This is a genomic window from Actinomadura chibensis NBRC 106107 (assembly GCF_001552135.1).
In the GTDB taxonomy this organism is placed as follows: domain Bacteria; phylum Actinomycetota; class Actinomycetes; order Streptosporangiales; family Streptosporangiaceae; genus Spirillospora; species Spirillospora chibensis.
This window is the reverse complement of record NZ_BCQP01000068.1, coordinates 1-56,412: the sequence shown is the minus strand read 5'-3', so window position 1 is coordinate 56,412 and position 56,412 is coordinate 1. Positions and strand designations below refer to the sequence as shown.

Sequence of the window (56,412 nt, the reverse complement as noted above, 5' to 3'; positions counted from 1 at the left end):
CGCCGACTCTGTCGGGAAGCTTTCGGCGGCTGGAACGGGTCACTGATCTTCGGTTGGGGGCGTCAGGGTCTCCAGGACTTGGTCGCCGTACTTGGCGAGTTTGTTCTCGCCCACGCCGTTGACGCGGCCCAGTTCGGCGAGGGTCGCGGGGAGGGCGGTGGCGATCTCGCGGAGGGTGGCGTCGTGGAAGATGACGTAGGCGGGGACGCCCTGCTCCTTCGCGGTCGCGGCGCGCCAGGCGCGCAGGCGTTCGAAGATCGGCTGGGCCTCGGCCGGGAGGTCGGCGGCGGGGGCCCGGCGGTCCTTGGCGGCCTTGGCGGGCTTCGTGGCGGGACGGTCGGCCTCGCGCCGCATCATCACCTTGCGGTCGCCGCGCAGGACGTCGGCGCTCGCGTCGGTCTGGAGGAGGGTGCCGTGGTTGCTCTCGACGGCGATCAGACCTTGCGCGAGGAGCTGGCGGACGACGCCGCGCCATTCGGTCTCGCGTAGCTCGGTGCCGACGCCGAACGGCTTCAGCGAGTCGTGGTCGAACTGGATGACCTTGGCGCTCTTCTTGCCGAGCAGGATGTCGATGATGTGCCCGGCGCCGAACTTCTGGCGGCGCTCGCGGTCGAGCCGGACGATCACCGACAGCACCTTCTGGGCGGGGACGGTCGCGTCCCACGACTCGGGCGGGGTCAGGCAGGTGTCGCAGTTGCCGCACGGCTCGGCGGACTGGCCGAAGTAGTTCAGCAGTTGGACGCGGCGGCACTCGACCGTCTCGCAGAGGGCGAGCATGGAGTCGAGGTGGGCGGTCTGGCGGCGGCGGAACGCGGGGTCGCCCTCGCCGCCGTCGATCATCTTGCGCAGGTTGACGACGTCCTGGAGGCCGTAGGCGAGCCAGGCGGTGGACGGCAGCCCGTCGCGTCCGGCGCGGCCCGTCTCCTGGTAGTAGCCCTCGACGGACTTCGGCAGGTCGAGGTGGGCGACGAAGCGCACGTCGGGCTTGTCGATGCCCATCCCGAACGCGATGGTCGCGACGACGACGAGACCGTCCTCGCGGAGGAAGCGGGCCTGGTTGGACGCGCGGGTCTCCGCGTCGAGGCCCGCGTGGTAGGGGAGGGCCTCGATGCCGTTCTCGGTGAGGAACGCGGCGTGCTTCTCGACCGAGTTGCGGGAAAGGCAGTAGACGATCCCGGCGTCGCCCTTGTGCTCGGTCTGCAGGAGGCGCAGGAGTTGGCGCTTGGCGTCGGTCTTCGGCTCGATGCGGTACTGGATGTTGGGACGGTCGAAGCTCGCCACGAAATGGCGCGCGTCGTCCAGTTGGAGGCGGGTCGCGATCTCGCGGCGGGTCGCCTCGGTGGCGGTGGCGGTGAGCGCGATGCGGGGCACGTCCGGCCAGCGTTCGTGCAGGCCGGACAGCATCAGGTAGTCGGGACGGAAGTCGTGCCCCCACTGCGACACGCAGTGCGCCTCGTCGATCGCGAACAGGGCGATGTCGGCGCGGTCGAGCAGCTCGACGGTGGCGGGCAGCCGGAGCCGCTCGGGCGCGAGGTAGAGCAGGTCGAGCTCGCCCGCGACGAGCTGCGCCTCCGTGACGCGGCGCTCCTCGAAGTCCTGCGTGGAGTTGAGGAAGCCCGCGAGGACGCCGAGCGCGCGCAGGGCGTCCACCTGGTCCTGCATGAGGGCGATGAGCGGGGAGATGACGATCCCGGTGCCCTTCCGGACGAGCGCCGGGATCTGGTAGCACAGCGACTTCCCGCCGCCGGTCGGCATCAGGACGAGCGCGTCCCCGCCGCCGACCACGTGGTCGACGATCTCGCGCTGGCCGTCGCGGAACGCGTCGTAGCCGAACACGCGCCGCAGGACATCGAGGCTCTCGGGGGAGGTCACCGGTTCATACTATGAGCGGCCGCGGACACCGTCCGGGCAATCGTCACCTGTGGACAACCTCGACCAGCTCGGGCGTGATCTCGTCCAGCCCGGCGGCGACGTGGGCGGCCAGGTCGAGCGCGTCGGACGCGGGCGGGTGCGCCGCACGCGGGACCGCGATCACCGTCATCCCCGCCGCGTGCGCGGAGCGGAGGCCGTTCGAGGAGTCCTCGACGGCGACGCAGGCCCGGCTCGGCACTTCCAGTTGGGCGGCCACGGTCAGGTATCCGTCCGGTGCGGGTTTTCCGCTGTCGACCTCTTCGGTGGACACCGTCGCGCGGAACAACGCGTCCACTCCGAGTTGGGCGAGCACCAGTTCGATGAGCGCGCGGGGGGACGAACTGGAAAGGCCCAGGGGACGGTACTCCGCCATGCGGCGGACGACGTCCACCGCTCCGGGCAGGACAGGGAGGTTCTCCTCGTACTTGACCGACATCCGGTCGATCACCTGGTAGGCGACCTCTTCGGCGGTGACGCCGTCCACCAGGTCGGTGGCGATGTAGGCGGCCCATTCGACGGTGCTCATGCCCATGAGCCGTTCCTGGGTGTCGGGCAGCCAGCGTCCGCCGCGCTCGGCGACGTAGCCGCGCCGCACGTCCTCCCAGACCGGCTCCGAGTCGATGAGGACGCCGTCCAGGTCGAACACGACGGCCTGTACGGGCATGGCGTCCCTCCACGGGTCTCGGCGGCGGTGGCGTCCGGGGATGCTCCAGCAAAGATCATTACCCGGGGCGACCGGGATGGAACCTTATGCATTGGATCGGACTAACGGCCTCTGACCTGGATTTATCCGACAAAACTACGTGATCCAGTTTTCGTCTGGCATGGTGGGGGCCCTCCGCACCCCCTCCGGAGTCACAGCAGAGGAGAGCTGCCCATGGTGTTCCTCGGTTTCCTGCTGGTAGCGGCGGCGGTCGTCGTCGGCGCCGGCGTCGTGCTCGACAACACCGGATCCGCCGACCTCGTCGCCTTCGACCGGACCGTGCCGGGGGTGAGCGAGGAATGGCAGGTCTTCGCCGTCGGAGCGGGCATCGGCGCCGTCTTCGTGATCGGCATGATGATGACCTTCATGGGCGCCGCCCGCCGCCTGCGCGACCGCCGGGACCTGCGCGACCTGCGCGAGGAGCACGAGGAGTCGCTGACGACGCTGGAGATGGAGAAGCGCCGCCTCCAGCGGGAACTGGCCCGCGTCCGGCAGCAGCCGCGCCCGGCCCCGGCTCCGGGCGCGCCCGCGCCGCCGCCCCAGAGCCGGCGCGAGCCCGCCGCCGCACCCGCCGCACCCGCCGCGCCGCGCTCCCAGGTCACCGCCCGCTCCCCCTTCTTCGACCGCGCCGACTGACCGTCCCCGCGCCGCCGTGCGGGGCGGCCCCCATGTGCCGCCTAACCGGCTCGTTCTGGATGATGACGGGCTTGTTCGGACGAATCGCCGTGTAGAGGGATGACGAGCGGCGGTCGCGCCCCGCATGATCGTGGTGTGCGGATACTCATCAAGGTGGGCATCACCGCGGTCGCCCTCTGGGTCGCCACGGTGCTGATCCACGGCATCACGGTGGAAGGCGACACGGCCGGCCGGCGCGCCCTCACCCTGATCGCCGTCGCCGTCATCTTCGGTCTCGTCAACGCGATCATCAAACCGGTCATCAAGACGCTCGGCTGCGCGTTCTACGTGCTCACGCTCGGGCTGATCGGGCTCGTGGTGAACGCGCTGCTGCTCTGGCTCACCAGCGAGCTGGCCGAGGAGCTGTCGCTGCCGTTCCACGTCGGCGGGTTCTGGGCCGCCTTCTGGGGCGCGATCGTCGTCGGCCTCGTCGGCTGGGTGCTGCACGTGATCGTCCCCGACGAGAAGCGGAAGAAGGACGACGACGACCGCGACTGACCCCTTCCGTTAGTCACCCCTCCTCGACCAGGCCGGGCGCGGCGGCCTCGGCCCGCGCGAACGGGCTGGTCGCGGGCCTGTCGGATGGCGCGTCCGCGTACTCCCGGTACTCCACCGGGGCCAGACCGGGCGCGCTCACCAGGACCCAGCGGCGGGCCCGGACCGCGCCGATCAGGAACTCCGCGTCCGTGACGGCGCCCGCGTCCGCGACGATCAGCGTGTCGAACACCTCGCCGGGGTCGGCGGGGCCGACCGCCAGGCCGACGCCGACCGGGGTCCCGGCGACCAGGTCGGCGGTGCGGAGCAGGACGTCGCCCTCCGCCGTCCGCTCGCCGTTCAGATAGCCGGTGAGCTGCTCGATCCGCGCCATCGCCCGGCGCTGGTGGTCGGGGACCGCCGCCGGGTCGTCGGCCGGGTCCGCGCCGCAGGTCGCGACGACGTTCTCCCGCGACCGGGCCTCCGTCCGCGCCGCCGTCTCCAGGTCGGCCTCGCGGGCGGCCATCTCCTCGGCGGCCTCGGCGGTGCGCCGCTCCAGCTCCGCCACCCGCTCCGCGGCCTGCTTGGCGGCGGCCTCCGCGTCCGCCCGCGCCTGGCGGGCCGTCGCCAGCGCCTCGTTCCGGGACGTCCGCGCCGCGTTCACCCTCTCCTGGATCGCGTGCGCGGCCTGCTGCGCGGCACGGGCCGCGAGGCCGTCCTCGGTGGCCTTCTCGACGGCCTCCGACGCCGCCCTGGCGTGTTCGCGATGCTCGGCCGTCGCGGTCTCCCGCTCCGTCGCGAGCCAGGTCAGCTCCGTCCCGAGCCGCTCCTGCGCCTCCTGCGCCGCGCGCAGTTTCGCCCCGCCCTCGGACACGAACGACGCCAGCCCGCGCCGGACGCGCTCCGCGTGCTCCGCCGCCTCCTTCGCCTCGCGCGCCCGCCGCGCGGCCTCGTCGGCCTCCCGCGCCCGGGCCTTGACCTCGGCGCGCAGGCCGCTCAGCTCCTCCGGCGGCGACGACACGTGCAGCCGCTGCCCGAGCGTCATCTTGCGCCGCACCCCGGACAGCGCCGACTCCGCCGACACCAGCCGGTAGTACGCGGCGTGGCCCTCGGCGGCCGCGTCCGCGTCGGCGGCCGTGAGGCGGTGCGCCTCCTCCGCCGCGCCGGGCAGCGCCTCCCGCGCCCGCGCCAGCTCGTCGGTCAGGGACGCCTCCGCCTGCCGCGCCGCCTGCAGCTCCGCCTGCGCGGTCTTCGCGCGCTCGTCGAGCTGGACGCACCGCGCGTAGGAGGCGTCGGCGGTCCGGGTCAGCGCGTTCGCCGCGGCGGCGGACTCGTCCGCGATCGCCTGGAGCCGCTCCGCCTCCGCGCGCGGACCCGCCAGCTCCGCCTCGGCCTCCTCCTGGACGGTGACGAGCCGCTCCGCCTCGGCCTCGGCCTCCTCCGCCGCCCGCCCGGCGGCGGCCGCCGCGTTCCGCGACTCCTCGATCGCGCCGGTCAGCGCGGCGCGCTCGGCCTCCAGCGCCTCGGCGCGCCGCAGGTTCTCGTCCTGGACGGCCCGCAACGCCGCCGCGTCCCTGGGCCACTGTTCGAGCCACATGAGACCGCGCCGGAGCAGGCGCGTCTCGGTGTCCCACGACTGCCGCCACGCCTGTCCCACCGGACGGAGCGCGGCCGTCCGCACGCGGGTCTCCGGCGCCGACAGGCCCTCCTCGGGGGCGGCGGGCTCGGTGACGGGCAGCGCCGGGAGCGGCTCGACCCGCGTCACGGCCGACGAACTCTCGCTCTCGCTCCCGTCTTCGCTGGGCTCCGGCTCGGGCTCGGGTGCGGACGGCACGGGCTTGAACTCGACCGTCCCGGTGGAGCCCGGCCCTCGGGCGGGCTGAGGCTGGACGGCGGGCTGGTCCGGCGCGCTCGGCTCGTCCAGCGGCGGGAGGGCCTGCGTCGCCACGGACGGGGACTCCGCCGTCGCCGGATGCGTCTCGATCTTCAGCGAGAAGACCTCGGGGTCGTCCTCCAGGGACAGGAGCAGGTCCGCGGCCCGCTCCGGCGTGGGCGCGATCAGGAGGGCGCGCTCGTCGGCCGCGGCGAGCTCCTTGACGATCTCGCGGACCACCTCGTCCGGCCGCTCGGCGCGGACGAGGCGCGGCCCCGCCGTCCCGCCGTCCAGCGTCCCGGGCGCGACGAGAAAGCGGGCCAGGGCCTCCCAGTCGCCCGCGACCCGCCCGTCCCGCAACGCCTGGAGCGCGGCGACGTGCGGCGCCCAGCCGACCGGCGGGACGTCCTCGGGCACCTCCCTGAGGCGTGCGTCGAGCCGCTCGTAGAACTCGGTCAGCGGCCGGTACACGTCCTCGACCAGCTCGGGCCCGCCCCACCCGTCCTGGACGACGGGCTCCCCGAGCGGCGGCGTCTCCGGCGGATCATCGTGCAGGGGCATGGTGCTGAACCCGGCCCGAGGATCGACCCCGTCCTCCGGCTCGACCACGGCTTCGGCATCGGGCTCGACCACGGCTTCGATCTCGGGCTCGATCGTGGGCGCGGGTTCGGGCTCGGCCTCCGAAGGGGCCTGGGCGGCGGGCTCGGGTTGCGCCTCGGGGACGGGCTCGGGGGCGACCGCCGGTTCGGGGTCCGGGGCGGGGACGTCGGGGACGGTCTCGCTTGCGGGGGCGTCCGTGTCGGACGTCGGAGGCTGTGCCACGGCGGGGTCCTCCTTGTCGGGGAGGGGGACGGTGACCGTGGGGACCTCCGACTCGGGGACGTACACCGGCGCGGGTTCCCCGTCGCCCGCGGTCTCCTCGTCGGGCCCGTTGGTCTCTGATGGCTGCTTCACGCGTCATCCCGTCCCAGATCGTCCGCCCGGGGCCCTAATTTCCCCTTCTTCGCCGGACTAACGTCTCACATGTCCCGGGATCGGCGGTGCCCGGCCAGGACCGCGTGATGATCTTCACCGTCGCGGGCCTCGGGGTCCGGGTGGACGACGGCGCCGGACAGCCGGGGCAGCGCGTGCAGCAGGCTGTGCTCCGCGTCCACGGCGACCCGGTGGGCGTGGACGACGGTCGAGCCCGGGTCCACGACGACGTCGCACTCGGCGCGCAGGCGGTGCCCGATCCAGCGGAGCCGGACGTCCCCCACGGCGAGGACGCCGGGCGTGGCGCGCAGCGCGGCCTCGGCGCGGTCGACCAGCGCCGGGTCGACCGCGTCCATGAGGCGGCGCCACACCTCGCGGGCCGTCTGCCGCAGGACGGCCAGGATCGCGACGGTGATCAGCAGCCCGACGGCCGGGTCGGCCCAGGACGCGCCCAGCGCGACGCCGCCCGCGCCGAGCAGGACGGCGAGGGAGGCGAACCCGTCCGTGCGGGCGTGCAGGCCGTCCGCGACGAGGGCGGCGGAGCCGATCCGGCGGCCGACGCGGATGCGGTAGCGGGCGACCAGCTCGTTGCCCGCGAACCCGACGAGCGCGGCGCCCGCGACGGCCGCGACGTGGTCCACAGGCTGTGGACGGGCGAGCCGCTCGACGGCCGCGAACCCCGCCGCGACCGCCGACACGGCGATGGCGAGGACGATCACCACGCCCGCGAGGTCCTCGGCGCGCCCGTACCCGTAGGTGTAGCGGCGGGTCGGCGGACGCCGTCCGAGGACGAACGCGATGCCGAGCGGGACGGCCGTCAGCGCGTCCGCCGCGTTGTGCAGCGTGTCGCCGAGCAGCGCCACCGAGCCGGTGAACGCGACCACCGCCGCCTGGAGGACGGTGGTCGCGCCGAGGCCCGCGAGCGAGATCCACAGGGCGCGCATGCCCTGCGCGCTCGCCTCCATCTCGGGATCGACCTTGTCGCCCGCCTCATGCGAATGCGGCCGCACGGCGTGCGCGATCCGCTCCCGCCACGAAGCCCGCCCCCCGTGCCCATGCCCATGCCCGTGCCCATGCCCGTGATCGTGTCCGTGACCGTCGGTGCCCATGAGTCAACGATGACCCCGAAAACGCGTTGCAGCACCTCGACACCTGCGGTGTCGTCGCAGGTACGGAGGCTGTGTCAGTGCGGGTTGGTGGCCAGTAGCTCGGCGAGGACGTCGTCCAGCGTCACGATCCCGGCGAACTCGCCGTCCGCGTCGTGGACGACGGCGAGCTGCGCGCGGGCGCGGCGCATGCGGCTGACCGCGTCCAGGACGGTCGTCTCCGCCGTCAGGACGGGCGCCGGGTGGGCCAGTTCCCCGGCCCGCCGCCGTCCGTCCGGCTCGGTGATCGCGGCTCGGACGTGCACGATCCCCGAGATGGCGCCGTCCAGGTCGCGGACGAGCATGCGGTTGTGGCCGCTCGCGGTGGCGGTCCGCCGGATCCGCGCGGCGGTCGCGTCCGCGCCGATCGTGGTGACGGACGTGGCGGGCACGACGAGCCGTCCGACCGTCGCCTCCCGCGCGGAGATCGCCCGCCGCAGCAGCTCGTGGTCGTGCCGCCCGATCAGGCCGAGCCGCCGGGACTCGCCGACCAGGTGGCTGAGCCGGGCCGGGTCGGTGTGGTCGTCCAGCTCGTCCTTCGGCGTGACGCGGATGAGCCGCAGCAGCGCGTTGGTGACCGCGTTCAGCGCCGCCAGGATCGGCCGGGACACCTTCGCGAACGCCCGGAACGGCAGCGCGAGGATCAGCGCCGACCGCTCCGGGTGCGTGATCGCCCACGACTTCGGCGCCATCTCCCCGACGACCATGTGCAGGAAGGTGATCACGGCGAGCGCGCAGCCGAGCGCGATGGCCTTCGACCCCGCCTCCGGGACGCCGAGCGCGTGCAGCGGCGGTTCGAGGAGGTGCTCGAACGCGGGCTCGGTGACGATCGCGAGGCCGAGCGAGCACATCGTGATGCCGAACTGCGCGCCCGCGAGCATCAGCGACAGCTCCCGGACCCCGGCGAGCGCGGCGACGGCCGGGCGGCTGCCCTTCGCGGCGGCCCGCTCCAGTTGCGGACGCCCGGCCGCGACCAGCGCGAACTCGGCCGCGACGAAGAACCCGTTCCCGGCCAGCAGCAGGACGGTGACGACGAGCGGCGTCAGGAGGTCCACGACGCCTCCTCGGACTCCTCGGTCTCCGCGACTCCGCCCCGTTCGGCCGCCCCGCCCCGTTCGGCCGCCCCGCCCCGTTCGGCCGCCCCGTCCCGTTCGGCCGCCCCGTCCCGCTCGGCCGCGCCGGTCTGCTCGGGCGGCGGCGTCAGGGGGACGGTCCGGACGATGCGGATCTTCTCGGCGACCCGGCGGGCCACGCTGACGACCTCCAGTTCGACCGGCGGCCCCCCGTCCGGTTCGACGGTGAGGCGGTCCCCGGCGGACGGCAGCCGCCGCAGCTCGGCCATGACGAGGCCGCCGAGCGTGTCGTAGGGGCCGTCGTCCGGGAGGTCGAGGCCGGTGAGCCGGGCGACCTCGTCGATGCGCATGCCCGCGTCGACGAGCCACGAGCCGTCCGGGCCGGACGTCGGGGCGTCCTCGCGCTCGTCGGTCTCGTCGGCGATCTCCCCGACCAGCTCCTCGGCGACGTCCTCGAAGGTGAGGATCCCGGCGAGGCCGCCGTACTCGTCCACGACGCAGGCGAACTCCTCGCCGGAGTCGCGCATCCGCTCGATGACCCCGTACAGCGGCTGGCTGCCGGGGACGAACAGCGCCTGCCGCGCGACCGCCCGGACCGGGGTGGCCGGGTCGAGCGCGTCGTCGGCCACCTCGCGGACGCCCGCGACGCCGACGACGTCGTCGACCTCCTGCCCGTACACCGGGTAGGCGCTGTGCCCGGTCTCGCGGATCAGCGCGACGAGGTCGGCGACGGGCGCGGTGCCCGGCAGGGTCCGCACCTGGGGGCGCGGCACCATGACCTCGTCCGCGCGGAGGTCGCCGAACGAGACGGCCCGCTCCAGCAGCCCGGACAGGTCGGCGGGCAGGTGCCCGGAGCCGCGCGACTTGCCGATGATGTCGCCGAGCTCCTCAAGCGTCGCGCCGCCGTGCAGCTCCTCGACCGGCTCGACGCCGACCGCGCGCAGCAGCCGCTCGGCGGAGCGGTCGAACAGCCGGATCACCGGCCCGGCGACCGTCAGGTAGACGAGGGTGGACGCGGCCAGCGCGCGGGCGAGCGGCTCGGCCCGCGCCAGCGCGAGGTTCTTCGGGAACAGCTCGCCGAGCAGCATCTGGATGAGCGTGGCCAGCACGAACCCGGTGGCCAGCGCGATCGCCCCGGTCGCGCCCTCGGGGACGCCGAGGACGTCCAGCAGCGGACGGATCAGCTCGGCGAGGGCGGGCTTGGCGATGAACCCGACGACCAGCGTCGTCATCGTGATGCCGAGCTGCGCGCCCGACAGCATGAACGACAGGCGCCCGATGACCTTCACGGCCCGCCGGGCGGACGTGTCGCCCCGCGCGGCGGCCTGTTCGAGCGTCGCCCGGTCGGCGGCGACGTACGCGAACTCCTGGGCGACGAAGTATCCGGTGGCGGCGGTGAGGACGATCACCGCGAGTACTCCGAGCGTCGCGCTCAGCATGGGGCACCGGGTCTATCACTGGGGTCCGACACCGCGGACTCACCACTCCTCTCAAAACGGCCTCGAATGTCGTAACGTCACCCCGGAAATCGAGGTTCCCGGAGCACAGGGTACGGGTCGGCCTCCGGAGCGGCCCCGAGCCCGGCCATTCGATCGCGATGAGATCGAGATCCGGGATCATCGGGACAGAATGGTGCTTGTCTGGTTCGGTGTCACGGATCACACTTGTATGAGAGCGTACGTCCGATAGTGGACCGGTCCGTGCTCCCAGACCGCCGTACCGGGCATGCTCAGGGGGTCCGTAGGAGAGCGAACGCGGGGCTGACGTTGGACCATAGCGGGGCCGGGCCCACCGCGCCCATGAGCCGGGAGGGCGTCGACCATGCCCTGCGGACGCTCCGCGCGGAACGCGACCGGATCTCCGCCTCCCTCCTCGACCTCGACGGCCACGAGGGCAGCCGCCTGCTGGAGGGCGCCCGGCTCACCGGCGAGACGTGGCGGCGCTGGGAGGACGCGAAGACGCGGATGACGTCCCTGTGGGCGCTGTTCGACGCGTACCAGCGCGTCCTGGAGGCGGCACAGGACCTGCGCGACCGGAACCCGCGGCCGGACGCGGCGACGCTGGTGGAGCTGTCCGGGATGCTGTCCGGGCTGTCGGTGGAGCTGCCCGACGGCGAGATCCCCCTCCAGGACCGCACCCTCCTCGGCCCGCACGAGCGGCGGGTCACGCTGGAGGAGGCGGTCGCGCTGATGTCGGAGGCGTACACGTTCGTCGCGGGCGAGATCGCCGCCGCCGACGCCGCCTGGACGGCCCTGCTCGTCCCGCTGGAGGAGGCCGAGGAGAGCTGGCGCCGCACCGCCCGCCTCGCGCACTCCCTGGACGGCACCCGCCACCCCGAGCTCGACCGGGTCGGCCGCGAGCTGACCGCGCTCGGCCGCCTCATCCGCACCGACCCGCTGTCGCTCGTCCGGAACGGGGCCCCGGACACGACCCGGCTCGACCGCGTCCGCACGATCCTCACCTCACTCGGCGACGAGCTGGCCGGGGTCGCCCGCATGCGCGACGACTACGACGAGCTCATCGCGCGGGTCACCGCGTCCGTCGAGGAGATCGAGGCGACCGAGCGGCGCGCCCACGAGGCGCACCGCACCGCGCTCAGCAAGATCGAGTCGCCGAACCTGCCCGCGCCGTCGTGCGGGCTCGGCGGCGGGCTCCGCGACCGGCTCGCCGCGCTGGAGCGGCTGCGCGAGGCGGGCCGCTGGGTCGAGATGGCCGGGCGGTTCGCCGAGCTGGAGCGGGCGGCCGCCGACGCGCTGGAGCGGGCGCGCGGCGACCTGCGGCTGAGCGCCGGCCTGCTGGACCGGCGCGGCGAGCTGCGCGGCCGGCTGGAGGCGTACCGGGCCAAGGCCGCCCGGCTCGGCGTCGTCGAGGACGAGCACCTCACCGAGCTGTACGGGGAGGCCCGGGACGTGCTGTGGACGGCGCCCTGCGACCTGCGGCGGGCGACGGCGGTGCTCGCCGAGTTCCAGCGGGCGCTGCGCGCGTGCGAGAGCGAGACGGGGTCCCGGCGATGAACCGATGCGCCCAGCCCGGCTGCACCGGCGAGGTGGAGCCGGACGGCTTCTGCGACACCTGCGGCATGGCCCCGGCCCCGTCCGCCCCGTCAACCCCATCGGCCTCGTCTGCCGCGTCAGCCCAGTCCGCCGGGCCGTCGCGGCCTTCGCAGCCCATCCTGCCGGTGACGCCCGCTCCGGTCACGACGCGGACTCCGGTGGCGCCGCCGACGACCAGGCAGCCGTCCGCCCCGCAGCCGCCCGGCCCGGACGGCTCCAGCGGCCCGAGCGGCCCGAGCGGTCCGAGCGGCGTCTCGGCCGGGTCGGCGGCGACCGGCGGGTCGCGGAGCCTCGGCTCCGGGCGGACGGCCTCGCGCGGCGGCACCCGGGGCTCGGGCGGCTCCAGCGGGTCCGGGCGGCGCGGGATGCTCGGCGCCGGGCTGGTCGACGTCCCGCCGGTCCCGGCCCGCGACCCGGCGTCGGCGGTCATGGCGAAGCCGGAGGTGCCGGAGAACCGGCGCTTCTGCAGCCGCTGCGACGAGAAGGTCGGCCGCAGCCGGGACGGCCGCCCCGGCCGCACCGAGGGGTTCTGCGCGAACTGCGGGCACCCGTTCTCGTTCACGCCGAAGCTCCACCCCGGCGAGCTGATCGGCGGCCAGTACGAGGTGCTCGGCTGCCTCGCGCACGGCGGGCTCGGCTGGGTGTACCTCGCCCGCGACCACAACGTCAGCGACCGCTGGGTCGTGCTCAAGGGCCTGCTCGACCTCGGGGACGCCGACGCGATGGCCGCGTCCACCGCCGAGCGGGCGTTCCTGGCGGAGGTCGAGCACCCCAACATCGTCAAGATCTACAACTTCGTCCAGCACGGCGGCTCCGGCTACATCGTGATGGAGTACGTCGGCGGACGGTCCCTGAAGGACATCCTGCTGAGCGTCCGCCGCGAGCACGGCGACTCGGCGTCGCTGCCGCTCGGCCAGGTGATCGCCTACGGCCTCGAAGTGCTGAGCGCGCTCGGTTACCTGCACGGCGTCGGCCTGCTGTACTGCGACTTCAAGCCGGACAACGCGATCCAGTCGGAGGAGCAGCTCAAGCTGATCGACCTCGGCGGGGTCCGGCGCGCGTTCGACGTGGACAGCCCGATCTTCGGCACGCCCGGCTACCAGGCCCCCGAGATCAGCTCGCAGGGCCCGTCGGTCACGTCCGACCTGTACACGGTCGGCCGGACGCTCGCCGTGCTCAGCTTCCCGTTCCGCGGCTACACCGGACGCCACCTGCGCAGCCTGCCGCCCCGCGAGGAGGTGCCGCTGTTCCAGCGGCACGAGTCCTACCACCGGCTGCTGCGCCGCGCCACGCACCCCGACCCGGCCCGCAGGTTCCAGAGCGCGGCGGAGATGGCCGAGCAGCTCACGGGCGTGCTGCGCGAGGTGCTGTCCGCCGAGGACGGGCATCCGCGGCCCGCGCCGTCCCCGCTGTTCGGGCCGGAGCAGCACACCGCGGGCGCGGAGATCGTCGAGGGCCTCGGCCCGGACGGCGCGCGGCCCGGCGCCGCGGCCCCGCCGATCCTCGTGCCGCTGGCCCCGGCGGCAGCGGCGGCGGCGCTGCCCGTCCCGCTCGTCTACGGGTCCGACCCGGCCGCCGCGTTCCTCGCCGGGCTCACCGCCCGCGACCCGGGCGACCTCGCGGCGGCGCTGAGCGCGGCGCCGGTCGCGTCCCGGGAGGTGCGGGTCGCGCTGGTCCGGGTCCGGATCGAGCTGGGCGACCTGGACGGCGCGCACCGGCTCCTCGAAGAGCTCGCCGCCGAGGACCCGGACGACTGGCGCGTCGACTGGTACCGCGGCGTCCGTGCCCTCGCGGGCGGGCGCGGCCGGGAGGCGGTGGCCGTCTTCAACGACCTGTACGACCTCGCGCCCGGCGAGCAGGCGCCGAAGCTGGCGCTCGCGTTCTGCCACGAGACGCTCGGCGACCTGCCCCGCGCGGAACGCTTCTACGAGACGGTCTGGCGCACCGACCCGACCCATGTCAGCGCCGCGTTCGGGCTGGCCAGGGCCCGGCTCGCGGCCCGCGACCGGCTGGCCGCCGAGCACGTGCTCGACTCCGTCCCGCGCATTTCGAGCCACTACCTGGCGGCGCAGCTCGCGTCCGTCGCCGCCGCCGTGCGCGGCCGGGGGCCGACGGAGCTGGACGCCGCGTCCCTGGTCGAGGCGGGACGGCGGCTCTCCTCCCTGCGGCTCGGCATCGAGCGGGCGGCGGCGTTCGAGGCGGAGGTGCTGGAGGCCGCGCTCGCCTTCGTGCTGACCGGCCGGACCGTGCCCGCCGGGTTCCGCGGCCAGGTCCTCGGCACCGAGATGCGCGAGGACCCGCTCCGCGTGCGGCTGGAGGCGACCTACCGGACGCTCGCGCGGTTCGCCGACGACGCCGGCCACCGGCACGCGATGGTCAAGCGGGCCAACGCCGTCCGCCCAAGGACGCTGTTCTGACGATGGACGCGGACCAGCACACCCACGCCGGGCCCTGCCATGGCTGCGGCCAGCCCGTCCGCCGCGGCGAGCGCTTCTGCGAGCAGTGCGGCCGCCCCGCCCCGGCGCCGCCCGTCCACCCGTCCGGGCCGGGGGGAATGCCACCGGCGCCCCCCGCGGCGCGGCCCGTCCAGCCGCCGGGGGACGCGGCGCCGGTGACGCGTGCGGAGCGGCCCGCCCCGGCCGGGGCGAGGGCCACTCGCGCCGATCTGCCGGTCATCTCCGAGTGCGAGGACTGCGGGGGCGGCGTCATCGGCGCGGACGGGTACTGCGAGGAGTGCGGGCTCAGGCGGGCGTCGTCGGCCGACAGCGCGCGCGGGCACGTGGAGACCGACCTCGGTCCCCTCGCCGCCGCCGTCAGCGACCGCGGGTTGAGGCGGCGCCGCAACGAGGACGCCGTCTCCCTGGCGGCGCTGCCCGCCGGGGCGTGCGCCGTGGTGTGCGACGGGGTCGCGACGGCGCCCGGCTCGGACGAGGCGTCCAGGCGCGCGGCGGACGCGGCGGCGGCCGTCCTGTCCGGACGCGTCGGAGTCGGCATGGACCCGCGCGCCGCCACCCGCGCCGCCGCCGAGCGGGCCGCCGAGGTCGTCACGAGCCTCGCCACCGGCCGGAACCCGGACGACGCCCCCGCCTGCACGTTCGTCTCCGCCGTCGTCGACCGGACGGGCGTCACGGTCGGCTGGGTCGGCGACAGCCGCGCCTACTGGCTGGCCCCCGGCGGCTCGTCCCTCCTGACGCGGGACGACTCCTGGGCCGCGCGGATGGTCGAGCGCGGCGAGCTGAGCGAGGCGGCGGCGTGGGCGGACCGGCGGGCGCACGTCCTCACGGCGTGGCTCGGCGCCGACGCGGGCGCGGTCGAGGCGCGGGTGACGGCGTTCCGCCCGGCCGTCCCCGGGCTGGTGATGCTGTGCAGCGACGGCCTGTGGAACCATCTGCCGGAACCGTCCGCGCTCGCGGCCGTCGCCTTCGCCGCGGGCGCGGCCGACCCCGCGGGCCCGGCGGGGGCGGCGCGGCGGCTGCTGCGGGCGGCGCTCGACGCGGGCGGGCACGACAACGTCACGGTCGCGGTGATCCCCTATCCGACGAGCAGGGAGCCGGGCAGATGAGCCAAGTCCCCGAGTTCACGGTCCGCGTGGACCAGAACCCCTACCTTCCGGCGGGCGGGCGGGAGATGCACGCCATCGTGACCGTGGAGGCCCGCTCGTCCGGCGGCGGCGCGGGCTCGGCGGGACCGGGCCGCGCCCCGGCCGCCGAGATCATCATCATCGACACGTCCGGCTCGATGTCCTACCGGGGCAAGATGGCGGCGGCGAAGCGGGCGGCCCGCGCGGCCGTGAACGTGCTGCGCGACGGCGTGCGCTTCGCCGTGGTCGCGGGCGCGAACCAGCCGCGCATGGTCTACCCGCAGGCGGAGCGGCTCGTCGAGGCGAGCGAGACGTCCCGGCGCGGCGCCGTGAACGCGGTCGGCCGCCTGGAGGCCGCGGGCGGCACGGCGATCGGCTCCTGGCTGCGCCTCGCCGAGCGGCTGTTCTCAGGGAACGACGACGACGCCGTCAAGCACGCGATCCTGCTGACCGACGGCAAGAACCAGCACGAGACCGCCGCCGAGCTGGACGCCGCGCTCCGCGTCTGCGCGGGCCGCTTCCTCTGCGACGCGCGCGGCGTCGGCACCGACTGGGACGTCGCCGAGCTGCGCAAGATCTCCTCGGCACTGCTCGGAGGGTTCCTCGACGTCCCGGACCCGGCCGACCTGGAGGCCGACTTCCTCGCCATGACCAGGGCCGCGATGGGCAAGGAGGTCGCGGGCGTCGCGCTGCGCGTGTGGACGCCCCGGCAGGCGCGGCTCCGGTTCGTCAAGCAGATGGTCCCGGCCGTGGAGGACCTGACCGGCCGCCGGGTCGAGTCCGGGACGCAGACCGGCGACTACCCCCTCGGCGCGTGGGGCGACGAGGCCCGCGAGTACCACCTGTGCGTCGAGGTGGAGCCCGGCGACATCGGACGGCAGATGCGCGCCGCGTGGGTGAAGCTGCTCGCGGGCGACGCGGTGCTGGCGTCCGGGAACGTCCTCGCCGAGTGGACGGACGACGAGGCCATGTCCACTCGCATCAACGGCCGCGTCGCGCACCATACCGGGCAGTCCGAGCTGGCCGACGCGATCCAGCAGGGCCTTGAGGCGCGCCGCGAGGGCGACGAGGACACCGCGACCGCCCGCCTCGGCCGCGCCGTCGTGCTGGCCCGCGAGGTCGGCAACGAGCAGATCTCCGACCTGCTCGACAAGGTCGTGGACGTGATCGACCCGGCGCGCGGCACGGTGCGGCTGAAACGCGAGGTGGCGAAGGCGGACGAGATGTCGCTCGACACCCGGTCCGTCCGCACCGTCCGGACTCGCCAGGACGACGCCGGGGGAGGAGGCTGAGGACCATGCCGGTCTGCCCGAGCGGGCACGCGTCCGACGCCGCCGACTACTGCGACGTGTGCGGCGACCTCATGGACGGGGCGCCACGCGCCCGTTTCGCCGACCCCGAGCCCGCGCCCGCGCCCGCCCCGGCGACGGCGCCCGCGCCGACCTGCCCGCACTGCGGCGCCCCCCGCTCGGGGCGCTTCTGCGAGGCCGACGGCTACGACTTCGAGAAGGGCGCCCTGCACACCGTCCAGCTGGCGGCGGCGCAGGCCGTCCGGCCGCGCCCGGCGGCGGCGGCGGAGGCGCGCCGCCCGCAAGGCCCGCCCCGCCCGGCGCCGCCCGGCCCGTCCGCGCTGATCACCGCCGACCGCGCCTACTTCGACACGGTCGTCGCGCAGATGGGCCCGGACGCGGCGGGGCTGGCGTTCCCGCCGTACTGCCCGGAGCGGCGCGTCCCGCTGATCGGCGACCAGGTCCGGATCGGGCGGCGCAGCACGTCCCGCGCGCTCCTCCCGGAGATCGACCTGAGCGCGCCCCCGGAGGACCCCGGCGTCTCGCACCTGCACGCCGTCCTGCTCGCCCAGCCGGACGGGACCTGGCGCCTGGTCGACCCCGGTTCGAGGAACGGCACGACGCTCAACGACGCGGCGGACCCGATCGGCGTGAACGTGCCGGTCCCGGTGGCCGACGGCGACCGCATCCACGTGGGGGCCTGGACGACCATCACGCTGTTCTTGCAGGAAGGCCCGCCATGACGCTGACTCCCTCGCAGGGCTCGCCGGTCAGACCGGGCCCGCCCGCGTCCCGTCCCCCGGCGCCGCCGCCCGCACCCGAGCCCCCGTCCCGGCCGCCCGCCGAGCGCGCCCCGCGCCGCGCCGGCCGCCTGACGACGTTCGTCCGCGGCCGCTGGCTGCGGACGATCCCCGGCCGGATCGGCACCCACGTCACGCTGTGCCTCGCCGCGATCGTCGCGCTGCTCGCCGTGCTGACGGTGGCGATCGGGAACGCGCGCGACTCCGTCCAGACGATCGGGCACGACGCGGGCCCGCAGGTCGTCGCGACCGGCACGCTGTACTTCGCGCTCAGCGACATGGACGCGCAGGTCGCCAACATCCTGCTGATCGGGCGCGACCACAACCTGGGCATCGGCTACGCCGAGTCGCTGCGGGTGTACGAGCGGCGCCGCGCGGAGGCCGACGCGGCGGCGGTGCAGGCCGCGCAGCTCGCCGGGCGCGACCCGGCGCTGCGCCGCACCGTCCAGGAGGTGCTGGACGGCCTCGGCCGCTACGAGCGGCTCGTCGGCGCGGCGATGAAGCAGAACGACCAGTCCGGGCACCCGCCGGGCGAGGCGCCGCCGGACGTCGTGGACGCCTACCGCGACGCGACCGACCTGATGAAGCTCCAGCTCCTGCCGAAGGCGTACAACATCACGCTGGACAGCGGCGCCCACGTCCGGCAGGCGTACGAGACGAAGCGCTCGGCGGTGCTGTCCGGCCGCACCTGGGTGGCCGTGACGGGGCTGATCGTCCTGCTGCTGCTCGTCGCGACGCAGCTCTACCTCGCGCGGACGTTCCGCCGCGTCCTCAACCCGGCGCTCGTCCTCGCGACGCTCGGCGCGCTCGCCCTCACCGCCGTCGGCGCGGGGCTGCTGACCGCGCAGGCCGGGCACATCAGGAAGGCCAAGGAGGACGGATTCGACTCCATCCTCCAGCTCTCCCGGGCCCGCGCGATCAGCCACAGCGCGTTCGCCGACGAGAGCCGCTACCTCCTCGACCCCGGGCGCGCCGACACCTACGAGCAGACCTACCTCGACAAGTCGCTGTCGGTGATCTACCCCGACCTCGGCGACCGGCCCGTGAACCTGGAGAACTACTACTCCGGGCTCGACCAGCGGCTCGGCTCGTACAAGGCGGGGCAGGAAAGCGTCCCGTTCCTCGGGTTCTTCGGCGACGAGGCCCGCGCGGTCGGGCACGGGCGGGAGGCCGACGCGCTGCAGAAGACGCTGGACGCCTACCGGAACGTCCAGCGCAACGACGCGCAGATGCGGCGGCTCGCCTCGGCCGGGAACCGGACCGGGGCGGTCGACTGGCGGATGGGCCGCACGTCCGGCGCGATCCGCGACTTCGCCGCCTACGACGCGGCGCTCAGCTCGCTGACCGCCGTCCACCAGGACGCCTTCGACACGGCGATCGAGGACGCCGACGGCGGGCTGCGCGGCTGGACCGCCGTCCCCGCCGCGAGCGGGGCGGCGCTCGCCCTGCTGATCTTCCTCGGCGTCCGGCGCCGGCTGGCCGAGTTCCGCTGAGGGGAGACGAAGACATGCGTGCCGACCGACGAGCGTTCCGCGGGGCCGCCGCGGCGCTGGCGACCGCCGCGGCCCTCTCCGCGCCGGCGGCCTGCGGCCTCGGCGGCACCGAGGAGGAGAGCGTCGCCGACAAGGGCTCCCTGGTCATCGGCGTCAAGGCCGACCAGCCCGCGCTCGGCGTGAAGCGCCAGGACGGGACGTACGAGGGCTTCGACGTCGACGTCGCCACCTACATCGCGGCGCGGCTCGGCGTCCCGGCGAGCCGGCTCACGTTCAGGACGACGAACTCCTCCGTCCGCGAGAAGGCCCTCGCGGACGGGACCGTCGACATGGTCGTCGCGACGTACTCGATCACCGCCAAGCGCAAGATGAACGTCACCTTCGCGGGCCCGTACTACGTCGCGCACCAGGACACGTTCGTCCGCGCCGACGCCGCCTCGATCAAGGACGTCCGCGACCTGAAGGACAAGCGGATCTGCGAGGTGACCGGCTCCAACTCCTGGCGCCGCGTCATCGAGGAGCGCAAGGTCGCCGCGCGGCCCGTCACCGTGAACACCTACGGGGCCTGCATGGACGCCCTCGCCGCCGGCCGCCTGGACGCCGTCTCGACCGACGACCTGATCCTCGCCGGGTTCGCGGCGGGCCGCTCCGGACGGATGATCAACGCGCCGTTCACCGACGAGAAGTACGGCGTCGGCCTCAAGAAGGGCGATCTGAAGGGCTGCGAGGTCGTCAACCGCGCGATCACCGCCATGTACCAGGACGGCACCGCGCAGCGCCTGCTGAACAAGTGGTTCGGCAGGTCGGGCCTCAAGCTGAACACGAGCGTCCCCCAGTTCGAGGGCTGCTCCTGACCCCTAGCGGGTGGTGGACGGCAGCGCGCCGAGCGCCTCGCGCAGCGTGTCGTAGATCGGGATGAACTTGTCGATCCCGGTGATGCGGAAGACGCGCTGCACCCGCGGCGGCAGCGCCACCAGATGGACGGCGGTGCCGCGCTCCCCGGCCCGCCGGTTCGCGGCGACGATCGCGTTCAGCCCGGTCGAGTCGCAGAACGTGACCTCGCGCATGTCGACGACCAACGGCTCGCCCGACTCGACGACCTCGAACAGCGCCTCCTCGAAGCGCGCCCGGGACACCACGTCGATGTCGCCCTTCACCCGGACGAGGGTGCAGCGGTCGTCGCGCATCAGGTTGACGTCGAAATCCATGGTCACCTCACGCCCCACTCCGGTGGTACCCGGCCAACTCAGGTGACTCCTCAGGATTGCGCACCGGTGCGCGCAATCCAAGCTCTTCTCGGGAAAAGGGCCAGGTCGCCCCGCGGCGGCCGAGGCCGTGACACGCACCGGTAACTCCGGCCGGACACCACGTTGCCGACCCTACCCGACGGAACCGGCGGAGCGGCCGGACCCGTCCCGCGACATCCGAGAAACGGGGCAAAAACGTACTGAAGGGAAACTTACTGTTTAGTAAGGACTGCTGGATAAGGCGTCGGGTAGCCGTCGTGACCTGCGGTCCGGCCATTCCGACCCGCCCCGCGCGGGCAAAGCGGGCGCTGCCGGGGCCGCGACCGGCGCAGACGTTACAGTGGCGGTGGCGAAATCGGGAGGCTGGGTGTTCTACACGTTCATGACGCGCGTGGTGCGTCCGATCCTGTGGCTGCTTTTCCGCCCGCGGGTCGTGGGCGGCGAGCACGTGCCCAACTACGGTCCGCTCATCGTGGCGAGCAACCACCTGTCGTTCATCGACAGCTTCATCATCCCGCTCGCCGTCCCGCGGCCGGTCACCTACATCGCCAAGGCGGCCTACTTCGAGGGCGGCGGCGTGAAGAAGGGGTTCGTCCGCTGGTTCCTGACGAACCTCGGGCACGTCCCCGTCCGGCGCGGCGCGCGGCGCGCCGCGATGGGCGCGCTGGAGCAGGCCGCCGAGGTGCTGGAGAACGCGGGCGCGTTCGCGATCTACCCCGAGGGCACCCGCTCCCCGGACGGGCGCCTCTACCGGGGCCGCACCGGCGTGGGATGGCTCGTCCTGGAGTCTGGCGCGCGGGTGCTGCCCGTCGCGCTGGAGGGCACCGAGAAGATCCAGCCGATCGGGGCGTCGCTGCCGCGCGTGTTCGGGCCGCGCCCGACCGTCCGGATCGGCCCGCCGATGGACTTCTCCCACTACCGCGACCTGCCGCCCGCCAAGGCGCGCCGTGCGATCACCGACGAGATCGTCGAGACGATCCAGAAGATGTCCGGCCAGGAGTACGCGGCCGAGTACAACGACCGCGCCGAGCAAGGCTGACCCGCCCCCGTCCCTCGCCCGCTTTCCGGGACGATTCGGACGTCGGGTTCGTCCGGAAGGCGTGTCGTCCGCGCCCTCGCGCGCCCGGTGCGCCTAGTGTCGCCGCCATGGCGCACAGGCTCCTCCCGATCATGCTGGTGTCGACGGCCGCCGCGGTCACCGCGTGCGGCGCGGGCGCGGAACGCGCGCAGCCCGTGCGCGGCACCGCGCCCGCCGAGGTCGCGGCCCCCGGCTACACCTCCGCGCAGCTCGGCCAGGCGCTGCTCACCGAGGTCCCCGGGCACCGCCGCGCGGGCGAGCCCGACTCCGGCGAGTACGGGACGCTCGCCGCGATCCAGAACTCGGCGCGCGTCCAGCGGGAGACCGTGCTGGACAAGCCCCGCTGCGGGACGGGCCGTCCCGGCTCCGACGTCCCCGCCGACGCGCCCGCCGCCCTCGTCACGTTCGCGCGGCAGGGCCAGACGGTCACCGAGACGCTGATCGGGATGTCCGCGGCGGACGCCGAGAAGCAGGTCAACGCCCGCGTCCCGGCGGGCTGCCTGCGGTTCCGCACCAAGGTCGGCTCGCACTGGGCCGAGCACCGCGTCGTCGAGTCGCCGCGCGGCGACATCGGCGCGGGCTCCCGGACGGTCGGCGTCGGCACCGTCGCGGGCGCCGCCCGCGCCCGCACCTGGTACGTCGTCTTCCGCGACCGCGACTACCTCGGGACGGTCACCGTGTTCGGCCCGTCCGCGACCCGCGCCGACGCCGAGAACCTCGCCCGCGCGTCCCTCGCCCAGGCCCGCCGCATCCTCTCCTAGCCCCCGGGACGGCCCCGGGCGCGGTGCGGGCGGCGCGAACTTCCGGATACCGTTCGCCTTGTACGGCGCGGAGAGCGGGCTCCGCCCGGCGGCGGACCAGCGAGGAGATCCCCTTGATCGGTAAGGAGGGCCGGGTCACCGGCAGGATCGGTCCCGGCCTGGTCGGGGAGGTGATGATCCCGGTCCGCGGCGGGGTCGAGGCGTTCTACGCCCACCCCGTCGACCCGCGCGACGAGATCGGGGTCGGGGTGATCATCGTGGTGGTCGAGTACCACCCGCCGCGCACGGTGTACGTGGCCCCGGCGCTCGGTCAGTAGCGCACCGGCCCCATCCGTACCGCACTTTGCCGATAAAGCGCGGAATGCGCCGCTATAGGCCGCGACAAAGGCGAACCGAACGATCGTCCAGTGCGTCTACTGGGAAACGCGGTCGTGCCTGACCTGGGGGCCCGCCGCCCACAACCGAAGAGGAGGACGCCGCTATGCCCGTCGCCGTGCTGGCGATCGCCGTCGTCGCCGCGCTCATCATTTTGATCATCTTGTTCAAGATGGTCTGGCGGGTCGCCGAACCGAACGAGGCCCTGATCATCTCCGGGCTCGGCGCCAAGTCCAAGCCGATCGACGGCGTGGACAGCCTCGGGTTCAAGATCGTGACTGGCAAGGGCACGTCCGTGCTGCCGGGGTTCCAGACGTCCCGGCGGCTGCGGCTCGACAGCCGGGCCGCGAACCTCGAAGTGCACTGCGTGACGCAGCAGGGCATCCCGGTGAAGGTCCGCGGCGTGGTGATCTACAAGGTGGGTGACGACTTCGTGTCGATCGCCAACGCGGCCCGCCGCTTCCTGGAGCAGCAGAAGTCGATGGACGGCGCGATCCACGAGCTGTTCACCGGCCACCTCCGCTCGATCATCGGCAACCTCACCGTCGAGGACCTGATCCTCAACCGCGAGCGGCTCACGTCCGAGACCCGCGGCTCGGCGGCCGACGAGATGAGCAAGCTCGGCCTGATCGTCGACTCGCTCCAGATCCAGGAGATCGACGACGAGACCGGCTACATCACGAACCTCGGCCGCCCGCACGCCGCGCGGGTCGCGTCCGAGGCCCGGATCGCCGAGGCCGAGCGCGACCAGGAGGCCACCCAGCGCGAGCAGGAGGCCATGCGGGAGAACGCCGCCGTCATCCGCGACACCGAGATCAAGAAGGCCGAGTACCAGGGCCAGGTGCAGCAGGCCGCGCAGCAGGCCCGGCAGGAGGTCATCCTCAAGGAGACCCGCAACGCCGAGCTGGAGGCCGAGCGGACCGAGAAGCGGCTGGAGAGCGAGGTCCGCAAGCCCGCGGACGCGCGCGCGTACGAGCAGGTCAAGCTGGCCGAGGCCGAGCGCGAGGAGCGCATCGCGCAGGCCCAGGCCGCGGCGACCGAGATCCAGCTCCGGGCGAGCCGGGAGGCGGAGGCGACCCGGCTGCTCGGTGAGGCGCAGGCCGACGCGACCCGGCAGAAGGGCCTCGCCGAGGCGGAGGCGATCAAGGCCCGCGCGGAGGCGCTGGCCGAGAACACCGACGCCGTCATCGCCCAGCAGCTCGCCGAGCAGTGGCCGCAGATCGTCGAGGCCGGGGCCGGGGTGTTCGGCAACGTCGACAACATGGTCGTGCTCAACGGCGCCCAGGGCGTCGAGGACATGCTCGCCAAGGCGCTCACGCTCGGCGGCACCGGCCTCGGGCTGGCCCGCCAGCTCCTCGGCAACATGAACATCCAGAACGGCAACGCGAACAACGGCGCCACCTCGGTCGTCCCGACGCCGATCCAGGGCGAGTCGTCCAAGGACGGCGACTGACCCCGACGACGCACGAGGCCCGGCCGCCCTTCCGGCGGCCGGGCCTTCGCGCGTCCGGGAGGCCGTGCGGGGACGGGGTTTCGGAGGCCGCCTCCCCCATAGACTTCCCTCATGCCCGTCCCGCGCCTCGCCGTTTCCGTCGACCTCGTCGTGCTGACCGTGCGGGAGCAGCGCCTGTGCGCGCTGCGGTGGCGGCGCGACCGGGAGCCCTACCTCGGGGCGTGGTCGCTGCCGGGCGGGTTCATCCAGCTCGACGAGGACCTGCCGGCCGCCGCGTCCCGGCTGATGGCGGAGCGGGCCGGGCTCGCGGACGTCCGCATCCACCTGGAGCAGCTCGCCACCTACGGCTACCCGGACCGCGACCCCCGGCAGCGCGTCGTGAGCGTCGCCTACCTGGGCCTCGCCCCCGACCTGCCCGCGTCCAGCCGCGCGCAGGTGCTGTGGACGGCCGTCGACGAGCTCGTCCACCGCGACCGGGCCGCGTTCGACCACCGCCGCATCCTCTGCGACGGCATGGAGCGGGCCCGCGCGAAGCTGGAGTACACGTCGCTCGCCGCCGCGTTCTGCCCGCCCGAGTTCACCGTCGCCGAGCTGCGCCGCGTGTACGAGATCGTCTGGGGGACGAGCCTCGACCCCCGGAACTTCCACCGCAAGGTCACCGGCGCCGACCGCTTCCTCATCCCGACCGACCGGACGACGACCCGCGACGGCGGCCGGCCGGCCCGCCTCTACCGGCGCGGGGACGCCGAGCAGCTCCGCCCGCCGATGCTGCGCCCGCGCGCGTCCTGACCACCCGCGCGCCTTGATCGCCATGCGCGTCCTGATCACCCGCGCCACCTGGGGGGACGTCGCGGGCACCGCGGGACGGTTGCTAGTTTCGCTCCCTATGAACGGTGACTCGCCCGAAGCGCTCAGCCTGCTCGTCCGGGACATCGGCGAGGCGGGACTCGCCGAGATGGCCGGGTCCCCCGGGCTGGCCGCGGCCGTCGACCAGCACGTGGCCGGGCTCCGCGCCGAGCTCGGCGCGCCGGGCGCCCCGCCCGGCCCGGACGAGCTGATGGGCTACCTGCGGGGCTTCGCGGAGGACGCCGTCAAGCGGGGCTGGTGGCCGGAGGACACGCACGACTGGGAGTTCGTCCGCATTGTGGCGGTTTGCTGGATGATGCGTAACGCTGCATAGGCTTGGATCATCAACCCCTGAGGCAATCTGGAGGACAACGGTGTCCGAGGCAACCACTCCGCGCTTCCGCTCCGTCCTCGACCGGTTCGTGGCTTACAAGCCCGGGAAGGTCGTGGTGTCGCCCGAGGGCCGCTCGTACAAGCTGTCGTCCAACGAGTCGCCGCACGGCCCCCTGCCGTCGGTCGTGGACGCCATCGGCGAGGCGGCGCGGAACGTCAACCGGTACCCCGACAACAACGCGACGGCGCTGACCGAGGCCATCGCGTCGTTCTGCGGCGTGCCGGCCGACCACGTGGCGGTGGGCTGCGGCTCCGTCGGCATGACGCAGATGCTCCTGGAAGCGGTCGCCGAACCGGGCGCGGAGGTCGTCTACGCGTGGCGGTCGTTCGAGGCCTACCCCCTGCTCGTGTCGCTGTCGGGCGCGACGGCCGTCCAGGTGCCGCTGCGGGCCGAGACGCACGACCTGTCCGCGATGGCGGGCGCGATCAGCGACCGGACGCGGCTGATCTTCGTCTGCAACCCGAACAACCCGACCGGCACGGTCGTCGGGCGCGCCGAGATCGAGGCGTTCCTGAACCGCGTCCCCGAGGACTGCCTGGTCGTGCTGGACGAGGCGTACCGCGAGTACGTCCGCGACGACGACGTCCCCGACGGCCTCACCCTCTGCGCCGACCACCCGAACCTCGCGATCCTGCGGACGTTCTCCAAGGCCTACGGCCTCGCGGGCCTGCGGATCGGCTTCCTCGTCGCGCACCCCGTGGTGGCCGGGGCGATCCGCAAGACGTTCCTGCCGTTCAGCGTGAACTCGGTGGCGCAGGCGGCGGGCATCGCGTCCCTCGCCGCGACCGACGAGCTGCTGGAGCGCGTCGAGGGGACGGTCAAGGAGCGCGACCGCGTCCGCGACACCCTGATCGCCGACGGCTGGACGGTCCCGCCGACCGAGGCGAACTTCGTCTGGCTGCGCCTCGGCGTCCGGACCATGGAGTTCTCCGAGGCGTGCGACGCGCGGGGCGTGAGCGTCCGCCCGTTCCCGGGCGAGGGCGCCCGGATCTCGATCGGCTCCCCCGAGGAGAACGACGCGTTCCTGGAAGTGGCGAAGGCCTTCCCGCACCGCAACTGAGGCGCGCCCGGCCCCCGGGCACGCGGTCCGGGGGCGGGGGCTCAACTGGTCTTGGCGGCGGGGCCCAGCTTCTCGACGATCAGGCGGTAGAGCTGGCGGGGGCGGCCCGGCTGCGGCGTGCGGTTCGGGGGGAGCGGCCAGGCGAGGCCCTCCTCGACGAGGGTGCGCAGCAGGCGGCGCGCGGTGCGCGGGGTGACGCCGAGCATCTTGCCCGCGTTCTCCGCGTCCACGATGAGGGGCTGGTCCTGGTCGCCCAGTTTGTCGGCGAGCCTGGCGAGGATCTCCAGGCCCTTGGGTTTGGCCTGCGGCTGCGCGCGCGGCGGGGTGCGCGGCGCCGGGACGAGGGCCCGGCCGTCGCGGTCGAGCGCGAAGCCCTGCGCGCGCTGGGAGCTCTGGGAGCGGGCGAGCGCGGCGCGGGCGTGGTTCTCCGCCTCGTGCGCGGTGCGTCCCATGCCGATGCCGACCTCGATGGCGAGGCCGAGCTCCTCGCGGACGCGTTCGACGAACGGCGGCGTCCGGAAGCCCTCGGTGGACGCGGTCACCGAACCGCGCGTCGCGATCACGAGGTAGCTGTGGTCGTCCAGCGGCCACACGGACGCGTTCATCCGGTGCGCCTCCTGGAGCAGGACGCGGTGCAGCGCGAGCTTCAGCTCGTCCCGCCAGTAGCGCGGGGTGACGCGGCGGGGCGTCTCGCGCAGCGTCGGGACGTCCACGAGGACGACGACGAGCTGCGACTCCTCCAGCCGGTGGTGCGCGCCGAGCAGCGCCGCCGTCTGCAGCGAGCTGCGGATGGCCGCGCCGGTCGGCCGGACCCTGATGGTCGGGACGCCCGCCATCTCCATCCGCTCGGCGGTGGCGTGCACGCAGGTCATCGCGACGGTGGTCGCCCCGCGCCGCCAGAGCCGCTCGTGGAAGGCGGCGAGCGTGCCGGGGCCCGCGGCCTCCTCGCGCAGGTGGACCTGCTCGGTGCCGAGGCTGATCTCGGAGTACGCCTCCTCGACCTCGGCGCGGCCGAGCACGTCGATGCTCACCCGGGCCGGGTCGAACCGGTCGTCGAGGGACGCGCGCAGTAACGCGCCCTGCAGCGCGGCCCCGTTCAGGGGGACGTACGTGGCGGGCATGGTGAGCACGCCCGCCTTCCGCGCGAAGTCGTAGGGGACGGGGCTGGCGAAGAGGCACACGTCCACGCCGGACCCGAGCCGCACGACCTTGTCGGCGGCCTCCTGTTCGTCTCGGTATGCGGCGGCCACCAGCCGGCTAGGTACCGGCGTGGGGCCGTGGCCCATCAGCATGACCCTCTCTACGAGGTCATGGGGGCCCACGACGCCGATCGTGAGGTCGGGGGTGACCGACCCCGTTCGTGCGGCCGTCATCGATGATCGCTCGCTTCCGGTCCGTCCTCTCGGCGGGGGTCCGGCCCCGACCACGCGTTCGCGCACGCTCCGCCCATCGGTTGACTCATGGCTCGTAGCCCCTGCCTTCTGACCCAGCACCGCAGTTCCGTGCGATCCGCCCCGGCCGGGGCGGCATGGTGTGACGCCCAGACGCGAAATCGAATCAAGAGTGCGGCGAAAAAGTAACCTACGGGACCCCCTAGTCAGTAATTTGTCACCATTCGGCCAGCCTTGATCCTGCATCTTCGGACGTCCGAAGTTGAAAAACAAGACCCGAAAACACCCTGGAAGGGCTCTACCGACACTGTTGTCCACACTGGAGACCCCTGGCGTGCGGGTTCGGTTTACCCGGGGCCGAAATCATTCCGGACCGCTGCCGTTCGGTCCGGAAAGACGAGTGATCCGGTGGCGCGGCTCCGGTCGGCGGGCCCGGTGATTTCTTACCGCGTTACGGTCCGTCCGAAGCGGACCGTTCCACGCGTTTCTTCCCAGCTCACCGGTTCGCGGGGGGCCTCATCCGGGCGTCGAATTCGTGCGGTGCGTAATCAGATGGTGACACATTGCTGAACCGATTGGCGGTCGCGCGTTACTGCGTCGGTCAGAAGCTACTCGTGAGTTGGTCAGGAGGGGCCACATTCGGCCGAATCCACCGGTCCGGTCCGTACCGCAGGCGACCACCCGGTCACTTCGCCGGTCCGGCCGGGAGCGGCGGGGCGGCGGGCCGCCGGACGGGCGGCCCGCCGGGGCTCGGCCGGGGGTTCAGCCGACCTCGCGGACGATCTCCGCGCCGAGCTGCGACAGCCGCTCGGCGGTGTGCGCGTGCCCGCGGTCGAGGTAGTAGGCGGACGTGATCGTCGTCTCGCCCTCGGCGGCGAGCCCGGCCAGCACCAGCGCGCTGCCGCAGCGCAGGTCGTGCGCCTCCACCTCCGCGCCGCGCAGCCCGCGCGGGCCGTTGACCTTGGCGCGGTTGCCGTCCACCTCGATGTCGGCGCCCATCTTCGCGAGCTCGTCGGCCAGCTTGAACCGGCCGTCGAAGATCCGCTCGTAGATGTAGGACGGGCCCTCCGCGAAGCAGGACAGCGCCATGATCGGCGACTGGAGGTCGGTGGCGAACCCCGGGTACTCGTCGGTGATCACGTTTATCGGACGGAGCGTCCGGTCGCGGCGAACCTGCAGCACCGCGCCCTGCTGGTGGAACTCGACGCCCATCTGCTCCAGCTTGTCGGCGGCGACGCCGAGGTGCTCCAGCGTGGCGCCGACGAGGTTCAGGTCGCCGCCGGTGATCGCGGCGGCCATCACGAAGACGCCCGCGTCGATCCGGTCGGGCATGACGGTGTGCTCGACGGCGGTCAGCTCGTCCACGCCCTCGACGGTGATGAAACCGGTGCCGCCCCCGCTGATCTTGGCGCCCATCGCCTGGAGGATCGCGATGTTGTCGAGCACCTCCGGCTCCAGCGCCGCGTTCTTGATCAGCGTGGTGCCGCGGGCCAGCGCCGCCGCCATGATCAGGTTCTCGGTGCCGGTGTGCGAGGGGGTGTCGCAGTAGAGCGTCCCGCCGCGCAGGTCGCCGGCCTTGATGTGGATGATGCCGTCGCCGTTGTCGGCCACCTGCTCGGTGACCGTGGCGCCCATCCGCTTGAAGCCGTTGTAGTGGAAGTCGAGGTTGCGGCTACCGAGGTTGCAGCCGCCGACGCCCTCGATGACCGCCTCGCCGAGGCGGTGCAGCAGGGCCGGGACGAACAGGAACGAGCCGCGGAACCGGGACGCGATGTCGGCGGGCAGCACCGGGCTGCTCAGCGACGAGGCGTCGATCACCAGGGTGCGCTCGGTCTCGTGCAGTTCGGCCTTGGCTCCCACGGCCCGGGCGAGTTCGACCGCGCGCCGGACGTCCTCGATGATCGGGACGTTGCGCAGCACGGTGCGCCCCTTGGAGGCCATCAGCGAGGCGCCGATCATCGGCAGGACGGCGTTCTTCGCCCCCTGCACGAATACGGTGCCGTGCAGCTGACTGCCGCCGCGCACGCGGTAGCGAACCTCGTGGCCCATGCTCATGCCGCTTTACTCCTTCTCGGTGGGGATAGTGCCTGCAAGTGGGAGCACGAGGGCCGAGCGCGCCGAACGGTGTCCCCCTCTGCGCCAACGCGACCCCAGTAAACCACCGGGCCGCGAGTGTCGCGTGCGGCCCGCCTACTCGGGTGTCACTCTGCCCCTTGTGATGCCCACCGGACGCGGAAAGTTCGGTGGGCCCCCCGCTCGCGAAGCTTCGCCCGAACCGCGGAGATCAAACCGCGCACCACCGGTGATCAGCCCGAACGGGCCTCCAGCACCTCGACCGGATCCCCTACGGCGAGGGGCCCGAGGGTGCGCGGGACGGCGTTCACACCGAACCTGATGCCGCGGTCGCGGGTGCGGTAGGACGCAAGCGTCCGCAGCGGCTCGCGGCCCCGCTCGGCGGTGTCCTGGTCGGTCGTGGTGACCACGCAGCGGGCGCACGCCTTGACCACCTCGATCACGGTCGCGCCGACCCGCAGGAGGCGGACGTCGTCCTCGGCGTAGGGGCCGAGGCCCTCGATCACGAGGCTCGGCCTGAACCGGTTCATGGGCAGCGGCTCGGCCACGCGTCCGGCCAGGCGCCCGTTCAGGTCGGCCAGGGACTCGGCGGAGATGACCAGCAGCGGGTAGCTGTCGGCGAACTTCACCTCGCCGCCCGCCCGGGACGTCGGCCGGTGGCCGGTGAACCGCACGAGCCTGCACTCCCGGTCCAGAAAGGACGAGAACCACGCGGCCGCCTCGTCGCCCTGGTCGACGCCCCGGCATTCCGTGCGGTGGACGAGCACGTCCAGCACTTCGCCGTCGTCCACGGCCTTGTGCGCGAGCGTTTTGGCGTCCCGGCCGTTCACGGTGAGAATCTCGCCGTCATAGGAGGGCCGCAGCAAAGCCATCTCCGCGAGTTCCCGCTGCGACAGAAAGCGGCCTTCCGGAGTGACGAGCATGAACTCACGATCGAACAGCAGACCGGTCGCGGTCAGCTCGGCGGTGCGCAGTGCCGTCCCGCGCCCGCTTTTCAGCGGATAGACGTTCAGCTCGGTCAGTGTCGCCGTCGATGTCGCCGTCGGTGTCGCCGTCAAGGCCCCTCCTGTCGGGTTCCGCTGGGTTACTGGAGGGAGGCGAGGCGGTCGAACATCGGGCCGAGCCGTTCGACGAACCGCTCGGGGCGGCAGACCTCGTCCAGGCGGCCCTCGTCCAGCTTCAGGCCCGCCGCGGCTGCGTGCCCGCGCAGCGTCTCCCGGAACGGCGTGCCGGTCTCCCACGTCTCCATGGCGGCCTTCTGGACGAGCGGGTACGCCTCGTCGTCCCGCGACATCCCCGCCTCGACCAGCTCCAGCAGGACGGTCGAGGTGTAGATGAGGCCGCCGGTCGACTCCAGGTTGGCCTTCATGCGGGCCTCGTCCACCACGAGGCCGGACATCAGGCGGTTCGTCAGGTTCAGCATGTAGTCGAGCGCGATGGACGCGTCCGGCAGCGCGATCCGCTCCGTCGACGAGTGCGAGATGTCGCGCTCGTGCCACAGCGGGATGCCCTCCAGCACCGGGACGATCTGCGCCCGCACGATCCGCGCCATCCCGGCGAGCCGCTCGGAGATGATCGGGTTCTTCTTGTGCGGCATCGCCGACGAGCCCTTCTGGCCCTTGCCGAACGGCTCCCACAGCTCGCGGACCTCGGTGCGCTGCCCGTGCCGCACCTCCAGCGCGATCGCCTCGCACACCGTCGCCATGATCGCGAGGGCGGAGACCCATTCGCTGATGCCGTCCCGCATGACGACCTGGGTCGACACGTCGGCCGCCTCCAGGCCGAGCTTCCGGGCGACGTGCAGCTCGACGGACGGGTCGATGTTGGAGTACGTCCCGACCGCGCCGGAGATCGCCATCACGCCGACGGACGCGCGGGCGCGCCGGAGCCGGTCGCGGGACCTGGCCAGCGCGAACGCGAAGTCGGCGACGCGGTGGCCCCACACGTCCGGCTCGCCGTGGATGCCGTGCGTCCGCCCGACCCGCAGCGTCGCCCGGTGCGCGAGCGCGTGGTCGCGCAGGGTCGCGACGAGCGCGTCCGCCTTGCCGAGCAGGATGTCGGTGGCCTCGACGAGCTGGAGCGCGAGCGCCGTGTCCAGCAGGTCGGACGACGTCATCCCGAAGTGGACGTACCGGGCCGCCTCGCGGGGCTCGGTGTTGTCCGCCCATGCCGACAGGAAGGCGATCACGTCGTGCTGCGTGACCGCCTCGATCGCGTGCACCGCCTCCGGCGTCGGCGGCGGCGCGTTCCGGACCGGCTCCACCACCTCCGGCGGGATCGTCCCGGCCTCGGCGTGGGCCTCGACCACCAGGGTCTCGACCTTGCACCAAAGCTCGTACTTGTGCGCGTCGCTCCAGACGCGCCCCATCTCCGGGAGTGTGTAGCGCTCGATCACCCGGTCATTGTCCCAGGTACGGCCCTGTCCCCGGAAACCAGGTGCCGCGGGCGAGCCGCGCTCAGCCGGTCGCGGCCCGGAGGGCGATGTCGGTGCGGTGGTGGGAGGCGCGCAGGCCGATCTCGGCCACGGCGGCGTAGGCGGCGGCGCGGGCCGCCGCCAGGGAGTCGCCCGTGCCGACGACGTTCAGGACGCGGCCGCCGTTCGAGAGGAGGCGCCCGTCCGGGTCCGTCCTCGTGCCCGCGTGCAGCACGTACGCGCCTTCGACCTTGGCCGCCTCGGCCAGCCCGGTGATCTCGTCGCCCTTGACCGGCGCGGCCGGGTACCCCTCGGCGGCCACGACCACCGTGACGGCCGCGCCGGGGCGCCACTCCGGCCGGAACGCCGGGTCCAGGCCGCCGATCGCGCAGGACTGGAGGAGCGTCCCGAGCGGGGTGGCCAGCCGGTCCAGGACGACCTGCGTCTCCGGGTCGCCGAAGCGCGCGTTGAACTCCACGACGCGGATGCCCGCCGACGTCAGCGCCAGCCCCGCGTACAGGACGCCCACGTACGGCGTCTCGCGGCGGCGCAGCTCGTCCACGGCGGGCTGGACGACCGTCGCCATGATCTCCTCGACGAGCCCGTCCGGCGCCCAGGGCAGCGGCGTGTACGCGCCCATCCCGCCCGTGTTCGGGCCCTCGTCGCCGTCGTAGGCGCGCTTGAAGTCCTGCGCGGGCAGCAGCGGGACGGCGTGCTCCCCGTCGCACAGCGCGAACAGGGAGACCTCGGGGCCGTCGAGGAACTCCTCGATCACGACGCGGCCGCATGCGGCCGCGTGCGCCGCCGCGGCCTCCCGGTCGGCGGTGACGACGACGCCCTTGCCCGCGGCGAGGCCGTCGTCCTTGACGACGAAGGGCGGGCCGAACGCGTCGAGGGCCTCGTCCACCTGCGCGGACGTCTCGCAGACCCGCGCCTCGGCGGTCGGCACCCGGGCCGCCGCCATGATCTCCTTCGCGAACGCCTTGGACCCTTCGATCCGTGCGGCGGCGCGGTCCGGGCCGAAGCACGGGACGCCCGCCCGGCGCAGCGCGTCGCCGACGCCCGCCATCAGCACCGCCTCCGGGCCGACGACGACGAGGTCGGCGCGGAGCCGTCCGGCCAGCTCGGTGACGGCGGTCGGATCGGTCGGGTCGAGGGCGTGGTTGTCCGCGATCCCGGCCGTGCCGGGGTTGCCCGGCGCGCAGTGGACGGCGGTGACGGCAGGGTCGCGGTGCAGGGCGCGGGCGAGCGCGTGCTCGCGGCCACCCGATCCAAGGACGAGTACTCGCACGTCACGCGAGCTTAGTGTGCGCCGGGCGCGGCGGGCGGCGGGCCGGGCATACCACCGCGCGGCCGGACGTTCCGCGGAATGAGGGGACGGTCACACTCGGGACAGGTGAACCTTCCCGATGCGGACGGCGTCCTTAAAGTCGGCTGGTAAGCTTCCACAGGCTTGACCGCCTGCCGTCGAGGCCGGGAAAGGAGGTGGTCGGGATGAGTCCTGGTGATCCTTGCAGTTCGCCGGAAAACCCTCACAGTCCGGGCAGGACTGTCCCTCCGTCCGCCTCCATCTGGCGTCCGGCCGTCGCCTCCGCGTGCTCCCTTCGCTGACCAGCCTGGGTTGAGCGCGCGCTACGCGCGTGTGGCCGGCGGGTTAGGAGCACCTCATGGCCATGACACGAGTCCGCCCCGGACGCGCGCTGTTCAAGACTCGCCGCCCCGCCGGCGTCCAGGCCCCGGACCGCGATACCGCCGTGATCGACTGGGCCGCCTACATCGACGGCCATCGAGCCTGCACCGACACCGTCGCCGACGCCGTCCGCCTCATCCGCGACGGCCGCCTCACCCCCGACGGTGAGAGCGCGGGCTTCGTCTGGGTCGGGCTGCACGAGCCGTCCGCGACCGAGCTGGCCGACCTCGCCGAGGTCTTCGGCCTGCACCCGCTCGCCGTCGAGGACGCGATCCACGCCCACCAGCGGCCGAAGCTCGAACGCTACGACGACGTCCACTTCGTCGTGATGAAGACGGTCGGCTACGTCTCCAGCGGGCCCGGCGGCGCCGAGGTCGTGGAGACCGGCGAGATCATGCTCTTCTGCGGGCCGGACTTCGTGGTGACCGTCCGGCACGGCGCGCACGGGGAGCTCGGCCCCGTCCGGCGCGACCTGGAGAAGGACCCGGCGCGGCTCGCGCTCGGCCCGGCCGCCGTCCTGCACGCCGTCGCCGACCGCGTCGTCGACGGCTACGTCGGCGTCGCCGACGCCGTCATGGAGGACATCGACGAGGTCGAGGAGGCCGTCTTCTCGCCCGAGCGCACCGACGAGTCCCGCCGCATCTACCGGCTCAAGCGCGAGGTCATCCAGCTCAAGCGCGCCGTGGGCCCGCTCGCCGGACCCCTGCGCAACCTGTCCGGGCGCCGGTTCGTCCCCGCCGAGATCAAGGAGTACCTCCGCGACGTCGAGGACCACCTCACCCGCGTCCGCGAGCAGGTCGAGTCCTACGACGAACTGCTCAACCCCATCCTCCAGGCGCACATGACCCAGGTGACCGTCGCCGACAACCGCGACATGCGCAAGATCTCCGCCTGGGGCGCCATCTTCATGGTCCCCACCGCCATAGCGGGCATCTACGGCATGAACTTCGACTTCATGCCCGAGACCAGATGGCGCTACGGCTATCCCATGATCCTCGTGGTCATAGCCATGGCCTGCATGTCCCTCTACCGGGGCTTCCGCCGCAACGGCTGGCTGTGACGGCCTAGCCCGCCAGGACGTGGTTCAGGCGGTCGGGGTAGTCGGTGACGATCGCGTCCACGCCGTACTTGATGAAGCGGGTCATGTCCTCGGGGGTGTTGACCGTCCAGACGATGACTTGGAGGGCGGCGGCGTGGGCCTGGTCCACCAGGGCCGGGGTCGTCAGGGCGTGCTCCGGGGAGAGGGCGTGCGCGCCCACCGCCTCGGCGACGGAGACCGGGTCGGTCGGGGGGTGGCCCGCCAGCCAGGCGGTGCCGGGGGCGAGGGTCTTGCGTTCCAGGAGCGCTACGCGGCCGAACTCCGGGTGGTCGCGGCGGGCCGTCGCCAGGACACGCCAGTCGAAGGCCAGGAGGCGGGAGCGGGCGGTGAGGCCGTGGGACGCCAGGACGCCGGTGACGGCCGTGGTGAGGCCCTCGATCTCGGGCTCGGGCCAGGCCGGGTCGGTCTTCAGCTCGACGGAGAGGCGCACGCCGGTCGGGGCCAGCAGGGCGCACGCCTCGTCGAGGGTCGGGATCCGCACGCCCGGGACCGGGACCTGGGTGAAGCGGGGGTGCGGGCGGGCGCCCGCGTCCACCGTGCGGAGCTGCGCCAGAGTCAGGTCGCGGATCCGCTTGCCGACGTAGGGGAAGGCGGGATCGTCCGGTACGGCGGGCTCGGTGTCGGCCAGGTTCACCGGCGACAGCGCCTGGTCGTGGTTCAGGACGACTACGCCGTCTGAGGAGAGGCCGACGTCCAGTTCGATGACGTCGACGCCCAGTTCGAGCGCGTGGACGAAACCGGGGAGCGTGTTCTCCGGGCGCAGCCCGCGCGCCCCCCGGTGGCCGTGGACCTCGACCGGCGGCACGGCGGCTAGACGAGCGGCCGCAGCGACAGCGTCTGGTCGCGGCCCGGCCCGACGCCGATCGCCGAGATGCGGCAGCCGGACATCTCCTCCAGCGCGCGGACGTAGGCCTGCGCGTTCTCGGGGAGGTCCTCGAACTTCTTGGCGCCGGTGATGTCCTCGCGCCAGCCGTCCAGGTATTCGAGGATCGGCTTGGCGTGGTGGAACTCGGTCTGCGTGGTGGGCAGCTCGTCGACGCGGGCGCCGTCCACCTCGTAGGCGACGCACACCGGGATCCGCTCCAGCCCGGACAGGACGTCCAGCTTCGTCAGGAAGTAGTCGGTGACGCCGTTGACGCGGGTGGCGTACCGGGCGATCACGGCGTCGAACCAGCCGCAGCGGCGGTCGCGGCCGGTGGTGACGCCGTACTCGCCGCCGGTCGTGCGCAGGTACTCGCCCTGCTCGTCCAGCAGCTCGGTGGGGAACGGTCCCGAGCCGACGCGGGTCGTGTACGCCTTGATGATGCCGATCACGCGGTTGATCTTCGTGGGGCCGATGCCGGAGCCCGCGCACGCGCCGCCCGCCGTCGGGCTGGACGACGTCACGAAGGGGTAGGTGCCGTGGTCGAGGTCGAGCAGCGTGCCCTGCGCGCCCTCCAGCAGGATCACCTTGCCGTCGTCCAGCGCCTTGTTCAGGATGAGCGTCGTGTCGGCGACGAACGGCTTGAGGCGCTCGCCGTACGCCAGGTACTCCTGCACGATCGGCCCGGTGTCGATCCGGCGCCGGTTGTAGACCTTCGTCAGCACCTGGTTCTTCTCGCGCAGCGCCAGGTCGAGCTTCTGGGTGAGGATGTTCGGGTCGAACAGGTCCTGCACGCGGATGCCCATCCGGTTGATCTTGTCGGCGTAGGTGGGGCCGATGCCGCGCCCGGTGGTGCCGATCCTGGCCTTGCCGAGGTAGCGCTCGGTGACCTTGTCGAGGGCCCGGTGGTGCGGCATGATCAGATGCGCGTTCGCCGAGATCAGCAGGCGTTCGCAGGAGACCCCGCGGTCCCGCAGGCCGTCGATCTCCTGGAGCAGCACGGCCGGGTCGATCACCACCCCGTTGCCGATCACCGGGACGACCTCCGGCGACAGCACCCCGGACGGCAGCAGGTGCAGCGCGTAGCTCTTGTCGCCGATGACCACGGTGTGGCCCGCGTTGTTGCCACCCTGGTAGCGGACGACGTAGTCGACGTCCCCGCCGAGCAGGTCTGTGGCCTTGCCCTTGCCCTCATCTCCCCATTGGGCTCCGACAAGAACGATGGCCGGCATGCCGCTTTCCTTCCCACGACGAAGGCCCCGGTCGCAGCAAGCGCGCGAAGGGGCCTCTTGCGATCAAAGCGTACCCGCACCTGAGCGGCAAGGAAACCGGAGGCGAACAACGGCGCCGGTCAGGGGCGGCCCACCCGATCGGCCCGCCCGATCGGCTCGGGACGTAGCGGCCCCTCGGCCAGGTCGGCGATGGGCCCCGGGCTAGGACGCGGCGAGCTCGTCCGCGGCGGTCTGGCTGCTGTCGCGCAGGAACGTGCGGCAGCGCTCGGCCTCGTCGTCCTCGCCGATCGCGGCGGCGGCCCGGCCGAGGGCGTGCAGGGAGCGCAGGAACCCGCGGTTCGCCTCGTGCTCCCACGGGATCGGGCCCTGGCCCCGCCACCCGGCCCGGCGGAGCTGGTCGAGGCCCCGGTGGTAGCCGGTGCGGGCGAACGCGTACGAGTCGATGACGCTGCCGTTCGCGAAGGCGCGGTCGGCGAGCGCGGCCCACGCCGCCGGGTGGTCCGGGTGCCGCGCGGCGACCTCGAACGGGTCGACGCCGTTCGCGAGGGCGGTGCGGGCCTCCGCGTTGTCCGGCAGTTCGGTCGGAGGCGGGCCGCCGAGCAGGTTCTGGGTCATGCGGGTCATCGTAGGTCGGCCCGGCCCGCCCGCACCAACCGGGGCGTCACCGCAGGTCGGACGCCACCCCGGCGATCGCCCCCGCGGGCGCCGGGGCGGGCATCGGCAGCGGCAGGCGGTAGCGCGCGGACTCGCCGTCCCTGGTCGAGCGGGCCGCCGGCCAGCCGCGCCGCAGGAACAGCACCGCGCCCCGGTTCGTGAGGACGACGTCCGCGTCGAACTCGGTGACCCCGCGCCGCTCGGCGAGCTTCGACAGGAACGCGACGAGCGTGGTGCCGAGGCCGTGGCGCTGCCAGGGGTCGCAGACGAGGACGGCGACGTCCGCGCGCCAGGGCCGGGCCGCGTCGCGGACGTACTCGGCGACGCCGACGATCTCGTCCCCGTCCAGGGCGACCAGGGCGTCCCGGTCCCAGTGGTCGACGCCGTCGAGGAGCCGGAGGTAGTGGTCGGGGATGCGGGGCGTCCCGGAGAAGAAGCGTGTGTAGAGGCTGGCGGTCGACAGCCGCGCCGACATCCGGCGGACCCGCTCCCGGTCGCCGTACCCGTACGGGCGGATCCGGACGTCGTCGGCGCGTCCCCCGCGCCCGCCGAGTTGCGTCATAAAACTCATTGGACCGCAGAAAGTAGCGTGAAGCAACTGTGAATGCGTCAGGCGGCCGGGCCGGGGATCGGCTCGACGTCCCCCGGACCGAGCTGCGCGCCGCAGGAATCGCAGGTGAACTGGGGGGTGAGCCGTCCGGAGCAGCCGCGGTGGCCGATGATCAGCGGCGGCCCCTCCGGCGCGTAGTGCCGGTCGCCCCACATCAGCAGCGTCATGATCACGGGCCACAGCTCGACGCCCTTGCGGGTCAGCCGGTACTCGAACCGCTCCGGCCGCTCCTGGTACGGGACGCGCCGCATGATCCCCTCGGCGCACAGCCGGTTCAGCCGGTCGGTGAGGACGTTGCGGGCCACGCCGAGGACGTCCTGGAAGTCGTCGAACCGCCGCACGCCCTGGAACGCGGTGCGGATCAGCAGCATCGTCCAGCGGTCGCCGACGACCTCAAGCGACCGGGCGACCGAGCAGTTCTGTGACTCGTACGTGCGGGGCAGTGCCACGTTCCGGAGCCTACCCGGAGTCTCGTGGGGCAACGCTCCGCCGAAACAGCGGTGTGCCCGCCCGGGGGACCATCCCTGGACGGGCACCGGACGGCACGTCCCGTTATCGCGTCAGCCGTTGGCGGTCACTTCAGCCGCTGGCCCGCGGACTGGAGGTTCTCGGCGGCCTCCACGACGCGGGCGGCCATCGCCGCCTCCGCCGCCTTGCCCCACGAGCGCGGGTCGTACTGCTTCTTGTTGCCGACCTCGCCGTCGACCTTCAGCACGCCGTCGTAGTTGCGGAGCATGTGGTCGGCGACCGGGCGCGTGAACGCGTACTGCGTGTCGGTGTCGATGTTCATCTTGACGACGCCGTACGACACGGCCTCGCGGATCTCCTCCAGCGTGGAGCCGGAGCCGCCGTGGAACACGAGGTCGAACGGCTTCTCCTTGCCGTACTTCGCGGCGACCGCGTCCTGGATCTCCTTGAGGACCTCGGGACGCAGCTTCACCGACCCCGGCTTGTAGACGCCGTGCACGTTGCCGAACGTCGCCGCGAGGATGTAGCGGCCCTTCTCGCCCACGCCGACGGCCTCGGCCGTCGCGAGCGCGTCGCCCGGCGTCGTGTAGAGCTTCTCGTTGATCTCGTTGGCGACGCCGTCCTCCTCGCCGCCGACGACGCCGATCTCCATCTCCATGATGATCCGCGCCTTGGCGCACTGGTCGAGCAGCTCGGCGGCGATCTCCAGGTTCTCGTGCAGCTCGACGGCGGAGCCGTCCCACATGTGCGACTGGAACAGCGGCTCCTCGCCGCGGGCCACCCGCTCCTGCGAGATCTTGATGAGCGGGCGCATGAAGCCGTCCAGCTTGTCCTTCGGGCAGTGGTCGGTGTGCAGCGCGATGTTCACCGGGTACTTGGCCGCCACGACGCGGGCGTACTCGGCCAGCGCGCTGGCGCCGACGACCATGTCCTTGACCGTGGAGCCGGACAGGTACTCGGCCCCACCGGTGGACACCTGCACGATCCCGTCGCTCTCGGCCTCGGCGAACCCGCGCAGCGCGGCGTTCAGCGTCTGGCTGGACGTCACGTTGATCGCGGGGAAGGCGAAGCGGTCCCGCTTGGCGCGGTCGAGCATCTCCGCGTAGACCTCGGGCGTTGCGATGGGCATTGGTCAGCGTCCTTTCGTGTGCGCGGTGCCGCCGGGCGTCCCCGCCGGGCGGTAGGACCCGGTCGTCCGCGTACCCGGGCGAGCGCCCAGGTCACGCGATTTCGGGTCCGGCATGCCGTCCACGCTCAGTATCCCGCCTAATCGGAGGCCCGGGAAAGGTACGCTCGCGGTGTGGATCTCACGGCCCTTCCCCTTGGCATCACCGAGTACCTGCACCCGGAGGCGTGGCTGCAGCTGTTCGGGACGTTCGCGACGATCGGCGTCCTCGCCATCATCTTCGCGGAGACCGGGCTGCTCTTCGGCTGCATCCTGCCGGGCGACTCGCTGCTGTTCACGGCGGGGATCCTCACGGCGGTCTCGACCGTCAACGGGCAGGAGTTCCAGCCGCTGTCACTGCCCTGGCTGCTGGTCGGCGGCCCGGTCGCGGCGATCGCGGGCGCCCAGCTCGGGCACTTCCTCGGCGCCCGCTACGGGCGCAAGCTCTTCGACCGGCCCGACTCGCGCATCTTCAAGCAGGAATGGGTCGAGAAGGCCGAGCACTACTTCAACCGGTTCGGCCCGGCGAAGGCCGTGGTGCTGGCCCGGTTCATCCCCATCGTCCGGACGTTCCTCAACCCGCTCGCCGGGATGCTCGGCATGCCGTCCCGCAAGTTCTTCATCTGGAACTGCGTCGGCGGCATCCTCTGGACGGACGCCCTGTTCATCCTCGGGCACTTCCTCGGTTCCGAGGTCCCGGACGTCGAGCGCTACATCCTGCCGGGAGTGGGCGTCATCCTGGTCCTTTCCGTGATCCCGATCATCCGGGAGATCATGAAGGGACGTAAAGCGGACCAGGGTCCAGATAAGAATGGCCCCGAAGAGTCACGTCCGTCGCTCAGCGGTGACAGTTATCGCTAACCTCCCCATGTGGGACGTCATCGGTCGGACCCTAGGGGTCTCGCGCGCATCCTGATCGCGGCCGTGGCCGTGATCGCGGCTCTGGCCCTCCTCGTGGTGGGCGCCATGGCTCTGGTCAACGCGGTCACCGGCGAACCCGACCCCAAGGGGCCCTCCGCGGCGGTCTCACCGTCCGACGCGAGCGCCGGGTCGACGTCGCCGGACGCCACCACGTCGCCGACGGTCGTGCTGCCCCTGGTGATCCGGGTGATCGGCCCGGCGACCCCGGTCGTCGTCCGGATCGCCGACACCAGCGGCAGGGTGCTCACCAACGGGACGCTCAAGACCGGCGACACCCTCCAGTACCGGGAGGCGCCCCTCCAGGTCGTCGCCGCCAACGGCGGGTCGCTGCAGGTCGTCATCTACGGCAAGCTGCAGCCGCGCGAGCCCGCGGGCGAACGCGCGCAGTGGTTCGTCAGGTCCCGCTAGCTAGGAAAGACCGAAAGCTAGGAAAGACCGAGGTCGGCCACGTCGTACGGGTGCCGGTAGGGCAGCCCCTCCGCGGCGATGCGCCCGGCCGCCCCCCGCTCCAGGATCGTCGCGACTCCCACGACCTCCGCCCCCGCCTCCCGCAGCGCCTCCACGGCCGTCAGCACCGACCCGCCCGTGGTCGAGGTGTCCTCGACGGCGAGGACCCGCCGCCCGGTCACGTCCGGGCCCTCGATGCGCCGCTGCAGCCCGTGCGCCTTGCCCTCCTTGCGGACGACGAACGCGTCCAGCACCCGTCCCCGCGCCGCCGCCGCGTGCAGCATCGCCGTCGCGACCGGGTCGGCGCCGAGCGTGAGCCCGCCCACCGCGTCGTAGCCGAGGTCGGCGGTGTGGTCGAGCATGACGCGTCCGACCAGCGGCGCCGTCGCCCCGTCGAGGGTCACCCGGCGCAGGTCCACATACCAGGAGGCCCGCTTGCCCGAGGACAGCACGAAGTCCCCGTGCACGACGGCCTTCTCCTTGATCATCCGCAGCAGCTCATCGCGATCGCTCACGCTCAGACCCTAGCCACCCGTCCGGCGCCGCCGCGCGCCGCCCGTGTACGGTGCCCGGCATGACGCCGGGAACGCTCGTCCTGCTGCACGCCCCGAAGGAGACCTCGGCCGCGTGGGGAGACCTGCCCGCGGCGCTCCGCGCGGCCGGGCTGGACGTCCGCGCGCCCGACGTCCCGGACGAGACCGGCCCCCGCTACATCGCCCGCGCCGCGCTGCTCGTCGGCGCGTCCGGGCCGGTGCCGCCGCTCGTCCTCGTCGCGCGCGGTGCCGCGGGCCCGCTGCTGCCCGGCCTCGCCCTCGCGCAGCGCGCCGCGCACCGTCCGATCGGCGGCTACGTCTTCGTGGACGCCGACCTCCCGCACCCGCTCCGCCACGACCACGCCGCGCCGGAGAACGACGTCCCGATGCCCCCAGATTGGCCGGAGGCGCCCTGCGGCTACCTCCGCACCCATCCGGTCGGCCAAGCCCACGACCAAGCCCTCAGAGAGGCCCACCTAAGAGGCTGGCCCACCAAGGACCAAGACCCTCAAACCCCACTGCCCCAAGCCCTACGCGACCTAATCAGCTCACTTTGAGCCCGAGCGTCCGGGGGTGGGTCAAGAATTCTTCAGTAGGTCGTCCAGAAGGGCGTCGTAGTCGTCTTCGCTGCGGCCCAGGTCTATGCGGGCCCGGTAGCGGAGGCGGAGGAGGGCTTCGAGGCTGTCCTCGGCCAGGGCGACGTCGTCGGGGCCCGGGGTGAGGGTGTCGGCGCCGGGGGCGGGCGGCTCGTCGGGGCCGCCGCCGATGCCGGTGCCGACGGCGCGGTCGCGGAGGGCGAGGATGACGTCGGCGCCGCTGGTGGCCCATTCGTGGGCGCCGGTCGCGTCGCCCTGCGCGTACAGCACCTCGGCGACGGCGCGGTACACCTCCGGGTCGCGCGGACGGTCGGCGCGGATCTGCTCGACCAGGGCGCGGGCCTCGTCGGCGCGGCCGAGCTCGAAGAGGGCGTCGGCGAGGTAGGCGCGCGGGTCGCCGTAGGTCTCACCGCCGTCGTCCAGGGCCTTGCGGTACAGCTCGGCGGCCTTGCCGTGGTCGCCGGCGTGCTGCCACTGCTCGCCCGCGCGCAGCAGGACGTTGGCGCGCGTCACCCCGCCCGACACCGATTCGGCCAGCTCGGACAGCCTGCGGGCCGCCGAGATGTGATCGCCGGTGCGCAGGGTGTCGAACTCCAGATCGTCGAGATCGTCTTCCGTCACATGCGTCACGCTTCAACGCTACCCGGCGCCGCGCGACCGAAGCGGGCGAATCGACGATGATCGTGGAATACCGGTGCTTACCTGTCAGCTCACCTGCGGGAACGTTCGAGCGCGTCCCAGAATCCGCGGCGCAGCGCGTGCCGCACCTCGTCGTGCAGGAGGAAGTCGATCGGCAGGGACGAACCCTGCAGGAGCCGCGCCTCAAGGTCGGACGGCATCCGCGGTTTTCGGGCGAGGACGGCCTCCAGCCACAGCGCGGGCGCGTCCCGCGCGACGGACTCGCCGAAGTCCTGGCCCTCCTGGTGGGCGGCCTTGACCGCGTCCGCCAGGGTCGGGGTGGTCTGCTGCACCGGGACGGGCGAGATCTGCTGCGGGCCGGTGTAGGGGCCGTGCCGTCCGTCCTGCTGCATGGTCTGCGGCGGCGGGGGCGGGGACGGCGCCGGGACGGGCGACGGCGAGTACTGCGGCCCGGCGGACGGCGGCTGCGCGGGCGCGGGCGCGGCGGGCGGCGCCGGGACCGGCGACGTCGAGGACGGCCCAGGGGACTGCAGCGGAAGCTGCTGCCCGCCCGTCGTGTACGACGGCGCGCCGGACCTGTCGGGCAGCGGCATCGGCCCGGTGCCGAGCCCGCCGGTGCTGTTCGGGCCGGTCAGCCCGCTGCCGCCGCCCATCGCCGGGCCGAGGTCGCGGACGGACGGCGCCGCCGCCGGCAGCGGCGGCCCGGCGATCGGCGTCGCGGGCGGCGGCCCGTTCTGCGCGGCGGGCTGGAGCGGGCCGAGCGACCCGCCGTGCCCGTTCGCGCTGTGCCCGCCGTGCCCGTTGGACAGCGGGGTCGCGCCGAGCGTCGAGCCGGAGTCGACGCCCGCGAGCAGGTTGACGTAGGGGCGCAGGTGCCCGGACCCGATCTCGATGAGGTCGTCGCACTCCTGCCGCAGGACGCGGGAGATCGTCCAGTTGCCGTCGACGGCGACGTGCACGACGGTGACGCGGATGCCGAGGTCCTGCGCGTCGGCGACGATCTGGGCGAGGTCCTCGTCGCCGCTGACGAGCACGGCGTCGGCGAGCGCGGCGTTGCGGGCGAGCGTCATCAGGTCGCGGTGGATCTCGGTGTCGACGCCCTCGCGGCGGCCGGGCCGGATGCGGCCGAGCCGGAGCTTCAGGCCGGGCAGGTCGGCGAGCGCGTCGTGCTCGGGGGAGCGGCGCCCCTCGACGGTCGCCTCGTACCAGTAGCAGCGCAGCAGCGGCATCCCGGTGCGTTCCCGGGCGAGGTTGCCGAGGAGTTGCAGGAGGCCGCCGAAGTCCCACGAGACGGTCTCGCGGTGGCGTGTGCCGTGCACCGCCATCGCGCCGTCTGCCAGCAGGTAGCCGGCGTCTACGAACAGCGCGCAGCGATCCATGCGACACCGCCCTTCCTCAACACGGGAGTTCACGGCATGCCCATCCGGCGTATGTGTCCCCGGGTCGCCTATAGCGTAGTGAAGCGCGGCAACCCGGTAGGCCAATACGGCGATTCGCCACTCTTTCACGGCAGGCCGTCGGTTGGCGACTCCCCGGTAACAAAGATTCGGGAGCCGCGGCGGACGCTACCAGCCCTTTCGGCCCGGCCCCGTCCTTCCCCGTGATCTTTACGGGAAGCAGCCGGTGCCGGGTCAGCCCCGGTGCCCCCGAGACCCGGGCTTCAACCGCCCATGGCGCCCGGAATGGATGTTCGAGTGGCGGGGCGCGTGCCGGGGCGCGGCGTGCGCGCGCCGATGCGGGACGGCGCGCGGAAAAGGCCGCGGTAGGTCGGCGCTAATGCGGATGTCGATTTCGGGACCACCGGGTGTCGTGCGCAGTTGGAGGTGGACCAGGATCAGGCTCGGCCGTTCCGGCCGTTTCGGCCGGTCGGGACGCTTCGGCGGTTTCCGCACGGGAGGTTTTCGCACCGGCGGTTTCCGCGCGACGGATTTGCGCGGCGGGACGTGTTTCGGCGGCTCGGCCATCGGCCGCTCCCGCCGGACGGCGGGCGGCGGCGTGAGCGGCGCGGGCGGCGGCGTGGGGGCGGGCGGCGCGGCGGTGGGCTCGGCGGCGGCGGGCGGGACGCGCGCGGGCGCCGTCGGCTCCTCGCTGGACACCAGCATCATCGCCATCGCCGCGGCCGCCGCCGCCGCGACCACGCCGCCGCTCACCGCCTGCCGCTGCCGCCGCCTCGGCAGCTTCCGGAACCACAGGAGCGCGCCGCCCTTGGACGCGAGGTATCCGGACGCCGCCGTCCCGAGGACGAGCGGCCCCAGCACGCCCCGAAGCGCGCTGTTCACGTGCGCCAGCTCGGCGTGGACGGCCTCGCAGCGCGCGCAGCCGTCCAGGTGCCGCCGCACCTTGCGGGCGTCGCGCTTGGCGAGCGCCCCGCGCACGTACGAGCCGAGCCGCTCCAGCGCGGGACGGCACGCGCCGTCCGCGGCGGCGGCGTCGAGGTGCATCTGGAGGTACGCCTGGCGCAGCCCCTCCCGGGCCCGGTAGGCGAGCGCGGCGGCGGCGTTCGCGCTGAGCCCGAGCAGCGGGGCGACCTGGGCGGGCTTGGCGCGCTCGACCTCGGTGTGCCAGAGCACCGTCTGCCACCGGGCGGGCAGCGAGCGGAACGCCGCCGCGACCATCGAGCGCTCCAGCTCGTCGACCGCCGGGTCGGCGAACGGCGCGCCGGGGTCGAAGTCCTCGATCTCGCCGGTGGGGTGGACGCGCCGCTCCGCGCGGGCCCGGTCGTAGACCGCCCTGCGGACGGCGGTGAGCAGGTAGGGGCGGAAGCTCCCGGCGGGCCCGCCGCCGCGTTCGAGGGCGTCGAGCACCTTGGCGAACGCGTCCTGGACGGCGTCCTCGGCGTCGCCCGCGCCGTCCCGTCCGGTGAGGTGGCGGGCGAGGCCGCGGGCGGCGTCCGCGTGGCGTTCGTAGAGCGTCCCGTAGGCGGCGACGTCGCCCGCGCGGACCCGCGCGATCAGCTCGTCGTCGCCGGGCTCCGCCGCCGCGCGCCCGTCCCCCTGGTCTTTACGCCGACCCCGTCGTCCCATGCTTGCTCATTGTGACGGCATGACCACGATTTGTCTTGCAATTCGGCAACGACGCAATCTTCGATCTTTCGCGTCATGGTCCGGACGGGCCGTCGTCGGAGAGGTATGGGCGGTACCGGGGCGGGCCGCCCGGGCGGGGCGCGTCCGTTCCGGCGAGGGGGTGGAACGGGAGCGCCCCGCCGTCCGCTCAATCGGTGATCTTGGCGCGGCCCATCTCGGCGAGCCCGCCGCCGCCCCTCGGGGTGTCCCAGCGGACGTCGCACTCGCGTCCCGACAGGTGGACGGTCGCGATCGCGTTGTCGAACCAGGGGCCGTCCGTCATCCGCCACCGGATCGGCGGGACGGGCACCTTCGACAGCTTCGCCAGCGCCCGGAACGGGCCGCCCGCCGCCCGCGAGCACGCGATGCGGTTCGCCATGCGGAACTTGCCGACCAGCGGGTTCCGCAGCGGCGAGCAGACGATCTGCGTCACCTTCGACTGGACGCCGGGCTCGACGACCCGCGCCAGGTAGGAGTAGTGGATGTCGCCCGACAGGAACGAGATGCTGGCGGGCGCCGGGCCGCGTTCCCCGCGCGCCACGGCGACGACGTCGGCCGCCACGGCCCGGAACGACTTCTCGAACGCCGCCCAGTGCTCCAGGTCGGCGGCCTGCCGGATCTTCTCGCCGAGCCGTCCCGCCGCCCTGCCCCACGCGCCGCCCGCCATGGCCTCGTTCCACGACTCGGCGTGGTGGATCGCCATGGGCAGCAGGTAGGGCAGGGAACTGGCGATGAGGAGGTGGTCCATGCCGCCCTGGCACTGCTCGTCCAGCCATTGGAACTCCTCGTCGTCGAGCATGCCGCGGCGGTCGGCGGTGAGGAGGCGGGAGCAGCGGCTGTCCACGACGATCAGGCGGGTGCCGCCCCAGTCGTGGGCGTAGCTCCAGCGGGTGCTGGCCGGTTCCTTGTCGGCCTTCTCGGCGAACTCGTCCAGGACGGCGCCCGCGTCGCCGCTCTCGTCGGACGCGGTCCGCAGCGCCTTGAAGAGGGGGTCGGACGCGCGGTCGCCCGGCGACATGTTCCCGAGGTGCTGGTAGATCCAGTACGAGCCGATCCCGCCGGTGATGCGGGCCTTCCACCAGGGCTGCGACCACATCTCCTCGCGCCAGGCGAAGGAGGTGTTCCAGTCGTCCCGGATGTCGTGGTCGTCGAAGATCGTGAACGTCGGGACGGTCGACAGCAGCCAGCGCACCGCCGGGTCGTCGTGCCAGGCCAGCTTGTAGAGGTGGGTGTAGTCCTCGAAGTCGGCGGCCTCGTCGTCGGGCGGGTCGCCGGGGGCGCGGCGGGCGCGGATGAACGCGCGCATCGCGTCGCTCAGCTCGTCCGCGTACACCTGGTCGCCGACCATCAGCAGGAGGTCGGGCCAGGCGTCGTCGTCGGCGCCGCGGAGCCGCTCGGCGAGCGCGGTCAGCGCGTCGTGGCCGAACTCCTCGACCGTGCCGGGCGAGCGGCGGCAGGAGCCGAACGAGATGCGCAGGCCGCCGTCCGGGTCGAGCGTCCTCAGCCGGGACGGCGGGTACCCGCCGTCCTCCTCCGGCCAGACGGTCTCGCCGTCCGCGAGCACCTCGTACGGGACGCGCGCCCCCGGCGCGAGCCCGTCGATCTCGACGAGCGCGTAGTGGTGGCCGTGCGCGGTGAACGTGCGGGCGCCCGCGTCCACGCCGTGCTCGCGGTTGACGACCCGGACCTCGCACGGACGGTCGGTCTCCACCCAGATCGTCGCGGTGTGCTCGCTCACGTGCCGGAGATGGGGCCCGAGTACCAAAGCGGTCATAGGCGTCTCTCTAGCGGACCGGACCCCGTCGCGTCCACCGAAGCGGCCTTAGGGGTGGAGCGCCTTCGCCTCTGCCTCCGGGCTCAACCCGAGGACGGGACGGTCAGGACGCTGCGGCGCCCGCCCCCCGATGGACTGGAGCCACTCCCACGTATCGTCCACCGTTTCCTGGACGGGCCTGCACCGCAGCCCCGCCGACAGCGCCTTGGACACGTTCACCCCATGGATCGTGTCGTACGCCTCCCCCGGCGGGATCCAGACCGGGAGGTCCATCCAGGGTTCGATGCCCGCGTCGAGGATGGTCTCTGGGGGCGTCCAGACGAGGTCTGCGTCCGAACCCGTCGTCCGGACGCACGCTTCGAGCAACTCGCCCATCGTCGTGTGGGTGGACGGGCAGACCAGGTCGAACGGTCCGCCCAGGTCGTTCTCGACGGCGTCCAGGGTCCAGGCGGCGAGGTCCCTGACGTCGATGTACTGGATGCCCGCGTCGCGTGGGCCGGGCGCGAGGACCTCGCCGCCCCGGGCGATCCGCGTCAGCCACCAGGGGAGGCGTCCGATGTTCTCGTAGGGGCCGAGGATGAGGCCCGCCCGCACCAGCAGCGCCCGGTCGCCGAACGCGCCGAGCGCGGCGAGTTCGCCGCCGCGCTTGGCCGCCGCGTAGTCGTCGTGGCCGCCGTCGTCGGGGGAGCCGTCCACGACGGGCGCGCCTTCACCGAGGCCCAGCGGCTCCGGGAACCGGTAGACCGAGCGGCTGGAGATGTAGGCGTAGGTTCCCGTCCGCCCTCGGAGCAGGCGCGCCGCGTCGCGGACGGCGGACGGCGCGCGGGACCAGGTGTCGACGACGGCGTCCCACGTCCCGCCTTCGAGGGCCGCGAGACCGCCCTCGGCCTCGCGGTCGCCGTGCAGGGACGCGACGCCCGCGGGCGGGTCGTGGCGGCCGCGGTGGAAGACGGTCACGTCCCAGCCGCGGGCGAGGGCGTCGTCGGTGATGGCGCGTCCGACGAACTCGGTCCCGCCCAGCATCAGAATCCTCATAGGGAGACTGTGCCGTCTGTACGTTCTGTACGGAACGGCTGCACGCTCAGAGCGGAACCGCCGTTCCGCGAATTTCTTCCCGGACGGATGTCGAAATCGGGCTGTCCCGATTGTCGACAGGGGGACAGAAGGTTCGCGGGAGGAGCGGGAGATGGACGTCGGAGGCCACCGCCGCGCGGCGGGGGAGCCGCGCCGCCGGGCGGCGCTGGGGCTGCTGTGCGCGGCGAACTTCATGGTGATCCTGGATTCGCAGATCGTCCTGCTGGCGCTGCCGTCGATCGACCGGGACCTCGGGTTCGCGGGCGGCGGCGCGCAGTGGGTGCTGAGCGCCTACCTGCTCGGCTTCGGCGGCCTGCTGCTGCTCGGCGGCCGGGTCGCCGACCTCGCCGGGCGGCGCCGCGCGTTCCTCGGCGGGACCGTCCTGTTCCTCGCGTCGTCGCTGCTGTGCGGCCTCGCCTGGACGGGCGGCGCGCTCGTCGCGGCCCGGGTCGCGCAGGGCGTGTCGGCCGCGCTGATGGCGCCGAGCGCGCTCGCGATCGTCACCGCGACGTTCCCGGAGGGGCCCGCGCGGAACCGGGCGATCGCGGTGTGGGGCAGCGTCGGCGGGTTCGGCGCGACGGCGGCGCTGCTGGTCGGCGGGCCGCTGACGGACGTCCTCGGCTGGCGGTCGATCTTCTTCCTGAACGTGCCGGTGGCGCTCGTCCTGCTCGCGCTCGGGCCGGTGCTGCTGGCGGAGAGCCGGGGCGTCGCACGGGCCTACGACCCGGTCGGCGCGCTGACCGTCACGCTCGCGGTGTCGGCGGCGGTGTACGGGGTCGTCCGCGCGCCCGAGGAGGGCTGGACGAGCGCCCGCACCGCCGCCGCGTTCGCGGTCGCGGCCGTCGCGGGCGCGCTGTTCGTCTGGGCGGAGTCGCGGTCGGCGGAGCCGCTCGTCCCGCTGCGGACGTTCCGGTCCCGCCTCCTGACCGGCGGGAACCTGGTGACGGCCGCGGCGGCGGCGACCGTGTTCGGCACCTCGCTCGGCGTCTCGGAGTACGCGCAGGGCGTCCTCGGGTACTCGCCGCTGGCGTTCGGTTTCGCGTCGGCGGTGCTGCCGGTGCTGGCGGTCGCGGGGTCGTTCGCGGCGCAGGCGGCGCTGCGGACGGCGTCCGCCCGGCCGGTCGCGGTCACCGGGCTGACGATCATGGCGGCGGGCTGCCTGCTGCTCGGCCGCGTCACGGCGGACGGCGGCTACGCGACCGGCCTCCTGCCCGGCCTGGCCCTGCTCGGGTTCGGGCTCGGCGCGTGCGGGGTCGCGGGGTCGGTGGCGGCGCTGTCGGCCGCGACGGACGGCGACGCGGGCCTCGCGTCCGGGATCAACACGGCGTCGTTCCAGCTCGGCGGCGCGCTCGGGGTGGCGGTCGCGTCGACCGTCGTCCTGTCCCGGACGCACGGGACGGCCCCCGGGGCCCTCACCGCCGGATTCCGCGCGTCCTTCGCCACGACGGCCGGGATCGCCCTGTTCGGGGCGGTCGTCGTGGCCGTCCTGCTGACCGCACCGTCCAGGCGACGAATTCCGCAGCCTGGGAAAGTCAAAGTCCACTAGGAGGAAACGATGCAGTACCTGATGCTGATCTGCGGCAAGGAGACGGACGTGCTCCCGCCCGACGAGCAGGCGGCCCTCATCGCCGACACCGAGGAATGGGTCAAGGAGATGGACGGACGCGGCGTCCGCCGACTGGGGAACCGCCTGCGCCTGACCGACACGGCCACCACGGTCCGCGTCCGCGGCGGCGAGACGCTCCTCTCGGACGGCCCGTTCGCCGAGACCAAGGAGCAGATCCTCGGCTTCGACCTGATCGAGTGCGCGGACCTGGAGGAGGCGCTGGAGGTCGCGTCCCGGCACCCGTCCGCGCGGCACGGCTCGATCGAGGTGCGCCCGCTCTGGCCGTTCGACGAGGAGGACTGACGGACCGGGGCGGGCTGACGGACGAGGTGGCGGCGGCCTTCCGCGCCGAATGGGGCAAGGTCGTCGCGACCCTCATCCGCGTGACCGGCGACTGGGACCTCGCCGAGGAGTGCGCCCAGGAGGCGTTCGCGCGCGCCCTGGAGCGCTGGCCGGCGGACGGCGTCCCGCGCAGCCCGGGCGCCTGGCTGACCACGACGGCCCGCAACCACGCGCTGAACCGGATCCGGCGCGGCGCCACCGAGACCGCCAAGCTGAGGGAGCTGACCGCCATGTCCGGCCCGCCGGACCCGCCGGACCCGAGCGGCGTCCCCGACGACCGGCTCCGGCTGATCTTCACCTGCTGCCATCCGGCGCTGCCGCTGGACGCCCGCGTCGCCCTCACCCTGCGCACGCTCCTCGGCCTGACCACGGCCGAGATCGCGCGGGCGTTCCTGGTCTCGGAGCCCGCGATGGGGCAGCGGCTCGTCCGGGCCAAGCGGAAGATCCGGCAGGCGGGCATCCCGTACCGGGTGCCGCCCGCGCGCCTGCTGCCGGAGCGGACCGCGTCCGTCCTCGGCGTCGTCTACCTGCTGTTCAACGAGGGCTACGCGGCGACCGGCGGCGCGGACCCGATCAGGGGCGGCCTGTGCGCGGAGGCGATCCGGCTCGCCCGCGTCCTGCGCGACCTGATGCCGGACGAGCCGGAGGCCGCCGGCCTCCTCGCCCTCCTCCTGCTCCAGGACTCCCGCCGCGCGGCCCGCCAGGACGCGGCGGGCGACCTCGTCCCGCTCGAGGACCAGGACCGCTCCCGCTGGGACCGCGCCGCGATCGCCGAGGGCACCGCCCTCCTGGACGCCGCCCTCCGCCGCGCCGCCCCCGGCCCCTACCAGGTCCAGGCGGCGATCGCCGCCTGCCACGCCACCGCCCGCCGCGCCGAGGACACCGACTGGCCCCAGATCGCCGCCCTCTACGACCGCCTGCTCACCCTGACCCCGAGCCCGGTCGTCCGCCTCAACCGCGCCGTGGCCATAGCCATGGCCGAGGGCCCCGAAGCGGCCCTCCCCCTCCTGGACGCCCTAGAAGAAGACCTCCCCGACTACCACCTGCTCCCAGCGACAAGAGCCGACCTCCTCCGCCGCCTGAACCGCCCCGAAGAAGCCGCCACGTACTACCGCAAGGCCCTAACCCTGGCCCAAACAACCCCCGACCGCCGCTTCCTCACCAACCGCCTGAACGCTATTTCGTGAGGGTTAGGCCGCGGGTTGGGTGGACGGTCAGTTTGTCAGCCTGTTCGTCCAGGTCGACGGTTACCTCGTCGCCGTCGCGGACTTCTCCGGAGAGGAGTTCGCGGGCCAACTGGTCGCCGATCGCGGTCTGGACTAGGCGGCGCAGCGGGCGGGCCCCGTAGAGGGGGTCGTAGCCGGTCAGGGCCAGCCATTCGCGGGCCGCGGGGGTGACGTCCAGGGTGAGCTGGCGGTCGGCGAGGCGGTCGGCGAGCTTGTCGACCTGGAGGTCGACGATGCGGGTCAGCTCGTCGGTGGAGAGGGCGTCGAAGAGGATGACGTCGTCCAGGCGGTTCAGGAACTCCGGCTTGAAGGAGTTGCGGACGGCGTTCCAGACGGCCTCGCGCTTCGCGCCGTTCTCCAGCGTCGGGTCGACCAGGAACTGCGAGCCGATGTTGGACGTGAGGATCAGGATCGCGTTGCGGAAGTCGACCGTGCGGCCCTGGCCGTCGGTGAGGCGGCCGTCGTCCAGGACCTGGAGGAGGATGTCGAAGACCTCGGGGTGGGCCTTCTCGACCTCGTCCAGCAGGACGACCGAGTACGGGCGGCGCCGGACGGCCTCCGTGAGCTGCCCGCCCTCCTCGTAGCCGACGTATCCGGGCGGCGCGCCGACGAGCCGGGCGACGCTGTGCTTCTCGGAGTACTCGCTCATGTCGATGCGGGTCATCGCCCGCTCGTCGTCGAACAGGAACTCCGCGAGGGCCTTCGCCAGCTCGGTCTTGCCGACGCCGGTGGGACCGAGGAACAGGAACGAGCCGGTCGGACGGTCCGGGTCGGAGATGCCCGCGCGGGCGCGGCGGACCGCGTCCGACACCGTGCGGACGGCCGTCTCCTGGCCGATGAGGCGCTTGCCGAGCTCGTCCTCCATGCGGAGGAGCTTCGCGGTCTCGCCTTCGAGGAGGCGTCCGGCGGGGATGCCCGTCCAGGACGCGACGACGTCGGCGACGTCGTCCGGACCGACCTCCTCCTTGACCATCGGCGTGGTGTTCTCGGCGGCCTCGGACGCCTCTTCGAGCTGCTTCTCCAGCGCCGGGATCTCGCCGTAGGTGAGGCGGGCGGACGTCTCCAGGTCGCCGTCGCGCTGGGCGCGCTCGGCCTCGCCGCGGAGCTGGTCGATGCGCTCCTTGATCTCGCCGACGCGATTCAGCCCGGCCTTCTCCTTGTCCCAGCGGGCGACGAGGCCGGTGAGGTGCTCCTGCTTGTCGGCGAGGTCGGCGCGGAGCCGTTCGAGGCGCTGCCGGGACGCCTCGTCCGTCTCCTTGGAGAGGTTCATCTCCTCCATCTTGAGCCGGTCGACCGTGCGCTGGAGCTCGTCGATCTCCACGGGACGGGAGTCGATCTCCATGCGGAGGCGGGACGCGGCCTCGTCCACCAGGTCGATCGCCTTGTCCGGCAGGTAGCGGGACGTGATGTAGCGGTCGGACAGCGTCGCCGCCGCCACCAGCGACGAGTCGTTGATCTGCACCTTGTGGTGCGCCTCGTAGCGGCCCTTGAGCCCGCGCAGGATCGCGATCGTGTCCTCGACGGACGGCTCGCCCACGAACACCTGCTGGAAGCGGCGCTCCAGCGCGGCGTCCTTCTCGATGCGCTCGCGGTACTCGTCCAGGGTCGTCGCGCCGATCATGCGCAGCTCGCCGCGGGCCAGCATCGGCTTCAGCATGTTGCCCGCGTCCATCGCGCCCTCGGCCGCGCCCGCCCCGACGACGGTGTGCAGCTCGTCGATGAACGTGACGACCTGCCCCTCGCTCTCCTTGATCTCGTTCAGGACGGCCTTCAGCCGCTCCTCGAACTCGCCCCGGTACTTCGCGCCCGCGACCATCGCGCCGAGGTCGAGCGAGACGAGCCGCTTGTCGCGCAGCGACTCGGGGACGTCCCCCGCGATGATCCGCTGCGCCAGCCCCTCGACGACGGCCGTCTTGCCGACGCCGGGCTCGCCGATCAGCACCGGGTTGTTCTTCGTCCGGCGCGACAGCACCTGGACGACCCGGCGGATCTCCGAGTCGCGTCCGATCACCGGGTCGAGCCGCCCGTCGCGCGCCGCCGCCGTCAGGTCGACGCCGTAGCGCTCCAGCGACTGGTACGTCCCCTCCGGGTTCTCGCTGGTCACGCGGGCGTGGCCGCGCACCTTCCCGAACGCGTCCAGAAGGGCCTGCGGCGTCGCGCCGAACTCCTTCAGCAGGCCCGCGGCCGGGCCGCCGTCGGCGGCGAGGCCGACGAGCAGGTGCTCGGTCGAGACGTAGTCGTCCTCCAACTGCTGGGCGCGGTTCGCCGCCGTGTTGATCGACCGCTGGAGCTGCCCGGACAGCCGCGGCGTCGCGACCGTCGAGCCCTGCGCCTTCGGCTTCGCGGCGAGCTGCTCCTCGGCGCGCCGCCGGATCGCCTGCCAGTCGGCGCCGACCGCCTCCAGCAGCGGGACGGCCGTGCCGTCCGCCAGCCCGATCAGCGACACCAGCAGGTGCTCCGGCTCCACCTCGGGGTGCCCCTCGGCCGCCGCCCGGCGGATCGCGACCGACAGCGCCTCCTGACTCTTCTGCGTCAGCTTGTAGTCCATTGCCCCCACCCCGTAGTTCAGTCTCGCCCGCGTTCGTGCCAGACGACGACACTGGTGTGCCGGATCGGCACCAGGTCGGCGCCCGGCGTGGCGGGCGGCTCCCCGCGCCGCCGCTGCTGCGCCAGCCGCGCCGCGACCGCGCGGGTCGATTCGAGTTCGTTGGCGAGCTCGTCCAGCGCGGCGTGCGCCTTCGCGAGCTCCTCGTGGAGCCGCGCGTTGTCGCGCTGCAGCTCCAGGATGTGCTTGATGCCGGACAGGTTGATGCCCTCCTCCTGCGAGAGCCGCTGGATCTCGCGGAGCATCACGATGTCGCGCATCGAGTAGCGGCGGCCGCGGCCCGCCGTCCGGCCGGGGGACACGAGGCCCATCCGGTCGTAGGTCCGCAGCGTCTGCGGGTGCAGCCCGGACAGCTGCGCCGCCACCGAGATCACGTAGACGGGCGTGTCGTCGCCGAAGGGAGTCATGACGGGGTCACTCCTGCCGTGCCTGCTGGACGAGGTCGGCGCGCAGGTCGTCCCCCGAACCCGACTCGCGCAGCTTGACCAGGGCCTCCCGGGCCTGGTCGTCGAGCTTCTGCGGGATCTGCACGTCCACGGTGACGAGCAGGTCGCCCTTCGTGCCGTCCCGCCGGGTCGCGCCGCGGCCCTTCACCCGGAACTTGCGGCCGTTCGGCGTCCCCTCCGGCAGCTTCAGCGTGACCGGCTGCCCCTGGAACGTCGGGACCCGGATCTCCGCGCCGAGCGCCGCCTCCGGGAACGTCACCGGGACGGTCAGCGTCAGGTTGTCGCCCGTCCGGCCGAACACCGGGTGCGGACGGACCTTGATGTTCACGTACAGGTCGCCGTGCGGGCCGCCGTTCTCGCCGGGCGCGCCCTTGCCCTTCAACCGGATCTTCTGGCCGTCCGCGACGCCCGCCGGGATGCGGGCCTGGATCGTCCGGGTGCCGGTCGCGCGGCCGCTGCCGTTGCAGACCGGGCACGGGTCGTCGACGACGAGCCCCCGGCCGTGGCACTCCTTGCACGGCTCCTGGAACCCGAAGCTGCCGAGGTTGCGGGTCTCGTGCCCGGTGCCCTCGCAGTTCGGGCACACCCGCGGGACGGTCCCCGCCTTCGCGCCGGTCCCCCGGCACGAGTTGCACGCCGCCTCGCTGGTCAGCTTGATCGGGACGGTCACGCCGTTCATCGCGCGGCCGAACGGCAGCGTCACGTCGGTCTCGACGTCCGCGCCGCGCCGGGCGCGCCGCGTGCCCGGGCCCGTCGTGCGGGTGCCGCCGCCCCGGCCGAACAGGCCGCCGAACAGGTCGCCGATCCGCTCGCCCGCGCCGCCGGTCTGCGTCCCGCCGCCGGGACCGCCCTGCCCGAACAGGTCGCCGAGGTCGAACGGGAACCCGCCGCCCTGCTGGCCGCGGAAACCGCCCGGCATCGACCGCACCGAGTCGTACTCCTTGCGGCGCTTCTCGTCGGACAGGACGTCGTAGGCCTCCGAGACCTCCTTGAAGCGGTCCTCGGCGTCGGTGTCGCCCTTGTTCGCGTCCGGGTGGTACTTGCGTGCCAGCTTCCGGTAGGACTTCTTGATCTCTTCCTGCGAGGCGGTCTTCGCGACACCGAGGACCTTGTAGTAGTCCTTCTCCAGGTAGTCCTTGGTGCTCACGGCGCCCCGCTCTCTGCTCTCGCCACTTGCCTCATGTCGATCACGCGTCCCTCCTCGGGCCCGCCCCGGCCGGGGCGGGCCC

51 protein-coding genes (1 of these 51 only partly in view) are annotated in these 56,412 nt (G+C 73.4%); 24 read left to right on the top strand and 27 right to left on the bottom strand.

Going from position 1 to position 56,412, the window contains the following annotated elements:
• Positions 1–46, top strand: partial view of a DinB family protein gene (locus ACH01S_RS35075; RefSeq protein WP_067902259.1) — the 3' end only. The gene continues 443 nt to the left of window position 1, outside the view; only the last 46 of its 489 coding nucleotides appear in the window; its start codon lies off the left edge, out of view; the stop codon is at positions 44–46.
• Here the strand turns inward: ACH01S_RS35075 and recQ are convergent.
• Together recQ and ACH01S_RS35065 are read right to left on the bottom strand one after the other, a co-directional pair.
• On the bottom strand, positions 40–1,872 hold the full coding sequence (recQ, locus tag ACH01S_RS35070) for a DNA helicase RecQ (protein WP_067902256.1): 1,833 nt from the start codon (positions 1,870–1,872) through the stop codon (positions 40–42). The two genes, ACH01S_RS35075 and recQ, sit on opposite strands and share 7 nt — an antisense overlap.
• Positions 1,873–1,915: 43 nt before the next feature.
• The gene (locus ACH01S_RS35065; RefSeq protein WP_067902253.1) at positions 1,916–2,575 is read right to left on the bottom strand and encodes an HAD family hydrolase; all 660 of its coding nucleotides are present in this window, start codon (positions 2,573–2,575) and stop codon (positions 1,916–1,918) included.
• Between the two features lie 213 nt (positions 2,576–2,788).
• On the opposite strand from ACH01S_RS35065, the gene ACH01S_RS35060 reads away from it, so the two are divergent.
• Positions 2,789–3,250 (top strand): hypothetical protein, encoded by a 462-nt coding sequence (locus ACH01S_RS35060; RefSeq protein ID WP_067902250.1) that lies wholly within the window; start codon positions 2,789–2,791, stop codon positions 3,248–3,250.
• Between the two features lie 135 nt (positions 3,251–3,385).
• Positions 3,386–3,787, top strand: a complete 402-nt coding sequence (locus tag ACH01S_RS35055; protein WP_148344185.1) for a phage holin family protein — start codon at positions 3,386–3,388, stop codon at positions 3,785–3,787.
• A 13-nt stretch (positions 3,788–3,800) separates the two neighbouring features.
• Here ACH01S_RS35055 and ACH01S_RS35050 read toward each other — a convergent pair whose 3' ends face one another.
• The 4 genes from ACH01S_RS35050 to ACH01S_RS35035 all read right to left on the bottom strand — a co-directional run bounded on the left by ACH01S_RS35050 (position 3,801) and on the right by ACH01S_RS35035 (position 10,265).
• Positions 3,801–6,590, bottom strand: coding sequence for a hypothetical protein (locus tag ACH01S_RS35050; protein WP_067902243.1), 2,790 nt, complete (start codon positions 6,588–6,590; stop codon positions 3,801–3,803).
• A gap of 65 nt (positions 6,591–6,655) precedes the next feature.
• Complete coding sequence (locus ACH01S_RS35045; RefSeq protein WP_246236516.1) at positions 6,656–7,618, bottom strand: cation diffusion facilitator family transporter; 963 nt, start codon at positions 7,616–7,618, stop codon at positions 6,656–6,658.
• Positions 7,619–7,791: 173 nt separating this feature from the next.
• Positions 7,792–8,808 (bottom strand): hemolysin family protein, encoded by a 1,017-nt coding sequence (locus ACH01S_RS35040; protein ID WP_067902236.1) that lies wholly within the window; start codon positions 8,806–8,808, stop codon positions 7,792–7,794.
• Entirely contained in the window at positions 8,796–10,265 is a 1,470-nt protein-coding gene (locus tag ACH01S_RS35035) for a hemolysin family protein (RefSeq protein ID WP_148344186.1), read from the bottom strand. The genes ACH01S_RS35040 and ACH01S_RS35035 overlap by 13 nt, the downstream gene beginning before the upstream one ends.
• A gap of 360 nt (positions 10,266–10,625) precedes the next feature.
• Between ACH01S_RS35035 and ACH01S_RS35030 the strand changes: the two genes are divergently transcribed.
• The 7 genes from ACH01S_RS35030 to ACH01S_RS35000 are packed head-to-tail and all read left to right on the top strand — an operon-like array spanning position 10,626 to position 19,895.
• A complete protein-coding gene (locus tag ACH01S_RS35030) occupies positions 10,626–11,840 on the top strand; it encodes a hypothetical protein (RefSeq protein WP_067902232.1) in 1,215 nt (404 codons plus the stop codon).
• Positions 11,837–14,296 carry a serine/threonine-protein kinase gene (locus ACH01S_RS35025; RefSeq protein WP_169809414.1) on the top strand — a complete coding sequence of 820 codons (2,460 nt, stop codon included), beginning with the start codon at positions 11,837–11,839 and terminating at the stop codon, positions 14,294–14,296. Before ACH01S_RS35030 ends, ACH01S_RS35025 begins: the two co-directional genes overlap by 4 nt.
• A 2-nt stretch (positions 14,297–14,298) precedes the next feature.
• A complete protein-coding gene (locus ACH01S_RS35020) occupies positions 14,299–15,441 on the top strand; it encodes a PP2C family protein-serine/threonine phosphatase (RefSeq protein ID WP_067902227.1) in 1,143 nt (380 codons plus the stop codon).
• On the top strand, positions 15,438–16,751 hold the full coding sequence (locus ACH01S_RS35015) for a vWA domain-containing protein (protein WP_067902224.1): 1,314 nt from the start codon (positions 15,438–15,440) through the stop codon (positions 16,749–16,751). The genes ACH01S_RS35020 and ACH01S_RS35015 overlap by 4 nt, the downstream gene beginning before the upstream one ends.
• A gap of 5 nt (positions 16,752–16,756) precedes the next feature.
• Positions 16,757–17,491: an FHA domain-containing protein gene (locus ACH01S_RS35010; RefSeq protein ID WP_067902221.1), complete on the top strand. Its 735-nt coding sequence runs from the start codon at positions 16,757–16,759 to the stop codon at positions 17,489–17,491.
• Complete coding sequence (locus tag ACH01S_RS35005) at positions 17,488–19,041, top strand: GlnX family signal transduction membrane protein (protein WP_246236517.1); 1,554 nt, start codon at positions 17,488–17,490, stop codon at positions 19,039–19,041. The genes ACH01S_RS35010 and ACH01S_RS35005 overlap by 4 nt, the downstream gene beginning before the upstream one ends.
• 14 nt (positions 19,042–19,055) lie before the next feature.
• Positions 19,056–19,895: a glutamate ABC transporter substrate-binding protein gene (locus ACH01S_RS35000; protein WP_067902218.1), complete on the top strand. Its 840-nt coding sequence runs from the start codon at positions 19,056–19,058 to the stop codon at positions 19,893–19,895.
• A gap of 3 nt (positions 19,896–19,898) precedes the next feature.
• On the opposite strand, the gene ACH01S_RS34995 is transcribed toward ACH01S_RS35000, so the two are convergent.
• Positions 19,899–20,249 (bottom strand): STAS domain-containing protein, encoded by a 351-nt coding sequence (locus ACH01S_RS34995; protein ID WP_067902215.1) that lies wholly within the window; start codon positions 20,247–20,249, stop codon positions 19,899–19,901.
• Between the two features lie 406 nt (positions 20,250–20,655).
• On the opposite strand from ACH01S_RS34995, the gene ACH01S_RS34990 reads away from it, so the two are divergent.
• The 7 genes from ACH01S_RS34990 to hisC all read left to right on the top strand — a co-directional run bounded on the left by ACH01S_RS34990 (position 20,656) and on the right by hisC (position 26,255).
• Entirely contained in the window at positions 20,656–21,327 is a 672-nt protein-coding gene (locus ACH01S_RS34990; RefSeq protein WP_067902212.1) for a lysophospholipid acyltransferase family protein, read from the top strand.
• Between the two features lie 107 nt (positions 21,328–21,434).
• Positions 21,435–22,127 carry a hypothetical protein gene (locus ACH01S_RS34985; RefSeq protein ID WP_067902210.1) on the top strand — a complete coding sequence of 231 codons (693 nt, stop codon included), beginning with the start codon at positions 21,435–21,437 and terminating at the stop codon, positions 22,125–22,127.
• 113 nt (positions 22,128–22,240) lie between these two features.
• The gene (locus ACH01S_RS34980) at positions 22,241–22,444 is read left to right on the top strand and encodes an NfeD C-terminal domain-containing protein (RefSeq protein WP_067902208.1); all 204 of its coding nucleotides are present in this window, start codon (positions 22,241–22,243) and stop codon (positions 22,442–22,444) included.
• Between the two features lie 164 nt (positions 22,445–22,608).
• Positions 22,609–23,955, top strand: coding sequence for a flotillin family protein (locus ACH01S_RS34975; protein ID WP_067902206.1), 1,347 nt, complete (start codon positions 22,609–22,611; stop codon positions 23,953–23,955).
• Positions 23,956–24,066: 111 nt separating this feature from the next.
• A complete protein-coding gene (locus tag ACH01S_RS34970) occupies positions 24,067–24,744 on the top strand; it encodes an NUDIX hydrolase (protein WP_067902204.1) in 678 nt (225 codons plus the stop codon).
• 22 nt (positions 24,745–24,766) lie between these two features.
• Positions 24,767–25,135 (top strand): DUF6401 family natural product biosynthesis protein, encoded by a 369-nt coding sequence (locus ACH01S_RS34965; RefSeq protein WP_067902201.1) that lies wholly within the window; start codon positions 24,767–24,769, stop codon positions 25,133–25,135.
• Positions 25,136–25,175: 40 nt separating this feature from the next.
• Positions 25,176–26,255, top strand: coding sequence for a histidinol-phosphate transaminase (gene hisC / locus ACH01S_RS34960; RefSeq protein ID WP_067902198.1), 1,080 nt, complete (start codon positions 25,176–25,178; stop codon positions 26,253–26,255).
• A gap of 41 nt (positions 26,256–26,296) precedes the next feature.
• Here hisC and ACH01S_RS34955 read toward each other — a convergent pair whose 3' ends face one another.
• From ACH01S_RS34955 to purD, 5 genes are all read right to left on the bottom strand, one after another.
• Positions 26,297–27,628: a transcriptional regulator gene (locus ACH01S_RS34955; RefSeq protein ID WP_083981496.1), complete on the bottom strand. Its 1,332-nt coding sequence runs from the start codon at positions 27,626–27,628 to the stop codon at positions 26,297–26,299.
• A gap of 780 nt (positions 27,629–28,408) precedes the next feature.
• Positions 28,409–29,695, bottom strand: a complete 1,287-nt coding sequence (gene murA / locus ACH01S_RS34950) for a UDP-N-acetylglucosamine 1-carboxyvinyltransferase (protein WP_067902321.1) — start codon at positions 29,693–29,695, stop codon at positions 28,409–28,411.
• Between the two features lie 257 nt (positions 29,696–29,952).
• The gene (locus ACH01S_RS34945) at positions 29,953–30,777 is read right to left on the bottom strand and encodes an MOSC domain-containing protein (protein ID WP_083981495.1); all 825 of its coding nucleotides are present in this window, start codon (positions 30,775–30,777) and stop codon (positions 29,953–29,955) included.
• A 26-nt stretch (positions 30,778–30,803) separates the two neighbouring features.
• The gene (gene purB, locus ACH01S_RS34940; RefSeq protein WP_067902195.1) at positions 30,804–32,114 is read right to left on the bottom strand and encodes an adenylosuccinate lyase; all 1,311 of its coding nucleotides are present in this window, start codon (positions 32,112–32,114) and stop codon (positions 30,804–30,806) included.
• Positions 32,115–32,175: 61 nt separating this feature from the next.
• Positions 32,176–33,423: a phosphoribosylamine--glycine ligase gene (gene purD, locus ACH01S_RS34935; protein ID WP_067902185.1), complete on the bottom strand. Its 1,248-nt coding sequence runs from the start codon at positions 33,421–33,423 to the stop codon at positions 32,176–32,178.
• Positions 33,424–33,799: 376 nt separating this feature from the next.
• Between purD and ACH01S_RS34930 the strand changes: the two genes are divergently transcribed.
• Positions 33,800–34,882: a magnesium and cobalt transport protein CorA gene (locus tag ACH01S_RS34930; RefSeq protein ID WP_067902183.1), complete on the top strand. Its 1,083-nt coding sequence runs from the start codon at positions 33,800–33,802 to the stop codon at positions 34,880–34,882.
• A 4-nt stretch (positions 34,883–34,886) separates the two neighbouring features.
• Here the strand turns inward: ACH01S_RS34930 and ACH01S_RS34925 are convergent, their stop codons facing one another.
• The 6 genes from ACH01S_RS34925 to fbaA form a co-directional block, all read right to left on the bottom strand.
• Entirely contained in the window at positions 34,887–35,726 is an 840-nt protein-coding gene (locus ACH01S_RS34925) for a glycerophosphodiester phosphodiesterase family protein (protein WP_067902180.1), read from the bottom strand.
• A gap of 5 nt (positions 35,727–35,731) precedes the next feature.
• Entirely contained in the window at positions 35,732–37,015 is a 1,284-nt protein-coding gene (locus ACH01S_RS34920; protein WP_067902173.1) for an adenylosuccinate synthase, read from the bottom strand.
• Between the two features lie 201 nt (positions 37,016–37,216).
• A complete protein-coding gene (locus ACH01S_RS34915; protein WP_067902164.1) occupies positions 37,217–37,639 on the bottom strand; it encodes a DUF3151 domain-containing protein in 423 nt (140 codons plus the stop codon).
• Between the two features lie 37 nt (positions 37,640–37,676).
• Positions 37,677–38,231 carry a GNAT family N-acetyltransferase gene (locus tag ACH01S_RS34910; RefSeq protein WP_246236518.1) on the bottom strand — a complete coding sequence of 185 codons (555 nt, stop codon included), beginning with the start codon at positions 38,229–38,231 and terminating at the stop codon, positions 37,677–37,679.
• Positions 38,232–38,278: 47 nt separating this feature from the next.
• Positions 38,279–38,728: a winged helix-turn-helix transcriptional regulator gene (locus ACH01S_RS34905; protein WP_067902156.1), complete on the bottom strand. Its 450-nt coding sequence runs from the start codon at positions 38,726–38,728 to the stop codon at positions 38,279–38,281.
• Between the two features lie 125 nt (positions 38,729–38,853).
• Entirely contained in the window at positions 38,854–39,876 is a 1,023-nt protein-coding gene (fbaA, locus tag ACH01S_RS34900) for a class II fructose-bisphosphate aldolase (RefSeq protein WP_067902153.1), read from the bottom strand.
• Positions 39,877–40,047: 171 nt separating this feature from the next.
• Here fbaA and ACH01S_RS34895 point away from each other — a divergent pair, with 171 nt between their 5' ends.
• Both ACH01S_RS34895 and ACH01S_RS34890 read left to right on the top strand, forming a co-directional pair.
• Positions 40,048–40,773, top strand: coding sequence for a DedA family protein (locus tag ACH01S_RS34895; RefSeq protein ID WP_067902151.1), 726 nt, complete (start codon positions 40,048–40,050; stop codon positions 40,771–40,773).
• Between the two features lie 105 nt (positions 40,774–40,878).
• A complete protein-coding gene (locus tag ACH01S_RS34890; RefSeq protein WP_246236519.1) occupies positions 40,879–41,241 on the top strand; it encodes a RodZ domain-containing protein in 363 nt (120 codons plus the stop codon).
• 17 nt (positions 41,242–41,258) lie between these two features.
• Here the strand turns inward: ACH01S_RS34890 and pyrE are convergent, their stop codons facing one another.
• The gene (pyrE, locus tag ACH01S_RS34885) at positions 41,259–41,795 is read right to left on the bottom strand and encodes an orotate phosphoribosyltransferase (protein WP_067902146.1); all 537 of its coding nucleotides are present in this window, start codon (positions 41,793–41,795) and stop codon (positions 41,259–41,261) included.
• Between the two features lie 59 nt (positions 41,796–41,854).
• Here pyrE and ACH01S_RS34880 point away from each other — a divergent pair, with 59 nt between their 5' ends.
• Positions 41,855–42,370, top strand: coding sequence for a hypothetical protein (locus tag ACH01S_RS34880; protein ID WP_148344188.1), 516 nt, complete (start codon positions 41,855–41,857; stop codon positions 42,368–42,370).
• A 21-nt stretch (positions 42,371–42,391) separates the two neighbouring features.
• Here ACH01S_RS34880 and ACH01S_RS34875 read toward each other — a convergent pair whose 3' ends face one another.
• The 5 genes from ACH01S_RS34875 to ACH01S_RS34855 form a co-directional block, all read right to left on the bottom strand.
• Positions 42,392–43,039, bottom strand: coding sequence for a tetratricopeptide repeat protein (locus ACH01S_RS34875; RefSeq protein WP_246236520.1), 648 nt, complete (start codon positions 43,037–43,039; stop codon positions 42,392–42,394).
• Between the two features lie 80 nt (positions 43,040–43,119).
• Positions 43,120–44,427 carry an NYN domain-containing protein gene (locus ACH01S_RS34870; RefSeq protein ID WP_067902135.1) on the bottom strand — a complete coding sequence of 436 codons (1,308 nt, stop codon included), beginning with the start codon at positions 44,425–44,427 and terminating at the stop codon, positions 43,120–43,122.
• A 252-nt stretch (positions 44,428–44,679) separates the two neighbouring features.
• Positions 44,680–46,071, bottom strand: coding sequence for a sigma-70 family RNA polymerase sigma factor (locus tag ACH01S_RS34865; RefSeq protein WP_067902130.1), 1,392 nt, complete (start codon positions 46,069–46,071; stop codon positions 44,680–44,682).
• A 187-nt stretch (positions 46,072–46,258) separates the two neighbouring features.
• Positions 46,259–47,884: a DUF7800 domain-containing protein gene (locus ACH01S_RS34860; protein WP_067902128.1), complete on the bottom strand. Its 1,626-nt coding sequence runs from the start codon at positions 47,882–47,884 to the stop codon at positions 46,259–46,261.
• 48 nt (positions 47,885–47,932) lie between these two features.
• Positions 47,933–48,919 (bottom strand): NAD-dependent epimerase/dehydratase family protein, encoded by a 987-nt coding sequence (locus ACH01S_RS34855; RefSeq protein ID WP_083981494.1) that lies wholly within the window; start codon positions 48,917–48,919, stop codon positions 47,933–47,935.
• 151 nt (positions 48,920–49,070) lie between these two features.
• Here ACH01S_RS34855 and ACH01S_RS34850 point away from each other — a divergent pair, with 151 nt between their 5' ends.
• Genes ACH01S_RS34850 through ACH01S_RS34840 form a run of 3 tightly spaced genes read left to right on the top strand, consistent with a single transcriptional unit; the run spans position 49,071 to position 52,093 of the window.
• Positions 49,071–50,504: an MFS transporter gene (locus tag ACH01S_RS34850; RefSeq protein ID WP_067902124.1), complete on the top strand. Its 1,434-nt coding sequence runs from the start codon at positions 49,071–49,073 to the stop codon at positions 50,502–50,504.
• Between the two features lie 9 nt (positions 50,505–50,513).
• Entirely contained in the window at positions 50,514–50,867 is a 354-nt protein-coding gene (locus tag ACH01S_RS45535) for a YciI family protein (protein WP_067902121.1), read from the top strand.
• Positions 50,868–50,893: 26 nt separating this feature from the next.
• Positions 50,894–52,093, top strand: a complete 1,200-nt coding sequence (locus tag ACH01S_RS34840; protein ID WP_246236521.1) for an RNA polymerase sigma factor — start codon at positions 50,894–50,896, stop codon at positions 52,091–52,093.
• On the opposite strand, the gene clpB is transcribed toward ACH01S_RS34840, so the two are convergent.
• From clpB to dnaJ, 3 genes are read right to left on the bottom strand one after another with little or no spacing between them, the layout of a single operon-like run.
• Positions 52,083–54,680, bottom strand: coding sequence for an ATP-dependent chaperone ClpB (gene clpB / locus ACH01S_RS34835; RefSeq protein WP_067902117.1), 2,598 nt, complete (start codon positions 54,678–54,680; stop codon positions 52,083–52,085). The two genes, ACH01S_RS34840 and clpB, sit on opposite strands and share 11 nt — an antisense overlap.
• Before the next feature lie 17 nt (positions 54,681–54,697).
• Positions 54,698–55,144, bottom strand: coding sequence for a heat shock protein transcriptional repressor HspR (locus ACH01S_RS34830; protein WP_067902114.1), 447 nt, complete (start codon positions 55,142–55,144; stop codon positions 54,698–54,700).
• 7 nt (positions 55,145–55,151) lie between these two features.
• Positions 55,152–56,330, bottom strand: coding sequence for a molecular chaperone DnaJ (dnaJ, locus tag ACH01S_RS34825; RefSeq protein WP_067902112.1), 1,179 nt, complete (start codon positions 56,328–56,330; stop codon positions 55,152–55,154).
• Positions 56,331–56,412 lie beyond the last annotated feature (82 nt).

Excerpts from the sequence above, each read along its gene's own strand:
- ACH01S_RS35065 (WP_067902253.1), bottom strand. The coding sequence starts at position 2,575 with ATGCCCGTACAGGCCGTCGTGTTCGACCTGGACGGCGTCCTCATCGAC.
- ACH01S_RS35060 (WP_067902250.1), top strand. The coding sequence starts at position 2,789 with ATGGTGTTCCTCGGTTTCCTGCTGGTAGCGGCGGCGGTCGTCGTCGGC.
- ACH01S_RS35035 (WP_148344186.1), bottom strand. The coding sequence starts at position 10,265 with ATGCTGAGCGCGACGCTCGGAGTACTCGCGGTGATCGTCCTCACCGCC.
- ACH01S_RS35030 (WP_067902232.1), top strand. The coding sequence starts at position 10,626 with ATGAGCCGGGAGGGCGTCGACCATGCCCTGCGGACGCTCCGCGCGGAA.
- ACH01S_RS35025 (WP_169809414.1), top strand. The coding sequence starts at position 11,837 with ATGAACCGATGCGCCCAGCCCGGCTGCACCGGCGAGGTGGAGCCGGAC.
- ACH01S_RS35020 (WP_067902227.1), top strand. The coding sequence starts at position 14,299 with ATGGACGCGGACCAGCACACCCACGCCGGGCCCTGCCATGGCTGCGGC.
- ACH01S_RS35015 (WP_067902224.1), top strand. The coding sequence starts at position 15,438 with ATGAGCCAAGTCCCCGAGTTCACGGTCCGCGTGGACCAGAACCCCTAC.
- ACH01S_RS35010 (WP_067902221.1), top strand. The coding sequence starts at position 16,757 with ATGCCGGTCTGCCCGAGCGGGCACGCGTCCGACGCCGCCGACTACTGC.
- ACH01S_RS35005 (WP_246236517.1), top strand. The coding sequence starts at position 17,488 with ATGACGCTGACTCCCTCGCAGGGCTCGCCGGTCAGACCGGGCCCGCCC.
- ACH01S_RS35000 (WP_067902218.1), top strand. The coding sequence starts at position 19,056 with ATGCGTGCCGACCGACGAGCGTTCCGCGGGGCCGCCGCGGCGCTGGCG.
- ACH01S_RS34995 (WP_067902215.1), bottom strand. The coding sequence starts at position 20,249 with ATGGATTTCGACGTCAACCTGATGCGCGACGACCGCTGCACCCTCGTC.
- ACH01S_RS34985 (WP_067902210.1), top strand. The coding sequence starts at position 21,435 with ATGGCGCACAGGCTCCTCCCGATCATGCTGGTGTCGACGGCCGCCGCG.
- ACH01S_RS34975 (WP_067902206.1), top strand. The coding sequence starts at position 22,609 with ATGCCCGTCGCCGTGCTGGCGATCGCCGTCGTCGCCGCGCTCATCATT.
- ACH01S_RS34970 (WP_067902204.1), top strand. The coding sequence starts at position 24,067 with ATGCCCGTCCCGCGCCTCGCCGTTTCCGTCGACCTCGTCGTGCTGACC.
- ACH01S_RS34965 (WP_067902201.1), top strand. The coding sequence starts at position 24,767 with ATGCGCGTCCTGATCACCCGCGCCACCTGGGGGGACGTCGCGGGCACC.
- ACH01S_RS34955 (WP_083981496.1), bottom strand. The coding sequence starts at position 27,628 with ATGACGGCCGCACGAACGGGGTCGGTCACCCCCGACCTCACGATCGGC.
- murA (WP_067902321.1), bottom strand. The coding sequence starts at position 29,695 with ATGGGCCACGAGGTTCGCTACCGCGTGCGCGGCGGCAGTCAGCTGCAC.
- ACH01S_RS34930 (WP_067902183.1), top strand. The coding sequence starts at position 33,800 with ATGGCCATGACACGAGTCCGCCCCGGACGCGCGCTGTTCAAGACTCGC.
- ACH01S_RS34920 (WP_067902173.1), bottom strand. The coding sequence starts at position 37,015 with ATGCCGGCCATCGTTCTTGTCGGAGCCCAATGGGGAGATGAGGGCAAG.
- ACH01S_RS34915 (WP_067902164.1), bottom strand. The coding sequence starts at position 37,639 with ATGACCCGCATGACCCAGAACCTGCTCGGCGGCCCGCCTCCGACCGAA.
- ACH01S_RS34910 (WP_246236518.1), bottom strand. The coding sequence starts at position 38,231 with ATGACGCAACTCGGCGGGCGCGGGGGACGCGCCGACGACGTCCGGATC.
- fbaA (WP_067902153.1), bottom strand. The coding sequence starts at position 39,876 with ATGCCCATCGCAACGCCCGAGGTCTACGCGGAGATGCTCGACCGCGCC.
- ACH01S_RS34890 (WP_246236519.1), top strand. The coding sequence starts at position 40,879 with ATGGCTCTGGTCAACGCGGTCACCGGCGAACCCGACCCCAAGGGGCCC.
- ACH01S_RS34880 (WP_148344188.1), top strand. The coding sequence starts at position 41,855 with ATGACGCCGGGAACGCTCGTCCTGCTGCACGCCCCGAAGGAGACCTCG.
- ACH01S_RS34870 (WP_067902135.1), bottom strand. The coding sequence starts at position 44,427 with ATGGATCGCTGCGCGCTGTTCGTAGACGCCGGCTACCTGCTGGCAGAC.
- ACH01S_RS34865 (WP_067902130.1), bottom strand. The coding sequence starts at position 46,071 with ATGGGACGACGGGGTCGGCGTAAAGACCAGGGGGACGGGCGCGCGGCG.
- ACH01S_RS34860 (WP_067902128.1), bottom strand. The coding sequence starts at position 47,884 with ATGACCGCTTTGGTACTCGGGCCCCATCTCCGGCACGTGAGCGAGCAC.
- ACH01S_RS34855 (WP_083981494.1), bottom strand. The coding sequence starts at position 48,919 with ATGAGGATTCTGATGCTGGGCGGGACCGAGTTCGTCGGACGCGCCATC.
- ACH01S_RS34850 (WP_067902124.1), top strand. The coding sequence starts at position 49,071 with ATGGACGTCGGAGGCCACCGCCGCGCGGCGGGGGAGCCGCGCCGCCGG.
- ACH01S_RS45535 (WP_067902121.1), top strand. The coding sequence starts at position 50,514 with ATGCAGTACCTGATGCTGATCTGCGGCAAGGAGACGGACGTGCTCCCG.
- clpB (WP_067902117.1), bottom strand. The coding sequence starts at position 54,680 with ATGGACTACAAGCTGACGCAGAAGAGTCAGGAGGCGCTGTCGGTCGCG.
- ACH01S_RS34830 (WP_067902114.1), bottom strand. The coding sequence starts at position 55,144 with ATGACTCCCTTCGGCGACGACACGCCCGTCTACGTGATCTCGGTGGCG.